The sequence below is a fragment of the Methylobacterium sp. J-088 genome (genome assembly GCF_022829295.1).
Classification (GTDB): domain Bacteria; phylum Pseudomonadota; class Alphaproteobacteria; order Rhizobiales; family Beijerinckiaceae; genus Methylobacterium.
In genome coordinates, this window is record NZ_JAKSYH010000103.1 from 1 (window position 1) to 56,893 (window position 56,893).

The 56,893-nt window shown below is 65.0% G+C and carries 52 protein-coding genes, 1 tRNA gene and 1 pseudogene; 28 read left to right on the forward strand and 26 right to left on the reverse strand.

Features of this window, described 5'->3' with window-relative positions:
• Positions 1-73: 73 nt before the first annotated feature.
• From MKK63_RS11340 to MKK63_RS11360, 5 genes are all read left to right on the forward strand, one after another.
• A complete protein-coding gene (locus MKK63_RS11340; RefSeq protein ID WP_244001696.1) occupies positions 74-1,153 on the forward strand; it encodes an IS630 family transposase in 1,080 nt (359 codons plus the stop codon).
• 192 nt (positions 1,154-1,345) lie between these two features.
• Complete coding sequence (locus MKK63_RS11345; protein ID WP_244001698.1) at positions 1,346-1,963, forward strand: helix-turn-helix domain-containing protein; 618 nt, start codon at positions 1,346-1,348, stop codon at positions 1,961-1,963.
• Between the two features lie 95 nt (positions 1,964-2,058).
• Entirely contained in the window at positions 2,059-2,838 is a 780-nt protein-coding gene (locus tag MKK63_RS11350) for an aldolase (protein WP_244001700.1), read from the forward strand.
• A 67-nt stretch (positions 2,839-2,905) separates the two neighbouring features.
• Positions 2,906-4,252 carry an MFS transporter gene (locus MKK63_RS11355; protein WP_244001702.1) on the forward strand — a complete coding sequence of 449 codons (1,347 nt, stop codon included), beginning with the start codon at positions 2,906-2,908 and terminating at the stop codon, positions 4,250-4,252.
• 82 nt (positions 4,253-4,334) lie between these two features.
• Positions 4,335-4,553: a hypothetical protein gene (locus MKK63_RS11360; protein WP_244001704.1), complete on the forward strand. Its 219-nt coding sequence runs from the start codon at positions 4,335-4,337 to the stop codon at positions 4,551-4,553.
• A gap of 119 nt (positions 4,554-4,672) precedes the next feature.
• Here MKK63_RS11360 and MKK63_RS11365 read toward each other — a convergent pair.
• Positions 4,673-5,083 (reverse strand): annotated as a pseudogene (locus tag MKK63_RS11365) (MFS transporter); the annotation flags it as partial.
• A 162-nt stretch (positions 5,084-5,245) separates the two neighbouring features.
• Between MKK63_RS11365 and MKK63_RS11370 the strand changes: the two are divergent.
• Positions 5,246-6,583, forward strand: coding sequence for an FAD-dependent oxidoreductase (locus tag MKK63_RS11370; protein WP_244001706.1), 1,338 nt, complete (start codon positions 5,246-5,248; stop codon positions 6,581-6,583).
• 26 nt (positions 6,584-6,609) lie between these two features.
• On the opposite strand, the gene MKK63_RS11375 is transcribed toward MKK63_RS11370, so the two are convergent.
• Entirely contained in the window at positions 6,610-7,392 is a 783-nt protein-coding gene (locus MKK63_RS11375; protein ID WP_244001708.1) for an IclR family transcriptional regulator, read from the reverse strand.
• 161 nt (positions 7,393-7,553) lie between these two features.
• On the opposite strand from MKK63_RS11375, the gene MKK63_RS11380 reads away from it, so the two are divergent.
• Together MKK63_RS11380 and MKK63_RS11385 are read left to right on the forward strand one after the other, a co-directional pair.
• A complete protein-coding gene (locus MKK63_RS11380) occupies positions 7,554-8,702 on the forward strand; it encodes an alpha/beta hydrolase (RefSeq protein WP_244001710.1) in 1,149 nt (382 codons plus the stop codon).
• 110 nt (positions 8,703-8,812) lie between these two features.
• Positions 8,813-10,243 (forward strand): sodium:solute symporter family protein, encoded by a 1,431-nt coding sequence (locus MKK63_RS11385; protein ID WP_244001712.1) that lies wholly within the window; start codon positions 8,813-8,815, stop codon positions 10,241-10,243.
• Positions 10,244-10,566: 323 nt separating this feature from the next.
• Here the strand turns inward: MKK63_RS11385 and MKK63_RS11390 are convergent, their stop codons facing one another.
• From MKK63_RS11390 to MKK63_RS11400, 3 genes are all read right to left on the reverse strand, one after another.
• On the reverse strand, positions 10,567-10,869 hold the full coding sequence (locus MKK63_RS11390; protein WP_244001714.1) for a beta-eliminating lyase-related protein: 303 nt from the start codon (positions 10,867-10,869) through the stop codon (positions 10,567-10,569).
• Positions 10,870-10,871: 2 nt separating this feature from the next.
• Positions 10,872-12,170 (reverse strand): dicarboxylate/amino acid:cation symporter, encoded by a 1,299-nt coding sequence (locus MKK63_RS11395; RefSeq protein WP_244001716.1) that lies wholly within the window; start codon positions 12,168-12,170, stop codon positions 10,872-10,874.
• A 63-nt stretch (positions 12,171-12,233) separates the two neighbouring features.
• Positions 12,234-13,385: an aminotransferase class V-fold PLP-dependent enzyme gene (locus tag MKK63_RS11400; RefSeq protein WP_244001718.1), complete on the reverse strand. Its 1,152-nt coding sequence runs from the start codon at positions 13,383-13,385 to the stop codon at positions 12,234-12,236.
• Positions 13,386-13,548: 163 nt separating this feature from the next.
• Between MKK63_RS11400 and MKK63_RS11405 the strand changes: the two genes are divergently transcribed.
• From MKK63_RS11405 to MKK63_RS31690, 3 genes are all read left to right on the forward strand, one after another.
• Positions 13,549-14,463, forward strand: coding sequence for a LysR substrate-binding domain-containing protein (locus MKK63_RS11405; RefSeq protein ID WP_244001720.1), 915 nt, complete (start codon positions 13,549-13,551; stop codon positions 14,461-14,463).
• A 582-nt stretch (positions 14,464-15,045) separates the two neighbouring features.
• Positions 15,046-15,459, forward strand: coding sequence for a DUF3768 domain-containing protein (locus tag MKK63_RS11410; RefSeq protein ID WP_244001721.1), 414 nt, complete (start codon positions 15,046-15,048; stop codon positions 15,457-15,459).
• A gap of 64 nt (positions 15,460-15,523) precedes the next feature.
• Entirely contained in the window at positions 15,524-15,649 is a 126-nt protein-coding gene (locus MKK63_RS31690; protein WP_279574628.1) for a hypothetical protein, read from the forward strand.
• Positions 15,650-16,053: 404 nt separating this feature from the next.
• Here the strand turns inward: MKK63_RS31690 and MKK63_RS11415 are convergent, their stop codons facing one another.
• Together MKK63_RS11415 and MKK63_RS11420 are read right to left on the reverse strand one after the other, a co-directional pair.
• Complete coding sequence (locus MKK63_RS11415) at positions 16,054-16,881, reverse strand: hypothetical protein (RefSeq protein WP_244001723.1); 828 nt, start codon at positions 16,879-16,881, stop codon at positions 16,054-16,056.
• Entirely contained in the window at positions 16,878-17,243 is a 366-nt protein-coding gene (locus MKK63_RS11420) for a hypothetical protein (RefSeq protein WP_244001725.1), read from the reverse strand. Before MKK63_RS11420 ends, MKK63_RS11415 begins: the two co-directional genes overlap by 4 nt.
• Before the next feature lie 166 nt (positions 17,244-17,409).
• Between MKK63_RS11420 and MKK63_RS11425 the strand changes: the two genes are divergently transcribed.
• The 3 genes from MKK63_RS11425 (at position 17,410) to MKK63_RS11435 (ending at position 19,230) form a co-directional block, all read left to right on the forward strand.
• Entirely contained in the window at positions 17,410-17,670 is a 261-nt protein-coding gene (locus tag MKK63_RS11425; RefSeq protein ID WP_244001727.1) for a helix-turn-helix transcriptional regulator, read from the forward strand.
• 323 nt (positions 17,671-17,993) lie between these two features.
• Complete coding sequence (locus MKK63_RS11430; RefSeq protein WP_244001729.1) at positions 17,994-18,491, forward strand: hypothetical protein; 498 nt, start codon at positions 17,994-17,996, stop codon at positions 18,489-18,491.
• Between the two features lie 457 nt (positions 18,492-18,948).
• Entirely contained in the window at positions 18,949-19,230 is a 282-nt protein-coding gene (locus MKK63_RS11435; protein WP_244001731.1) for a hypothetical protein, read from the forward strand.
• Between the two features lie 351 nt (positions 19,231-19,581).
• Here MKK63_RS11435 and MKK63_RS11440 read toward each other — a convergent pair whose 3' ends face one another.
• Positions 19,582-20,262, reverse strand: coding sequence for a hypothetical protein (locus MKK63_RS11440; protein ID WP_244001733.1), 681 nt, complete (start codon positions 20,260-20,262; stop codon positions 19,582-19,584).
• Positions 20,263-20,746: 484 nt separating this feature from the next.
• On the reverse strand, positions 20,747-23,905 hold the full coding sequence (locus MKK63_RS11445) for an SIR2 family protein (RefSeq protein ID WP_244001736.1): 3,159 nt from the start codon (positions 23,903-23,905) through the stop codon (positions 20,747-20,749).
• Between the two features lie 270 nt (positions 23,906-24,175).
• On the opposite strand from MKK63_RS11445, the gene MKK63_RS11450 reads away from it, so the two are divergent.
• Positions 24,176-24,942, forward strand: a protein-coding gene (locus MKK63_RS11450; RefSeq protein ID WP_244001738.1) for an IS5 family transposase whose coding sequence is annotated in 2 segments (ribosomal slippage) — positions 24,176-24,491 and positions 24,491-24,942 — 768 coding nt in all. Because the reading frame shifts where the segments join, the coding sequence is not laid out codon by codon here.
• Between the two features lie 233 nt (positions 24,943-25,175).
• Positions 25,176-26,912: a class I SAM-dependent methyltransferase gene (locus tag MKK63_RS11455; RefSeq protein WP_244001740.1), complete on the forward strand. Its 1,737-nt coding sequence runs from the start codon at positions 25,176-25,178 to the stop codon at positions 26,910-26,912.
• Between the two features lie 49 nt (positions 26,913-26,961).
• Here the strand turns inward: MKK63_RS11455 and MKK63_RS11460 are convergent, their stop codons facing one another.
• The 4 genes from MKK63_RS11460 to MKK63_RS11475 form a co-directional block, all read right to left on the reverse strand.
• Complete coding sequence (locus tag MKK63_RS11460) at positions 26,962-27,858, reverse strand: 3'-5' exonuclease (RefSeq protein WP_244001742.1); 897 nt, start codon at positions 27,856-27,858, stop codon at positions 26,962-26,964.
• 173 nt (positions 27,859-28,031) lie between these two features.
• Positions 28,032-28,478: a hypothetical protein gene (locus MKK63_RS11465; protein ID WP_244001744.1), complete on the reverse strand. Its 447-nt coding sequence runs from the start codon at positions 28,476-28,478 to the stop codon at positions 28,032-28,034.
• 407 nt (positions 28,479-28,885) lie between these two features.
• Entirely contained in the window at positions 28,886-29,545 is a 660-nt protein-coding gene (locus tag MKK63_RS11470; protein WP_244001745.1) for a hypothetical protein, read from the reverse strand.
• Between the two features lie 153 nt (positions 29,546-29,698).
• Entirely contained in the window at positions 29,699-31,903 is a 2,205-nt protein-coding gene (locus MKK63_RS11475) for an ATP-dependent RecD-like DNA helicase (protein WP_244001747.1), read from the reverse strand.
• A 155-nt stretch (positions 31,904-32,058) separates the two neighbouring features.
• Between MKK63_RS11475 and MKK63_RS11480 the strand changes: the two genes are divergently transcribed.
• Positions 32,059-32,907: a metal-dependent phosphohydrolase gene (locus tag MKK63_RS11480; protein ID WP_244001861.1), complete on the forward strand. Its 849-nt coding sequence runs from the start codon at positions 32,059-32,061 to the stop codon at positions 32,905-32,907.
• A gap of 193 nt (positions 32,908-33,100) precedes the next feature.
• Here the strand turns inward: MKK63_RS11480 and MKK63_RS11485 are convergent.
• From MKK63_RS11485 to MKK63_RS11515, 7 genes are all read right to left on the reverse strand, one after another.
• Positions 33,101-33,192: transfer RNA gene (locus MKK63_RS11485), tRNA-Ser, on the reverse strand.
• A gap of 12 nt (positions 33,193-33,204) precedes the next feature.
• Entirely contained in the window at positions 33,205-34,044 is an 840-nt protein-coding gene (locus MKK63_RS11490; protein WP_244001749.1) for a glycosyltransferase family 2 protein, read from the reverse strand.
• Positions 34,041-35,309 carry a diaminopimelate decarboxylase gene (gene lysA / locus MKK63_RS11495; RefSeq protein ID WP_244001752.1) on the reverse strand — a complete coding sequence of 423 codons (1,269 nt, stop codon included), beginning with the start codon at positions 35,307-35,309 and terminating at the stop codon, positions 34,041-34,043. Before lysA ends, MKK63_RS11490 begins: the two co-directional genes overlap by 4 nt.
• Positions 35,310-35,441: 132 nt before the next feature.
• Positions 35,442-35,792 (reverse strand): LPS translocon maturation chaperone LptM, encoded by a 351-nt coding sequence (gene lptM / locus MKK63_RS11500; protein WP_244001753.1) that lies wholly within the window; start codon positions 35,790-35,792, stop codon positions 35,442-35,444.
• A 127-nt stretch (positions 35,793-35,919) separates the two neighbouring features.
• A complete protein-coding gene (locus tag MKK63_RS11505) occupies positions 35,920-36,222 on the reverse strand; it encodes a 3',5'-cyclic-nucleotide phosphodiesterase (RefSeq protein ID WP_244001755.1) in 303 nt (100 codons plus the stop codon).
• Between the two features lie 134 nt (positions 36,223-36,356).
• Positions 36,357-37,061, reverse strand: coding sequence for a hypothetical protein (locus MKK63_RS11510; RefSeq protein ID WP_244001757.1), 705 nt, complete (start codon positions 37,059-37,061; stop codon positions 36,357-36,359).
• Positions 37,062-37,175: 114 nt separating this feature from the next.
• The gene (locus MKK63_RS11515; RefSeq protein ID WP_244001759.1) at positions 37,176-37,799 is read right to left on the reverse strand and encodes a DUF1134 domain-containing protein; all 624 of its coding nucleotides are present in this window, start codon (positions 37,797-37,799) and stop codon (positions 37,176-37,178) included.
• A gap of 258 nt (positions 37,800-38,057) precedes the next feature.
• On the opposite strand from MKK63_RS11515, the gene MKK63_RS11520 reads away from it, so the two are divergent.
• Positions 38,058-38,483 (forward strand): YHS domain-containing (seleno)protein, encoded by a 426-nt coding sequence (locus MKK63_RS11520; protein WP_244001761.1) that lies wholly within the window; start codon positions 38,058-38,060, stop codon positions 38,481-38,483.
• Here the strand turns inward: MKK63_RS11520 and MKK63_RS11525 are convergent.
• On the reverse strand, positions 38,467-39,348 hold the full coding sequence (locus MKK63_RS11525; protein WP_244001763.1) for a 3'(2'),5'-bisphosphate nucleotidase CysQ: 882 nt from the start codon (positions 39,346-39,348) through the stop codon (positions 38,467-38,469). The genes MKK63_RS11520 and MKK63_RS11525 overlap by 17 nt on opposite strands.
• 155 nt (positions 39,349-39,503) lie before the next feature.
• The gene (locus MKK63_RS11530; RefSeq protein WP_244001765.1) at positions 39,504-42,416 is read right to left on the reverse strand and encodes a bifunctional [glutamine synthetase] adenylyltransferase/[glutamine synthetase]-adenylyl-L-tyrosine phosphorylase; all 2,913 of its coding nucleotides are present in this window, start codon (positions 42,414-42,416) and stop codon (positions 39,504-39,506) included.
• 344 nt (positions 42,417-42,760) lie between these two features.
• On the opposite strand from MKK63_RS11530, the gene chpT reads away from it, so the two are divergent.
• The 10 genes from chpT (at position 42,761) to MKK63_RS11580 (ending at position 53,572) form a co-directional block, all read left to right on the forward strand.
• Positions 42,761-43,471, forward strand: coding sequence for a histidine phosphotransferase ChpT (gene chpT, locus MKK63_RS11535; RefSeq protein WP_243926322.1), 711 nt, complete (start codon positions 42,761-42,763; stop codon positions 43,469-43,471).
• Between the two features lie 103 nt (positions 43,472-43,574).
• Positions 43,575-46,313: a hybrid sensor histidine kinase/response regulator gene (locus tag MKK63_RS11540; RefSeq protein ID WP_244001767.1), complete on the forward strand. Its 2,739-nt coding sequence runs from the start codon at positions 43,575-43,577 to the stop codon at positions 46,311-46,313.
• 61 nt (positions 46,314-46,374) lie between these two features.
• Positions 46,375-46,899 (forward strand): chemotaxis protein CheW, encoded by a 525-nt coding sequence (locus MKK63_RS11545; protein WP_244001769.1) that lies wholly within the window; start codon positions 46,375-46,377, stop codon positions 46,897-46,899.
• Positions 46,900-46,910: 11 nt separating this feature from the next.
• Complete coding sequence (locus MKK63_RS11550; RefSeq protein WP_243926317.1) at positions 46,911-47,303, forward strand: PleD family two-component system response regulator; 393 nt, start codon at positions 46,911-46,913, stop codon at positions 47,301-47,303.
• Positions 47,304-47,356: 53 nt separating this feature from the next.
• Positions 47,357-48,550, forward strand: a complete 1,194-nt coding sequence (gene cheB, locus MKK63_RS11555; protein ID WP_244001772.1) for a chemotaxis-specific protein-glutamate methyltransferase CheB — start codon at positions 47,357-47,359, stop codon at positions 48,548-48,550.
• Positions 48,547-49,413, forward strand: a complete 867-nt coding sequence (locus MKK63_RS11560) for a CheR family methyltransferase (protein ID WP_244001774.1) — start codon at positions 48,547-48,549, stop codon at positions 49,411-49,413. Before cheB ends, MKK63_RS11560 begins: the two co-directional genes overlap by 4 nt.
• Before the next feature lie 32 nt (positions 49,414-49,445).
• Positions 49,446-50,882 carry a lysozyme inhibitor LprI family protein gene (locus MKK63_RS11565; RefSeq protein ID WP_244001775.1) on the forward strand — a complete coding sequence of 479 codons (1,437 nt, stop codon included), beginning with the start codon at positions 49,446-49,448 and terminating at the stop codon, positions 50,880-50,882.
• 210 nt (positions 50,883-51,092) lie between these two features.
• On the forward strand, positions 51,093-51,704 hold the full coding sequence (locus MKK63_RS11570) for a hypothetical protein (RefSeq protein ID WP_244001777.1): 612 nt from the start codon (positions 51,093-51,095) through the stop codon (positions 51,702-51,704).
• A gap of 133 nt (positions 51,705-51,837) precedes the next feature.
• On the forward strand, positions 51,838-52,860 hold the full coding sequence (locus MKK63_RS11575; protein WP_244001779.1) for an asparaginase: 1,023 nt from the start codon (positions 51,838-51,840) through the stop codon (positions 52,858-52,860).
• 178 nt (positions 52,861-53,038) lie between these two features.
• On the forward strand, positions 53,039-53,572 hold the full coding sequence (locus MKK63_RS11580) for an isochorismatase family protein (RefSeq protein WP_244001781.1): 534 nt from the start codon (positions 53,039-53,041) through the stop codon (positions 53,570-53,572).
• A gap of 6 nt (positions 53,573-53,578) precedes the next feature.
• On the opposite strand, the gene MKK63_RS11585 is transcribed toward MKK63_RS11580, so the two are convergent.
• The 4 genes from MKK63_RS11585 to soxC all read right to left on the reverse strand — a co-directional run bounded on the left by MKK63_RS11585 (position 53,579) and on the right by soxC (position 56,876).
• On the reverse strand, positions 53,579-54,175 hold the full coding sequence (locus tag MKK63_RS11585; RefSeq protein WP_244001783.1) for a sigma-70 family RNA polymerase sigma factor: 597 nt from the start codon (positions 54,173-54,175) through the stop codon (positions 53,579-53,581).
• On the reverse strand, positions 54,172-54,504 hold the full coding sequence (locus tag MKK63_RS11590) for a NepR family anti-sigma factor (RefSeq protein ID WP_244001785.1): 333 nt from the start codon (positions 54,502-54,504) through the stop codon (positions 54,172-54,174). The genes MKK63_RS11585 and MKK63_RS11590 overlap by 4 nt, the downstream gene beginning before the upstream one ends.
• A gap of 604 nt (positions 54,505-55,108) precedes the next feature.
• Positions 55,109-55,648 (reverse strand): c-type cytochrome, encoded by a 540-nt coding sequence (locus MKK63_RS11595; protein WP_244001787.1) that lies wholly within the window; start codon positions 55,646-55,648, stop codon positions 55,109-55,111.
• Entirely contained in the window at positions 55,635-56,876 is a 1,242-nt protein-coding gene (gene soxC, locus MKK63_RS11600; RefSeq protein ID WP_244001789.1) for a sulfite dehydrogenase, read from the reverse strand. The genes MKK63_RS11595 and soxC overlap by 14 nt, the downstream gene beginning before the upstream one ends.
• Between the last annotated feature and the right edge of the window lie 17 nt (positions 56,877-56,893).

Genomic DNA, 56,893 nt, shown 5'->3' on the forward strand with positions numbered 1-56,893 from the left:
CCTAGTGGTTGAGCTCTGACGGTTGAGTCCGTGTGGGGTTTCGGTTTGAGGCCCATCCTGCGAGTCTGGCCGGATGCGCAGTGGCATCTCTTTCACGCTCTCCACCTCGGATCGCCTTCGGCTCGAAGCACTCGTGGCGGATCGAAACACGTCGCAGAAGCACGTCTGGCGCGCCCGTATCGTGCTGCTGAGCGCCGATGGGCTGGGGACGCATGCGATCATGCGTGAGGCGGGCGTGTCCAAGACGGTGGTCTGGCGCTGGCAGGACCGCTTCGCGCAGGAGGGCGTCGATGGGCTCCTTCGGGACAAGACGCGACCGGCGCGCATCCCGCCGCTGGGGCCGGAGGTGGCGGCGCGCGTGGTGGCTCTGACGCAAGGAGAACCACCCGGCGAGACCACGCATTGGACGGCCGCCGCCATGAGCAAGGCCGCGGCCATCAGCATCTCGTCGGTGCAGCGGATCTGGCGGGGGCACGGCCTACAGCCGCATCGAGTCCGACAGTTCAAGCTCTCCACCGACCCGGCCTTCGCCGCCAAACTGCGCGACGTCGTCGGGCTCTACATCGACCCGCCGGCCCACGCCGTCGTGCTCTCGGTCGACGAGAAGAGCCAGATCCAGGCGCTCGCCCGCACGCAGGAGCCGTTGCCGATGAAGCCGGGCCAGCCGACGACGCGCACCCACGATTACAAGCGCCACGGCACGACGACCCTGTTTGCCGCCCTGGACGTGCTGGAGGGCAAGGTGATCGGCCGCTGCATGCAGCGCCACCGGCATCAGGAGTTCATCCGCTTCCTCAACGCGGTCGAGGCGGCGGTTCCGGCGGGCAAGATCGTCCACGCGATCCTGGACAACTATGCCGTCCACAAGCACCCGAAGGTCCGTGCCTGGCTCGACCGCCACCCGCGCTGGACCTTCCACTTCACCCCGACCTCAGCCTCGTGGCTCAATGCCGTCGAGGGCTTCTTCGCCAAGCTCGCAAAACGCCGGCTTCGACGCGGCGTGTTCGGATCGCTGATCGAGGTGCAGGCCGCCATCAAACGCTTCATCGCCGAGAGTAACGGCAATCCGAAGCCCTTCGTCTGGACCGCCGACCCGGATCGCATCATCCAGGCCGCAAAGCGCGGGCACCAAGTGTTAGACTCGCACCACTAGAAGCAAAAAGATCTGCTGGCATGACGAGCAACCGACTCGCCACACCAGCCGCTGTCATGATGGCAGGCGCGGCCAGGATCGTGCGAACTGGAATGGGCAGCAGCCTTTCGTTTGCTGCACTAACATCTGGACCGTGTGGGGGACCTATCTACCTGTGCCCCCCGGCAGCGCAGCGCAGCGCAGCCGAACTTCTTGGACCCGCAGGAAAATTTCTCGATGCTCTCCCCAAAACCGTCAGATGCACCGCCGACACAGGACTCACGAACGACACTCGCCGCACGCATCGCCTTTCTCCGTCGCCAGCGCGGCCTGACCCTCGATCAGCTCGCGAACACGACGGGATTGACCAAGAGCTACCTGTCGAAACTAGAACGCGGTCTATCCGTGCCGTCCATCTCGACGGCCATGCGACTCGCTAAGAGCTTCGACCTCAGCGTCGGGCAACTGCTCGGCGAAAATCAATACGCTGACGCCATCTCCGTCGTCCGGAGAAGCGAGCGCCCTTCGTTCATGCGCAGCGGCAGCGCGTCTGGCTATGACTACGAGCTGCTGGCGGGCAACAAACGCTTCAAGAGCATGGAGCCATACATCATGCGGCCACCCCTGGCATTTCAGGACGACCGGCGTTTCGAGCATGCTGGGCAGGAAATGATCTTCGTGATTTCAGGCGTCATCGAGTTCCAGTACGGATCCGAGAGCCACATCTTGCATGCCGGAGACTGCGCTTACTTCGACGCGCACATTTCGCATCGCTCACGCTCGCTCGGCCCAACCATCGCCGAGGCACTCGTCGTCGTCACCCCCGAGTAATTCGGCGCGGGAATGAGCACCAGATGACTATATTTCCTGCATGACACTTTGTGTCTTTCGTGGTGTTCTCCCTGCATTCGCTGGAGAGGACCGCCATGAACGTCATCGTGCGCGACAAGGAAACCTATCACCAGCAGACCACCGAGCGGATGAACCAGCATTTCGCGTTGCCCGAGTGGTCCGCCCGACAGAAACTGGCGCTGGCTTGCCGCATCCTCGCGGCTGAGGGCCATGACTCGGGGCTGGCTGGTCAGGCAACCGCCCGGGGCGAAAGCCCCGGCACCTACCTGATGCTGCGATTCGGGTTGGGTTTCGATGAGATCACGGCGGACAACCTCCTGCTCGTCGACGACGACCTCAACGTCCTCGAAGGCGAGGGCATGCCCAACCCCTCCAACCGCTTCCATCTGTGGATCTACCGAGCGCGGCCGCACGTCGCCTCGATCATGCACACGCACCCGCCCCACGTCTCGGCCCTGTCGATGATCGGCGTGCCGCTCGCCGTCTCGCACATGGACACGTCGCTGTTCCACGAAGACTGCGCCTGGCTTCGGGAATGGCCTGGCACGCCCATCGGCGACGAGGAAGGCCGCATCATCTCAGATGCGCTAGGCGATAAGCGGGCGATCCTGCTCGCACATCACGGGCAGTTGGCTGCCTGCGAGAGCATCGAGGAAGCCACGATCCTCGGAATGTTTATGGAGCGCGCCGCCAAGCTCCAGTTGCTGGCGATGTCGGCCGGCACGATCCTGCCCATCGATCCGGCCCTGGCGCAGGAGGCGCACGATTACCGCCTCAAGCCGAAGGCGATCGCGGCGACCTTCGCTTACTACAGCCGCCGTATCCTGCGTGGCGATGACGCTGTGCTCGGCTGAGGACGCACTCTGCGACAGGTCGAGATCGCCCACGGCATCGACCACCCCCGTAGCGATGGAGGATGTAATGGCTGAGGGTTCTCAAGTCGTGGGCCGCGTCCTGCCCAATGAAGCGGCCTCGAAGCTCAAGCCCTCCTCGCAGCCCGCCCCGACCAACCGCGTGGTCATCGCCAGTGCGTTCGGCACGATCGTCGAGTGGTACGACTTCTTCGTCTACGGCACCGCCGCAGCGCTGGTGTTCGGGAAGCTGTTCTTTCCTGCCACGGATCCGTTGGTCAGCACGCTGGCCGCCTTCAGCGTCTACGCCGTGGGATACCTCGCCCGGCCGCTCGGTGGCCTGATCTTCGGCCACTTCGGGGACCGTCTCGGTCGGCGCTCGATGCTGGTGCTCTCGCTGCTTCTGATGGGCTTCGGCACGTTCTTCGTCGGACTGCTGCCGACCTACGAGCAGGCTGGCATCCTCGCCCCGATTTGCCTCGTGCTGCTTCGGCTCATCCAGGCGATCGGGCTAGGGGGCGAGTGGGGCGGCGCGGTCCTGATGGTCGCCGAGACCGCCCCTGCTTCGAGGCGTGGGCTCTATGGCAGTTTCGTCCAACTCGGCAACCCGGTCGGCCGCCTCGTCGCCACGGGCGTGTTCGCGCTGGCCACGCGCATGCCGGACGCCCAGTTCCTCAGCTGGGGTTGGCGCATTCCCTTCCTCGCGAGCATCGTGCTGGTCCTCGTCGGGCTATTCATCCGGACCCGCCTCGATGAAACACCTGCGTTCAAGGATCTCCGACGAAGCGGCGCGACCGCACGAATGCCGGTCCTCGAGGCATTGACGGCATTTCGTCGAGAAACGGTGACGGCGATCGGGCTTAAGGTCACCGAGGTCGCCTGGGTCGGCATTCTAACCGTGTTCGCTGTCTCCTATCTCACTACGCAGCTCGGCATGGCAAAGTCCTTTGTGCTGGACGCGGTGACGCTGGCGACCCTCGTCGAGCTCTTCGTAATGCCGCTCTCGGGCTGGTTGTCGGATAAGTTCGGACGGCGAGTGATCTACCTCTTGGGGACGGGCTTCGGTATCGCCTTTGCGTTTCCCCTGTTCTGGCTGCTCGCTACGCGCGATCCCACAATCGTCGTGATCACCATCGTCGTGGGAATCTGCTTGGCGCAAGGCATGGTGTTTGCTCTTCACGCGAGCTTCATGCCGGAGCTGTTTGGCACGCGGGTGCGCTACAGCGGCATCTCCCTCGGCTTTCAAATCGGTGCGGCGATCGGAGGTGGTTTGACGCCAGTGATCGCGGCAGCGGCTGTTGGGCTGAGCGGTGGCTCAACTTGGCTGATCTCGCTGTTTCTGACAATCCTCGGCGTGCTGACGTTTGCGGCCGTGCTCAGCACACGCGAGACGTCAGGGTGCAGCATGGAAAGCTAGGTTATCGTGCCGTGATCGGCAGAAAAACCGACGGTGCGATCAGTTGTGTTTCACGAGACCACAATGAATTCTGGTACGCCGGTTGATCCAAAAAGCCTCGCTTCTCTGCGCCGCATCGCTGATGCACTTGGAAAAACCGCTCGAGAATTTCTTTCAGGATGCACCGCCAGCCGACGAGACCCACCTGCTCGAGCTGCTGCACCTGTGGAACTGCATCACAGACCCGCGGGCCAGGAATCGCTTGTTGAGCGTTGCGCGGAGAGAAGCGGCAGAGCAAGCCTGGATTGAAGATTTTCTATGACTTGATAGCCACGCCGAGCTAGCAATGTTGTCGATCGTTGACCGCAGTTGCAGACGAACAGGTACGACGTAGACCGTTAAGTCGAGTTGCAGCCGAACCTCTGCCCAATCGAGAAGGTTTTAGGGCGTCACTGTCAGACGTAGGAAGCTCACCGCGCTTGCGAACCCGGCAAAGGCCGCCCCAAGCCCCATCGAGAGGGGTGACTCGTGTGACTCCGCGATCGCGAAGCAGGCCGCGCTGAGGGCACCGCTTAGGGTCTAGCCGAGAAGCCACGCCGTGGCGACGGTGCCGCTCGCTCCGCCTGTGCGGTTAACTGGTGCGCTGGTCATGATGGCGGGCAGGTTCGGGGCCTGGAAGAAGCCGAACCCGGCCCCGCAGATTGCCATCCGCCAGATGATGTTCGGGACGCTGGGATCCGCGGGCAGCAGCGCGAGCAGCCCCATGCCGATCGCTAGGCCGGCAAGCCCGATCCCGCCGAGCAGGCCAGGGGCATAGCGATCTGTGCGTCGGCCGGCCACCGGCGCCATTAACGCGCCCCAATCAGCTCGTGATCCGATTTCGAACACCTCTGTTGACGAGCCCCCCCGACCTGCTAGCATCTAAAAAAATGAACTGATGCTTCGAATATGAAGCGTCAAGGGAGGAATTAGATGCTAACGATCTGTGAGCCTGCACGCGAAATCCCCGTCCTGATGGACGCCGACATCGTCGTCGTCGGTGGGGGTACGACCGGTCCAATAGCGGCCGTCGCAGCCGCTCGCCGCAACAAGAAGGTCGTCCTGATCGAGCGTTTCGGATCCCTGGGTGGAAACCTTACGCTGGGCCTGAACACGAAGCCGTCCGGTGCGCTCGTCGGTGGAATACCCCTGGAACTGTGGACCTTGGCCCGTGCATCAGGCGCGGCCGGGCTCGACTATTTCGCGGGGACTAAAACGGGAAAGGTGAAGATTGCTTCGCCTTGCGACCCTGAGATCATGAAGATGCTGCTGACCCGCATGTGTGCGGATGCGGGGGTCGAGATACTGTTTGAGACGGTTGTCTCCCGGCCGGTTCTGGATGGAGACACTGTCACCGGCGTCGTGATCGAGAACAAGGCCGGCCGCAGCTTCATTGGCGCGAAAGTCGTGATCGACTGCTCGGCCGATGGCGATGTCGCCGCTGGTGCTGGCGTCCCGTTCGTGATGGGATCAGGTGAGGATGGCGACGCGATGAAGATGCAGCCGGTCGGCATGTACTTCACTATGTCAGACGTCGATGTAGTCGCCCTCGCGCGTTGGGCGCGGCAGACGGATGACATTCCTGCGCAGGCGATTCCCGATAATGACGCGGATCTGGACTACGGACTGTGGCTGACTGGCTTCAATAACACGATCCGGGCCTACCGGGCTGAGACGGACATCGACTTGCCTCGCGAGAACATCACGCTCAAGACCGCCAACGGCCTCATGTACGTGAATGCAACCCGCGTCCTTGGTGTCAACGTGTTCTCCCCGACCGAGTTCAGCGCCGCCGTTGTGGAGTGCTACCGACAGATCGTCGAATATGCCCGCTTCTTGGTCGCGAAGGTTCCAGGATTCGAGAAGGCGAAGATCGCTCAGATCGCGCCCGTCCTTGGCGTGCGAGAGACCCGGCATGTCATCGGCGAGTACACTCTGACCGAGAGTGACGTCCGCGGTGACAAGTCCTTCCCGGACAGCATCGCGGCCGATGTTTCTGCCTTCGATGTTCACGACGTAAAAGGTGGCGACGTCGACTTCCAGGGCTTGCGTCCCTACGAGCTACCTTACGGCTGCATGGTGCCGCGCGGCGTCGAGCAGTTGCTGGTCGCCGGACGTTGCATCTCTGCAGATCATGCCGCCCACGGACGAAGCCGCAACGTTCCAGCCTGCATGGCGACAGGGCAGGCAGCAGGCATCGCCGCATCCGTTGCGCTCGAGGGCAACACCACGGTGCGCGCGGTGTCCATCGAGCGCGTCCAGACCGCGCTTCGCGAGATTGGGATGCCGCTGCACGCGGACGAACTTCGATGACGTCGTTTGGTACGAGCGGTGGTGCCTCAGCCGCGCCAACCAAGTTGGGCGGAAACCTGCGCGGCGGCCAGCAGCACTTCTTCGCGAACGGAGGCCAAGTCCTTCAGTACCGTCTCGGAGTCGGACACGTTGATCGCCGCTACGATGCTGCCGTCCCGGTCGCGCACGGGGGCAGACAGGCTGACGATGCCGCTGACGAAGCCAGATATGTTGGCGGCGTAACCTTGCTCGCGTTCGCTTTCGATGGTTGTGAAAAGTTCCACCACCGTGGTCGGCGTCTGGTCGGAGAAAGCGTGCATTGTGACGCCTCGGTAGAGCGTCGCAAGATCGGCTTCACTCATGCCGAACAGCAGCGCACGGCCCGAGGCGACCGCATGGCAGGGGTAGCGCGTTCCAACCGGTATGTCGCCGCGCAGGCGGTGGTTGGATGCGGCGTTCAGCACGTAGACGATTTCTGTGCCGTCGCGCACGCACATATGGGCGGAGAAGCCTGTCCGGTCGCGCAGGGCGTAGACCGCCTCCCGCCCGCAGGACACGACTTCCGTGCCCTGGAAGTAGTCGAAGCCCAGCATCAACACCTTCGCTCCGAGCTGAAAGGCGTTGGAGTTCGGAAGACGTTGCAGGTAGCCGTCCCGCTCCAGGGTATAGGCCATCCTAAATGCCGTCGCCCGCGAGAGCCTCAGTTCGAAGGCGATGTCGGGCACGCTGATGACCCGTCTCTCACGGTGGAACAGGGTCAGAATGGACAAACCGCGGCGAAGCGCCGTCACGATGTAGCGTGCCTGTTCCGGCTCGTCCTGCGGCATCATAGGGTTGAGGGCTTCCCGATATTTACTGCCACGTCCCCCGGGGACCGGCATGGTCGGATGTCCGTGAAACGCGAAGGGTTTGCAAGTCACCGGGTGGCGTCCCACGCTCGGCCGGGATGGTTCCGCACACCATCATGCCAACCCGCGCCGGGAGCCCGCGCATGAGCGATCCGCAAGCTGCCCTTGTCGCCCTCTTGCCGTCCGGAATCCGGTCGCGGATTGTGCCGGATGTGAACGGTCTCGCGTTCCACGTGCTTGAGGCAGGATGGGAGCAACCCGGGCGTCCGGTCGTGTTCCTCCTGCACGGTTTCCCAGAGCTCGCCTTCTCGTGGCGGCACGTCATGGGGCTGATTGCGCAAGCCGGCTATCACGTCATCGCTCCGGACCAACGCGGTTATGGACAAACATCACCGCAACCGATCCCCTTCGCGCAAGATCTCGCGCCGTACAGCATCCTGAATCTCGTCCGGGATATGGTTGCGCTCGCCGCCTCGCTCGGCGCGGGTTCAGTCTCCGGCATTGTCGGTCACGATTACGGAGCGTCAGTCGCAGCAGCCTGCACGCTCGTACGACCAGATCTGTTCCGCTCACTTGTGATCATGAGCTCGCCCTTTGCTGGTCCGCCATCTTGGCCGCTCCCACCGCCCCGCACGCGTGATCCAATCAATGTCGATCTCGCTGCGCTAAAGCCGCCGCGCAAACATTATCAAAATTACTTCGCTACACCGCAGGCGAATGACGATTTGTGGCGATGTCCGCAAGGCATCCATTCCTTTTTGAGAGCATACTATCATCATAAAAGTGGAGACTGGCCTGGAAATCGGCCTTTCGAGCTTGCCTCGTGGTCGGCGGCCGAGCTTGCGCGGATGCCGCATTACTACATTATGCCATTAGCGCAGGATATGCCCGCGGCCGTCGCGCCTGAGATGCCGTCCGAGGCAGACATTGAAGCCTGTACTTGGCTGACTGAAGCTGAATTGTCGTTCTACAGTGACGAATACACGCGTACCGGCTTCCAAGGCGGTCTACAATGGTACCGCATGAGAATGAACGGCAGCCTGGCCCACGACCTAGCACTCTTTTCAGGTCGGACAATCGACCGTCCCGCGCTGTTCCTCTCCGGTGATCGTGATTGGGGGGCCTATCAGATACTGGGCGGTCTCAAGAGGATGCGGACCACTGTCTTCTCCGCCATGGGCGAGCCGCACTTCGTCGCGGGCGCCGGACACTGGGTACAGCAAGAGCAGCCCGAAGCGACCGCGTCCGCGGTCGTGACGTTCCTGCGCGCGGCCAGCTCGGCATCGAACTGACGCGCTGGCCGCCAGGCGGTGAAGGCACGAAAAACGAAGCCAGCGTCACGCCGAAACGGGCCAGCGTCCCGTTCGGAAAGAGGGCGCGGTAATTCCGGGAGGATATGGTTATGGAGGCACTTAAAGCACAGGGGACGGTCCTCACGGTCACAGTGATCATGATCGTCGCGTATCTCGCGCTCACGACCTGGCTGACGTACCGATATCGTGCCAAAACATCCGCAGATTACATGGTTGCGGGTCGTTCAGTCCCAGCGGTAGTCATCGGGGTACTGATGATGTCCGAGTTCATCGCTCCGAAATCGACCATTGGCGTTGCTCAAGCCGCGTTCGAATCCGGTATGGCCGCCTCATGGGCTGTCGCAAGCGTTGCCCTCGGCTTTCTGCTGTTCGGACTAGGATTTGCCAAAAAACTGTACGCGACAGGTGAATACACAATCTCGGCCGCCATCGCGAAAAAATATGGCCGCTCGACACAGCTCACAGTGTCGCTAATCATGATTTACGCGCTCCTTCTCGTGCTCGTCGCACAATATGTGAGCGGTGCCGCCGTGCTGGCATCCGTCTTCGGCCTCCCCCTGGGGGGCTCCTCACTTCTGATCGCGGGCATCAGCACGGCCTACTGCATGATCGGCGGTCAGAAGAGCACGGCATACGTCTCGCTCATGCATACCGTCCTCAAGATCATCGGCGTTGCCATCGTCTGCGTTGCCGCGCTGACCATGAGCGGCGGCGTCACGCCGGTGATGGCCGCGTTGCCGCCAAGCTACTTCACATGGGACGGATCCATTGGGCTGACGACAATCGTCGCCTGGACTATCGCCAGCGTCGGTGCGATCTTTTCGACGCAGTTCATCGTTCAGGCGATCTCGTCGCTGAAGGGCCCTCAGGATGTGCGAGGTGCGTGCGCCATCTCCGCGTTTCTGTGTTTGCCGGTTAGCCTCGCCCTCGGCTTCATCGGCGTCTCTGCTAAGTTCCTGTTCCCAGAAATGAAAAGTCTTTACGCCTTCCCAGTGTTCTTGAATCACCTGTCGCCATTCCTCTCAGGCGTCGTAATGGTTTCGATTATCGCATCGATTCTTGTGGCAGTCGGAACGGTGGTGGTCGGGGCCTCGGCCCTGATCGTGCGCGATTTCTACGTTCCAATTTGGAAGCCGACCGCTGAGACGGAACTTCGGGTTTCGCGATTGCTGGCTATTCCGATTGCCTTTCTGCCACTGTTGCTCGTCTTTTTTGCTCCCCAAGTGCTTCACTTGTCGTTCTTCACACGGGCGCTGCGCTTGGCGGTCACGGTCGTGGCGGTCTTCGCATTCTATTTCCCGCGCTTTGGCAGCAACCGTGGCGCGACTCTTGGCCTCCTCGGCGCGGCCGTGACCACGACGGGCTGGTATTTGATGGGCGATCCCTTCGGGATCGATGATATCTATATCGCGCTCGTCACTCCGGCAGTCGTGATCGCCTTAGAGCGGCTAATTCGTCGAGACGGTGGTAGCATCGTCACGCCGGAGCAGGTTGCTGCCGTCCCAGCATCCGTTCCGTAATGGCAACGGCGCCACTCTGATTGAATATGTTGTCACCAGGTCGAGGAATGATGGACGCGAGTGGCTGACTTTCCGTATTTTTCAAGTGGCGTGCCGCTGGGGGCACTGATCTCATCGGACGCGCGATCAGCTGTAAAGGCTGTCTCTGTCCAGCTCAGCCGGCTAGGGTCTCCAGCGTCCAAACCGAACCGCCACCGCGATTGACCGTCTGCTCGACGTGGGGGAGCCCGCTGTTAGGCGCATTGATCTTTTCCGGGCGCGGCGCGGCGCGGACCGGACTGCCTCGGGCGTGAAGATGCCGGGTCGGCATGGATCGACCGGATTCAGGTGCCAGCGGCCGCGCCCGCGGATTCGGACGAGATGAAGTACGAGATGTCGGCGGCGATGACCTCCTCGCCTGGCCGGCAGTGCACGAGGACTGAGACGAGGTTACACATTGTACCCAACGGCAGGAACAGTGCAGCCGGTTTGCCCAAAAGCGCGGCGGCGCGAGCGCAGAGTTCGTTGACGGTGGGGTCCTCATGGAGTTGCTCATCGCCAACGGACGCCGCAACCATAGCGGCGCGCGTGCCGGCGGTGGACTTGGTCTTGGTGTCGCTGCGCAGATCGACGGCGAGGGAGATCATGCTCAAATATGACTCGCTAAAGCCTGGGGTTCTGCGGCATCCGTAATCGCCACGGCCTCGACTGATGACACATGTACAAACCGATCGACGAGTAAGACCGCCACTGTGTTTCCGAACACGTTTACAGTGGTGCGGCCCATATCCATCAATACGTCGATTGCCGCGAGCACGGCCACAGACTCGACGGGCAATCCGAGGGCGATCAAGACCGTCGTGGCTGCAACGAGCCCACCCCCCGAGACGTTGCCCATGCCCTTCGTCGAGATCAGCCCCGTCACGATGATGGTCAACATAGCCGGTAGATCGAGCGGGATGCCGTGAGCTTCGACCACAAAGGCAGTAGCGAGCGAGATGTAGAGCGACGTGCCATCTTGATTGAACGAGTAGCCGAGCGGGATCACGGTTGAGACAATTTTGTTCGGCACTCCGAACCGCTCTAAAATCTCCATGTGTATCGGAAGCGTCGTTTCCGACGAGCGCGTTGTGAAGGCGAGCAGCAGGGGTTCAGCGATCTTCTGGGTGACGCGTACGGGATTGTGGCCGATTGCGAATAGAACGAGCCACATCACCGCGATCACCAGCACCAGTCCGAGGTAGAGCGTCGCGATCAGCTTGCCCAGCGCGGTGATCATGGCGAGTCCCTGGCTCGCGAACAGCCACGCCATGACCGCGGCCACCGCGATGGGTGCGAGCGCGATGATCCAACGGACCATCCGCATCATGGCAGCCTGTACGCCCTCGAGGACCGCGACTGCCCCGCGGCCGACCTCGCCGATAGAGGCGAGCGCGGCGCCAAACAGGATACCGAACAGGAGAACCTGTAGAATCTTCTGCTCAGCCATGGCGCTGACGATGTTCGCCGGCACGAGGTCGACTAAGAACGACACGAGGTCGATCTTCAGCCCAGCGTTCGCTGGCACCTTGCCGGCGATCGACAGATCGGCGCCGATGCCTGGATGCACGAGCGCGTTCATGAGCAGACCGGCCAGGATGCAGATGCCGGTCGCGATGAAGAACCAGACGAAGGCGATGAGTACGATGCGCCCGAAGGCCGAAAGCTCCCTACCCATGTTATAGATGCCGAGCGCAATCGACGAGAAGACGAGCGGGATGACGATCATCCGCAACGCCTTGATGAACACCTGTCCAATCGGCAGCAGGGCCTTGCCGAGGTCTGGGAAGGCGAAGCCAATAACGCAACCGACGACCAAGCCCGCGAGCATCTGTAGCGGCAAGGTCCGGTTGGCCCGGCTGTGAACCGCTCCGCCGTCCGCTGGACTACGCGCCGCCATGCTCGCCATGATACTGCTCCTGTGCTGCCGAATGGGCATGGACGCCGCGCTTGGGCTGGAGATCTCCTGGGTCTAGGCCGTCGCCGTCATCCTCGGAGCGGTGTTCTGCCCGCGCACCCATTCACGGGCGAGCCGTTCGACGCGGTCGATGTCGCTCCGATCGTTGTACAGCCCGAAGGAGAAGCGCAGCAGGTCCCGCCGGATGCTCAGCCGGACACCGTTCGCCACCAAGTGTTCGTACAGGGCCGCCATGCTCAGGTCAGCGGCCGAGTCGTGATCATACCCGAGCGCAGCGCCGACCGTGACGATGTGACTGGCCCAATGACCAGGCCGGCCGCCGTAGACCGGCAGACCGATCGCGAGCAGGCGATCGGCGAACTCACGCGCGAGCCCGAAGGCGTGGTCCTCGACCGCCTGCGGGGTCAGTTCGAGGATCAACTTGAGCGCCGGCGTGACGGCAATGATGGCCGGGTAGTTGTAGTTGCCAACGTCAAAGCGTCGTGCGCCCGGGGCGAGGCGACCCGAGATCGGGTCGCCGAGGCTAGCCTCGTGCCCCTCCTGCTCGACCCCGAAGCGCGACAGTAGGGCGGGCTGGAGTTGCTCAGCGACGCTGCGGCGGACGTACAGGAAGCCCAGCCCGTACAAAGCCATGAGGCCCTTCTGCGTCGATGCGGCCAGCACGTCGACGCCCCACGCCTCGACGTCCGTCGCGAGGACGCCGATTGACTGCGCCGCGTCGACCACGAGGTGGACGCCGCGCCGACGGCATTCCGCCCCGAGCTCCGCAACCGGAAAGCGGAAGCCCGGCGCGAAAGACACCGCCGATATCGCCATCGCTCGGCATCGCTCGTCCATGGCGTCCACGATGTCGCCGAAAGGTGCCATGCCGTCCTTCTGGCGGACGTTCTTGATGATGATCCCGTGCTTCCTGGCGAGACCGTACCAAGGATAGATGTTGGCTGGATGCTCGAGTTCCTCGCAGACGACCACGCTGTCCCCCGCTCGCCAGTCGAGCGCGGCACCGAACGCGGCGATGCCATCCGTCACGTTCCGGGTGAAGGCGACCTCGTCAGAGTGGCTGCCGATCAGCGCCGCAAAGTGGTCACGGCATTCCTCGACCGCGGTGAACAGGCCCTTCTTATCGACCGTGCCCTCGGCCATATCGTTGAGGTGCTGATCGAGCGCTCGCCGGCCGCCGTCGTAAAAGAGCGCGCGCGCGGACATGTCGAGGAACGGTCCGGCCCGTGTGCCGGGGAAGTGCTCCCGGGCTGCCGCGAAGCGGTCTGAGCTGGGCGCCATCAGATGATCTCCTGCCTCTTTACGCGAACATTGCCAGAGGATGACGCCACTTGGCCGCTGCGCAAGATGTGCGTTAGGTTCTCGCGCTATGAGCAAAGCTAATAGCGCCGCTTTTACAGGCATACCGTTGGCCAAGCTGCGCGTTTTCGATGCGGCGGCTCGGCACGCGAACCTTGTGAGGGCAGCAGCCGAACTCGGTATGACCCAGGGGGCAGTCAGCCATCACGTGAAGTCGCTTGAGGACGCCCTTGGGACGGCGCTCTTCCACCGCGGACCTCGTGGCGTGACGCTGACCGAGGCCGGCGACCTTCTGGCGGACTACGTTAGGCGAGCATTGGATGAACTCGCCGCGGGTCTTGAACGGATCGGCCAGCCGCGGCGGCGGACGACGCTCGTGGTCGCAGCACCGCGCAGCTTCGCGCTCCGCGTGCTGGTCGGCCGGCTTGGGGGCTTCCTACGTGCGCACCCGTGGATCGACTTCCGCTTGGACACGCACCGATACTACGCCGACCTTAACCACTCCCCAGGGGATGTCGCCATCCGGGCCGGAGACGGATCCTGGAAGGACCTTGCGGTTGAGCGGCTCACCCGCGAAACCTTGTTCCCGGTCTGCATCCCGGCGCTGTGCGACGGCGCGCCGCCGAACGCAGCGTTCCTACGCGCGAACCTCTTGCTACACTACGCTGAGCGTCCGACCTGGCCCGCTTGGCTCCTCGCTGCAGGTTACGATGCATCGCTAGGCACGGTGGGTCCGAGTTTCAGCGAGACGGCGCTAGTGCTCGCGGCTGCGGAGCAGGGGCAAGGAATAGCGATCGGCCGTCGCTCGCTGGTCGCCGACGCCCTCGCTGCGGGGACGCTCGTGCGTCCTTTCGACGTCGAGCACGACGATGGCGTTGGGTACTTTCTAGTGGCGCGCAAGACCGACCTGAACCGCACCATGGCCCGCGTCTTCTCGGATTGGCTCCTCGGCGAGATGAAGACTTTCGGCGGCGCACAAGCGTAGCCTCAGTCAACCTGAGCGTCTGGCCACGCCGCAGGGGCTGGTGGGAAGTCGTTAGGGCATCACTTGCTCACCATACAAGCGCCATAACAGTTCGACGAATAACAATGGATCGACGAAACGCCCCGCGCCCTGATCCGACGCCGTTCGCTTGCGAACTTCACTGCGAAATAGCCACGGCCTTGATGCAGCGCTTCGTGGTCGTTGGCAGACCGGACAGTGCGGCCACTGCTCCGAACTATCTCGACAGCGGCTTCGCTTTGGTCCCCGCGGCCTGATACACCTGCTCACCGACGATGTCTGCATTTTACGTCAGTCATCGAAAACCCGTTGGACGGCTTTCGGCAAAAAGCAGTCAAATATTAGTCCGCTTGCTTGAGCACTTTGTTACCATTGACAATAAGAAGTATATCCTATAAATTGGCTGATAGTGACCCTTGATGTTCAGGGCGAGCATGCCACGATTACTTCACCCTCGAACGCGCCGCGCCTCGGCATCACGCGTCAGGCTACCAGGCCCCTACAATACCAGTACCGCCAGCAAGGGGTCCCACACGGGGCCCCTTCTTTTTTGCGAGGTCGACCATGAGCAGTGCTGATTTTTCGACATCAACCGACTATGCTGCTGCGTCGGGGAATTCGCCGAAGCCGGCGCAGCCGTCAGTCACCACAGCCGGTCATGCTGCGCGAGTGCGCGCCCAGAATGATGCCTTTCGGAGCAGCTTCGCCGGTGGGCAGGTGGTCGAGACACCCGGCGTGGTCGAACTGCCCGAGGCCGACCGCATCGCCCTGTTGCTGGCCGTGCGCTGCTTCAACAGCTTCGACGCCGACAACGATCCCCACGGCGAGCACGACTTCGGTGCGGTCGAGGTCCGGGGCCAGCGCTTCTTCTGGAAAATCGACGCCTACGATCGCGCGCTGCTCGGTCATTCGCCGGACCCAACCGACCCCGCGGTGACGACCCGCGTGCTCACGATCATGCGAGCCGACGAGTACTGACGTGGCTTCCCCTCGCAAAGCCCCGCGGCTGCCCCGGATTGATCCGCCTAACCCAGGCGAGTTCATGCGGCCGCAACCGCGCGGTGAGGCCGAGCTCGATGCCGACACCGAGTGGAACGAGGACTGGCCGGCCGACGACGACGGCAACTGGTCCGGCTGCACCCATGACGGTGATGGGGAGGAGGGTTGAGTATGAACCGCCTCTCAGATCCGACAGCCTTGAGCGTCGGCCCCGGGTGCTGGTGCAGCCGAGGGCCAGCTGGCTCGGACAGCTCCCTCCCCATCCCGTCGACGCCTGCTCGGCCTGATAGCCAGATTGTCGGCCGCCCATCCGCTGCCGTCCTGGCGGGAACTTCGTCCCAACTGTGAAACCCATTGGCCTCCGACGCGCTTGTTCGTCGAGGTTAAAGCTCGTCTAGCCGAACACGAACACGCCTCTCAGTGCTGCGATTGGCTCGAAGCAGCACTTGTGACCAAGTTCGGTTAACCGCATGTTCGACTGAGCTCCTGCCTGTATGTCGACGACGCGTGAGGTTGATCTTCTCGCACGAGCTTGCCCGTATGGCCGCCGAGCGTGAGTCGAAGCCGCAAGGTTCAGGGTCTCTCACCAAGCTCCCGAAGGCCCGTGACCGTGATCCGTGCTGTGTACTCTGTTAGATCCCCTACGATGGCATCGATGCCGACGAGTTCGCGCGTGCCATCGCGCCGAAAAACAAAGGTGCAGGTGGCGCCGCTCAGCCCTTCGGCTTCGCACAGGGCCTCAGGCCAGGTTTCGCACAATCCCTCAAGCTTCGGCGTACACCGCTGCGCAACTGACTCTGGGATCGCCACGGCAGTGTAACCACGCTGAAGTAGCGAAGAGCGGACCAAACCGTAACTCTCCATCCAGTAGGCTGTGCGCAGCGGGTCGAGCGGCGATGGCAGGCGCGGCTTGACTGGCACCGCCTTGCTCTCAAGCCCGGCGTCGAGCCACAGCTTGTCAAGGAACTGTGGCTGGTCGAACCCGCAGACGACCTGCTTCGGTTCATTGCCGGTGTAGACCCGGTATCGGTCCTCACCAACGGGTTCCACGAAGACGCTCTCAAGATCGACGTATTGCACTGGTCGCAGGCGTTCGGCGTAAGCGTGCTCGACGAAGGCGGCAACCTTGTCCTTGCCCCTCACGGTCGTGATCGCCTTGCCTGCAGCGCGCAGAGCGTCAAAAGCTTGCATCGCCTCGGGCCACGCCTTGCAGTCCGGCGGCTTGGCGTAGGCGGCTTTGTCTCCATTGAAGTAGAAGACGTGATTGAGTTCGAGCGTGTGCGGCGATGCTTGCCCGAACTGAGCTTCGGCAGGATCTGATCCCAAAAGTGCGAAACCGATGAGACCGGCCAGGCAGGCCCTTGAGGTGATTGAGCGTGGGAAGCGGGTCGACGGCCTCACGGGCTCACCTCAGTTCCGCCGACTGCCCCTTTGCGCCGGCGCTGCTCGCGCACGCCGAGGTAGGCCATGGCGGCGAGCGCGAGGGCGACGAACCCCCAGATCCGCAGGTCGTGAAAGCCCGAACTGCTGCCGACGCCGATGCCGAGCGGGGCAGCGATGAGGAACATGGCGACTGAGGCTCGCGGCAGGCCGAGGGCGAAGGCCGAGCCGAGCAGGTAGAGCAATGCAACGAGGACGCCGACGGCACCGCCTGCGCTGATTGCCTGATCCTTTGCCATGCCGCCGCCTAAGCTGACGGCGCAGGATTGCAGGCCGACGGCGAGGGACAGGCACAATCCGATGATCAGCACGGCGATGCGCATGGTTGGTCCTTGCCTGCGCTGATGGTGACCGGAGTTCGAGCAATCGAGCTTCGAGGATACCGAAGCTGTCGACGGGAGGGATCAGGCGACAGGCGAAACCTGACGTTCGTTTCATGTTGAATATATTCGGTGTTTTTGCGGTGGGCAAGGTGATGGCAGTGCCGGCATGGAAGGCCGAGCGCGCGTCGCATGGAACCTGCGGCGGCTGCGGGTCGAGCGCGGCATTACCCAGGAAGGTCTGGCGGTCGATGCCGGCGTCGACCGCACTTACGTCAGCGGCATTGAGCGGCGCGAGTTCAACCCGACCGTGGATTTGCTCGACCGCTTGGCGGCAGCTTTGGCCGTCGACATCCTCGACCTGCTGGCGGTGCCAGGGAGCGATGAGGCCGAGCCGTCACCCCTGCCGGCGGGACGGAAGCGACGCTGACCATGAATGAAGTGGGGTCATGCTGCTGACTTCGCGGCTCGACCGTCATTGTCCGTCGACCGAAGCGATAATGCTCTGCACGGAATACACGCGATGCACGGGCTTATTTGAGGGTGCTTAGGGGTGCAGGCGTCGGCGCCCAGGTGCAGTTGCCCAACTCCTTCAACGAGCCCTCGATGCCCTCAAACCCGGCTTCAAAAGGCTCAACCGGGCTGAAGATCGTGCCACCGATGGTCGTAGCAGTTGCCTTCCTTCGAGTCTCATCATGATCGATGCGACGCATATGGCCAAGCTCAGCCGGGGCGACGTCGCAAGGTAGGTGCTTGGGACGACCCAACCTCGGTACCAACCCGGTCAATCAGTTCCTCGACGGCTTCAGACCCGCCCTTTATGCCAACGCCCAGGGGACGGGACGGAGCTGGGACGTGCGGTTCAACCATGTCGCCAACCGGGTGAACCCGGCTCATTTCCAAACCGTCGTAGACATGTTCGTCGGGCAGCTGGGGTTCGTCGAGTTGCGACGGACTGAGCGCGCCGTGTGGTTGCGTCAGCCCGGGGCCAACGTGGATCTTCAGTTCAGTTGCAGTGACACCGGGCACCGGGATCACGACCGGGAGCGCTCGCAGATCTCGTTTCTTAGCGAAACCCCAAAAGCCGACCTCGAGCGACTGGCCTCTTGGTTCGATGCGAGGGGGCTGCCCGCTCACGTCGGTGCCTACTCTGATCGCGAGTTCTACCTGGACGTGCCCGCGGCGTTCGTTGATTTCGTCGTGGAGGCAATGCTGCCCGAACTCGCTGCTTACGAACTTCCTCTCGGATGATCGTTAGTCCTGTGTGGATAGTGCGATGTATTCGGGCGCCCTAAAGACGTTACTGGTCGAATGGGAAAGAGACGTTCGCGCTGTGCTGAAGTGACCTCGATCCGCTGAGGCGGCACACAGCTTAAGCAGCATAAGGCAATACTGCCCCGCAGCTGACGTTGAGGATGGCCGCATGTGGCTGTGAGACGATGTGGCCTGCATCGTCTGAGACGCATCACGCGCCTTGGCGACGACCCAACGTCATCGGCTTTTGCCATCCCTCAAAAAACACGATCGCGCCTATCGCATTGCTGGCATGCATAAAATGCATCTCAGAAATATGTCGGACGTCAGCGTACGACATTGGGTCTTCTGAGACTAAAACTGTAAAAATTGCCACTCTGACCGAACTTAATTACGATATTCCAGCTCAAAGCCGAGCATGATATGTATATTTTGCAGCATGAGGAGGCCTTGCATGAGGAAATACATCGCGCAGTTTGTTGGATCTCATCCAACAACACAAGTCATTATGCACATCAGCCGCACCCCAAACCTAGCTTATCTAGGTGTTTGTCGCAAATTAAAGGAAGTACTCGCAGAACTTTCCGAAGAGCATGTGGAAGTTATCGAGTTGATGAAAAGCGTCCCAGAGGAGTTGCAATACACACAGTTCGAACATGATGCATACGCTGTCTTATATGGATCAGCCGATTTAAAGCCGCATATTACAGTGCGGAGCCTGCCGCAGGGCTCTTGAAGTAATGCGGGAACTAGCCCCTCTTGAGCAATCAAGGGGGGCTTTTATTTGCGCCTCAAACCATGTTGTTTCTTAAATTATTTGTCTTTATTTTGGATGCAAACAGTATTGACTTATATTCGCGGTTTTTTATAATGCTCAGTTTCATATTAATATCGCTGATAACAATTTATATATCTTTTGTAACAGAGAATTCTTTCCGCACCCTATCGAGAAAGCAAGAATTTCGACTCGTCATCTTAATAGCAATCGTGATCGATACGTCATACTGGTGTCGCAGATGTGGCTTCGTTACACGAGGTATCCAGGGCGACACTCGAGCGGGCATAGCCGACGGAAAGGCGCTCAGGATCAAGAGATCTTCTTCGGCTTGGGCCCTGACATCAAGGCTTTCGCGCGCGCCCGTAAGCCGGCAATCTCGGGCCCCAGAACGCCTGTGATGACGTATCGGCGCCGTGCCTTTCGAGTTCCGTCCGGTCGGCGCGTCGTGATGCTAACCTCATGGATCAGCGTCCGCTGCCGTGCCTCAGCCTTCGCTCGACGAGCATCCGCGATGACACCCGGCGGGGATGAGCACACCCGCTTCGCCACCGCGCGCTGACGAGCCCAGGCATGCAGCCCTTCGCCCGGCGTCGCGGCCAGGGCCTGAACCCGACTTGGCAGCACTTTGGCCGCCTCAAGGTGCTGAATCGCCCGCAAGTCCCTGCTGATCAGCTTGCGCGCAGCCAACCGCTCGGCCGCGGTCTCACCACCGTAAGAGACGAATCGCTCGACGATCAGGTGCAGGTCGTGAGTCGTGCGTGAGCGCTTGCGCCCGCTCAAGGTTTCAAGCTCGGCCATAATCGCGGACTTCAGCGGGTCGGTGCTGATCCATATGTAGGTCGCATAAGCCAGCGCGATGGCCTCAAGATGCTGCGCGTCCGATGCCTTGCGGATGTTCAAACCGGTGCGCTGCGACCAACCCGCGCTTTCAGGCGACCGCGACCCAGGACCATTGACCTGATGCAGGAAGCGTTCGGTGTCGGCAACCACCGCGTCACGGTTGCTAGCCCCAGCACCAGTTCGTCCTTATCCGGCCGGTTCAGTTGCAGGCTTGGCAGTTGGCGGTCCGTCGTGTGCCTTCGTCGGTGTAGCGCGGTGCGGTGGCTGCTTTGAAGGGGAGGTGGAACGCGGTCAGTTAAACCGAAAGGTCGGAACGGCGTCGTTGAGCATGGCCTAGATTCATCCCGATCATAGGGCCGCGCATCGGGTGGGCGCGACACTTCGTCGGTGTGAATTGGCGGCGCGCCGAACCAAGTCACCAACTCGCTTGATAAGATATCACGCTCGAATGCGCTCTTGCGGTCACACCGAGCTTTAGACCCGTTTGGGTGCTCGTCACATCAATCCAACCTGACCCAAATGTGACTCAGGGCAGTAGGCGAAATGTTGCGTCACATCAGGGTATACCCTGCTAATTCACTTCAAAATCATGGTTACATGCTAGACATCATCAACTCGTGATGTTGGAAATATACTAAATGACGGAACTCATTCTACGGACCGAAGTAGCGACCGGCCCTCTAAAGTTGAAGGCTATTTCGAACGTGACAGCCGTACCCTCTACAAAGCTAGCCCCCGTCTCAACATCAAGTTCACGAACAGGAACAAAGAGCTCCAAGTCCGGGACGTTAGAGCGCGCAAATCCAAATGTACTTTTAAATCTAGTGATTGAGCCAGAGTAGCGTCTGTTGACTCCATCAGCATCTTTGATATGTGCTTGCGGGTGCTGCTTTTGCGAAAACGACATTGACAGGTCGGCCAGACGGTCGAAAATGCTTCGCGAGTCAGTGAATTTGTCCATCACACAAAGTTGACGCGCGTACCAAAATTGAGCTCGATAGTTTTTATCTCCTACGAAAAAAGATCTCCTTAAGTGATAGGCAATCGCTTCTGCGTTGATTTGATCTGCGTCTGGACGCTGTCCCATCAATACCCTTGCGAGTTCATAATGTAGCTCGGAGCTTGCTGGGTTTGCCTCTAAGCATTTGGATAAGACAGCGATGCTTTCGTCCAGCTCTCCCTTGGAACGAAGTATTTTAACTAGACGGCGCGCAACCAATGTGCTCCGGGGATTGGATAAGAACGCTTTTTTGAACGCCCCCTCCGCCCGGTTCGAGTTTGATAATACTTCTGCAAGATTGCCTTCGCCACTAAGCAGAGACTGATCGTCTGGGAACTTTTGAAGCCCGCGTTTAAGCGTATCTTCTGCTTTGAGAATAGCTTCTCCAAGCTGGTGCGTATTTGCATCCGTCTGCGCAATTTCTACCGCCGCCAGTGAGTCGACAACGTCATCAACGTGCGCCTTGAGTATTGTGTGATAGGGGTAAGGGCTTGTATCACCTACAGTGAGTTCAGATGCCCGCTCAATTGCTGACCGCCTCCATGTACTACGCTCAAGAGCATCCGACGCCATGCGCGAGCGCTTTAGGTCCAACTCTGCCAAAGAGTGTTTCAAGCTTTTGTTGCGAGGTTCCTTTTCGGATGCCTTGGTAAGAAATTCATTTGCTTTTCTAAGCTCGCCTAAAGAACCAGCTATCCGCATTTCGTAGATGCCGCATTGATGAAGTATGACAGTTACGTCCCCCATGCTCTCTCGGGCAATTTCATATATTTGACGCGCTTTAACGGGGTCCGATATAGTACGTTCAATATTTTCCGCCCTGATTATTCGTGACAGAACTTCGAGATCATAAGAATATGACGGGTTGAGTTTTGATATTACGCGCGACAGATTGTCAAAACGTTCGCTCTGATCCGTCAGAATCGCTTCGTATAGGGCATCGGCGATTTGCGGGTGACGCGCCTCATAAACGTAATCTCCAGACTTTCTATCAGGTTTCAACTTGACAATCTGTTCCAGAGGTTTGAAAAAACGCTCTTCAAACTGATCGAACGTAATGCCGTGGATTCTGGAAATAATTCCGGCGCGAACAGGCGGCCCAAATCTGTGGAGAGAACAGATATCGAGATATATTAGACGAGCTTCAGGTTGCGCAATGGAACGATATTCGTTTTTAAGTATCTCCACCAGCGGTAGGCCATGAGTAGTCTCAAGAAGAGCAACTAAAATTTGTCTAGCATACGCCACAGTAAACTGTTCACGCCTTTTTTCTCGACTAAGCAACTTCAGAGTCCCAAGACTATCGTTCTGCTCGAGCTTGGTAATCAAAAGATCTATTTCTGCTTCAGAGAGAGAGTTCATCTCGTACTCTGAGCTTACAAATCGCTCGAGATCATCACAGCTGCTGTTCCATGTATTGAAGGTCTCTGATCCAATTATGGTCAAGCCAGCTTTGCGATTCTTCGCGACTGTTAAGAGTTCGATTATTCGTCTTTTATGCAATGAGAGCCCATCCACGAACAAAAATATTTCAATGTTCGTCAAAGAAAAAATTTCATCGAACAAATCTACCTTGATAGTCGCATCTCTTCCGACGAAGAAACACAGCTTGTCGTACTGTGTGCCAGCATCCCAGCAGGCTCTGCGAAGGCTTACAGTTTTACCAGAGCCGGCATGGCCTTTCAACACAACAAGCCGTTGAGAAACAGATCCATTTGCTGCAATAACGTGCTCGCTAAGAATTGCGTCACTTACCTTTCTTTCAATATCAAGGTCGTGATAAAACGGAGCCCAGCCGAGATCAAAGCCTTTGTAGAATGTTTTGATATCGAGACGCTGTTCTGGCTGAAATCCCTCTATAATATGATCTATTCCGAATTTTAGGTACTGCGTCAGCTCATGACTTTCGTTGCGCCCCGATAACGTAATGAACTTATGAAAAGTTGTTTCGCCCGAAAGTGCGGCACTTAGAGACGACAGAGAACGCGCATTTGAGGGTATCGCTCGGTCTAAATCATTCAAGAAATCCTCAAATGAAACCTTGATCGAAACAAATCTGCGGTCGCGCCAATAATCTGCGAATGCCGGAAGTATCATGGGATCAACAATGAAATGCCTCGGACGATTGTCGCCCTCCTTCACGATTTCATCGAGAAGCTGCCTGAGATTTGGGTCGCCGAACGCATAGCCGACGAAGACGATGGTCTTATTTCTAGACCATTCCAAAAATATGTCGAATTGGCCCTTTCGACCCTCTCGAAATGTTATCAATTGTTCTGTTGATGCAATAAGAGGGGGAGATATCTCCGTATGTCTAGTAATGCATCCGTGTAATTTCACATAAAGGACTGTTTTGTCATCTTGATTGTTTGTCGCTCCATCTGAGTCTTTGACATGAGGCAATAATTTTTGCAGCGCGCTATCACCGAGATCCTTATAGGATCTCTCTATTATAAGATCATAATTAGTTGACAGTATTCCGCCCCAACTGAATGTTGGTATTAGGCTGTGAAAATCAGTGGGCTGGAACGGCAAAAGACGGTCGTGTATATATTTTTGTATTGTGCGCACATCTCGCTGCGAGCAAGAGAGGTCGTATGCCGTTCTAAAATCTAATCCGGCGTATTCATTTCCGAGAAAATTATCCACCAGTTCTTTTGCGACCGCATTTCCTAGCGGTATCCTGTCGCCTTTACCATCGCTTGCGCCGAATGATGCGCCCGCTCCGAGTAAGAGTACCGCACGCCCTTCGCGGACCGCAGCGATTAGCTCCGCAGGAATTTGTTCAGGCACTCCGTCCCTCGACAGGTTGTAATTTTATTCTATTTGCCTACCCTAGGTTCAAGGTTGTGGCAACAGGTGGGCTCAATCGTAGGTAAGCTGAGATATGGCCAAGAGTAGCAGAAGGACGCTAATTGAAGGCAATATCTCCGCCCCTTTCTCCATATTCGGAAAGCTCTAATGAGGCTTTGATGCGGGCGGCGTCGAGGTTGGCTTAGGGTCTGTCGTCGCCTGAACCATCTGGCGTAGCACGCGTTTTGTGCCTCTGATCTGGGAGGGACGATGCTAGGCGACACGCAATGGGCTGTTTTGGAGCCGCTGGTTGAGGCTTGTCGGCCGAAGGCGAAGACACCGCCGCAGGATCTGCGGCGCACGCTCTCGGCAATCCTGTGGCGCCATCAGAACGGTGCCAAGTGGCGCGCGATCCCGCAGGAACTGGGGCCGTGGTGGCGAGCGGCGCAGATCTTCATCCGGTGGTCGCGCAGCGGCGTGTGGGAACGTCTGCTCGGTCTCGTGCAGGAGCGCGGCGTTCAGTTGGGCATGGTGTTCCTCGACGGCACCAACATGCGTGCGCACCAGAAGGCGGCAGGCGCCGCCAAAAGGGGGGATCTGCAGCCGAGCGAGACGCTCGTGAAGCTGTTGGCCGATCGCGTGGCGGGTATGGCACCAAGGCTTGCGTGATTGCTGACGGCGCAGGCCACGCGATCGCCTTTCGGATTGCACCGGGGCAAGCCCATGAATTGCCCCATGCGCTGCCCTTGCTCGACCGACTGCCGGGCGTGCCTCGCTGGGTGGTGGCGGATCGGGGCTACTCCAGCCATCGCTTCCGGCAGCAGGTCGCGGAGGCCGGAGCAAAACCTGCGATCCCGTCCAAGCGGAACGAGGCTCCAGTGCGTTGCCCCGACTGGATCTACAACAACCGCAACATCGTCGAGCGGCTCTGGGCGCGGCTCAAGGAATGGCGAGCGGTTGCCACGCGTTACGAGAAGACCGCCGCCAGCTTCAGCGGTATCCTCTGCCTCGCCGCTGCCCTCGATTACCTTAGGTGACGACAGACCCTAGCTACCTGGAACTTTTGGTGAGCTTTCGCGGTAGATGCCCTGCCTGATGCTTTCGCTGAAAATTCTAGGCCAATTCGGCATTTGGGTAACGGTTATACACAATCGGGTCTTCGATGGAGGACCTCGCATTTTCGCTAGCCATTCTGTTTGGTCCAGTGACTTGCGTGCAATCGGCAATGTTGAAGAACGTGTGCGCAACACGTGTCTGTTCGTCGTGAAGCATGAACGTCTCTGACAGAACCATCACGAGCTATGACCGAGACGCGGCTGCCCTTGCGGTACGCTACGAAAGCCTCTCCGCTGAGGCGCTATGGGCACCTGTCGGCGACCTTATGCCTGCCGGTGCCGGACTCGTCGCCCTTGACGTCGGCGCCGGCTCGGGCCGCGATGCAGCGTGGTTGGCCGGTCAGGGCTATGAGGTGGTGGCTGTGGAACCCGCAGCCGGGATGCGAGCTGAAGGCGTTCGGCGCCATCCTGGTCTGCGCTGGATCGATTATCGCTTGCCAGCGCTTGCCGCGGTCCATCGCCTCGGCTTGAACTACGACCTCGTGCTCCTCTCGGCCGTGTGGATGCACATGCCGCCGCCCGAACGCCCGCGCGCCTTTCGCAAGCTGACCACGCTGCTCAAGCCCGGTGGCGTCCTCGTCCTGACCCTGCGCCATGGCTCAAGCGAGCCAGAACGCGCAATGTACCCGACCACGCTCGGGGAGATCGAGGCTCTCGCACGTGAGCATGGCCTCGCTGTTTTGCGGGTTCTCGATGAAGCCGACGGCCTCGGCCGGTCCGACGTAGCCTGGACCACTGTGGTGCTCCGCCTACCCGACGATGGCAGTCTCGGCCTGTCGCTGGTTCGCGGTATCGTGCTCAACGACGATAAGTCCTCGACCTACAAGCTCGGGTTGTTGCGCGCGGTCGCGAAGATCGCCGACACCGCCTCTTCGCTCGCAAAGCCAGCGGCGGACGGAACTGACCGCGTGCTTATTCCAATGGGCGCTGTGGCCCTTAACTGGCTGCGCGCCTATCTGCCGCTTGTTGCCGAAGGTCTCCCACAAGGACCCCGCAACGCTGGTCCTGAAGGCCTCGGCTTTGCCAAGGCTGGCTTCCGTGCGCTGCTGTCGCTCGCGGTGGTAGCGGGTGACCTACGCATTGGGACGCGATTTACAGGCCCACGGGCGGACGCACTCGTTGCGGCGCTTGGCGAAGCGCGACGGACCATCCTCACTATGCCGGCCCGCTATACGACCTACCCGAACGGAGGTGCGCCCGTTTTCGAGGGGGCGGGCCGAACAGTGCGGGTGTCCGGCGCTGTGACGCTCACGCCGGATGTCCTCTCGGCCTGGGGCTACCTGTCGGTGCCAGGGCCGCTGTGGCGCACCCTTCTGCGGCTTGGCGCCTGGGTCGAGCCCGTGCTCGTTTCAGAATGGGCGCGGCTGATTCGAGGCTATGCCGTGCGCATGGGCCGGGCTTGTTCGCCGGGCGAGGTCGAGGCGCACCTCGTTTGGCAGGATCCAACGCGCGACACTGCTCTAGCGCGCTTTGCCGCGGCAAGGCTCGCGGGGTCCGGCGCACCACTGATTTGTGTTTGGTCGGGCGCACCGCTGCGCCTCGAGACGCTCGATATCGACCATGGGCTGCCGTGGTCGGCGTGGCCGTGTGGTGACCTATGGAACCTGTTTCCAGCCTCGCGCCGGGTCAACCAGCACGAGAAACGTGACCGGCTACCCTCGGCGGCAGCGCTTGCGCGAGCGCGCGAGCCGATCCTGACGTGGTGGCGTGCGGCTTGGGATGCCGACCCGGCGCTGACCGCACGATTCTGGGCCGAGGCGCAGGCAGCGTTACCGATTGAAGCGGACTCCTCGTACGAAGCCGCGTTCTCCGGACTGGAATGGCGCCGCCTGCGTGTTAGTCAGGATCAGCAGCCGCCGGAGTGGACAGGTCGAACCGCACCGCTTCTGTGATTGATCGAAGTTCGACACACGTAATATTGTTCCGGGATAGCTTGAGTAATTATCTCATTACTTCTGGATTCGTCCTCGAAGAGAACCGATCTCGCGCAGTGATCCGGTCGGCGGGAAGGTCCAGGACCTCGCGCCGGAAGATTTCTTGACTGAGGAAGGTCCGCTCAATCTCGAACCGGTCCTCCTCGACATCGATGTACCAACACCGCCGCTGACCGCTCCAGCGATAGCTTCGAGCCTTCAGCGCGTCCTTTGTGGAGATTGGTGAACCTGCGGCCCAGATGCGCACGGTCGGCTTGCGTGCAATTTCGAGGAGGCACGACAGGGCAAGGCGACCGGAGGTCCTCAGTGGAGCCGCCAGGAGTGCCAGGAGGGCATGGCAGTCGTCGATGGCTCGATGCCCATTATGGAAGAAGCCGTAGTCAATCAGCAGGTAGCCGAGCTTCATGCCCTCATGGCCCTCATCACGCCACGGCACCTGATGGCACGAGCACGCCCAATTCTTCTCGGTGAAGATCGGCCAGCGGCTTTCGCACATCTCGCGGTCGAAGCGTGCATTGTGAGCGATCACCACCGCCGCGTCGGCTGCCAATGCATGTACGGCCGCGTCATCGATCCGCTGACCAGCCACGTCGGCATCCGTGATGCCAGTAAGGCGCGTTATCTCGGACGGGATCGGTTTGCGCGGTTGATGGAGCTGATTGAGCGTCTCGATCACGCGGTAGACGCGACCGCTCGCGCCGTACTCGAATTTGATGATGCCAAGCTCGATCACCTCATCGCGCGCGTGATCGACGCCCGTAGTCTCTGTGTCGAGGATCAGACCGATGAAAGTCGGCTCGTTCGGTGGATCAACGCAATCGACGAACGGTCCGAGACGCCGCAGCACCCGGTACTCACCCGTACCATCTAGCACGCTTGCAATGCTATCGAGGGCTTGCGTCACCGCTTTCGTGTCCTGGTCCTGAGGCTCACCGTTGATCTGCCCTCGGAGGCAGCGATGCATCGCGGCAGAAGGGCACGATCAGGGCTTCGCAACCAGCTATCCAGAGGTTCAGTCCCCATGGAAACGGCGCGTGTCTGAGTTCATCACGCCGGAGGCTGACCCATCAGGCTGCTCTATGGCTTACTCGTGGCCTTCTTCGAGGGCTCGGCGGCTTTGATGCTGCCTGTTTCAGTTACTCGATCACGAGCCTGATCGAGGCGCTTCTTCGAGGCGCTAAGCTTAAGCTGTGAACCGGCAAGCTGACTCTTCGCTGTGTCGCGGGCCGCAAGCGCTTGGCCGAGTTCCTCACGAGCAGAGGCGAGTTTGCCTTGCCACTCACGAACGAGGTCGGTGTTTGCCTGCTCCAACTTTTTCTGGCGGCCTACCAGCTCGTTTAGCTCCGTCTGAAGGAGGGTGACCTGAGTTGCGAGATCGCGGTTGGCTGAAGCCTTATTCGCGTAGGCTCCCCATCCCGCTAGGGCGTAAACTCCCAGGATCAGGGGCAGAACCTGAGCACGGGTTGGCTTCCAGGCAAAAAGAACCTGAAATCTCCAACGCAGCAGTTCGAGCAGGCGAGGCATAGACTGGTTGTTTCCCGTCTCAACTGGGCGGACCCCTTTGGTCCGAATGGCTGATCAATCAGACTCACAACGATGCCCGATCAGCGTTAATGCTCGCTTACGGTATTAAAGAGCGAGTTAAAGATGTATCGCGAGCTGCAGAGAACGGCACGCCGCTCACTTGCGTCTGGTCAGTCGCGCCGCTGCACCTCAATCCGTCCAAATATCGATTATGGGCTGCCGTGGTCAGCGTGGCCGTGCGGCGACCTTTGGGATTGGTTTCCAGCCTCGCGCTGGGTTCAGGCTCACGAGAAGCTCGACCGCCTCCCATCGGCGGCTGCGCTACCTCGGGCGCGCGCGCCGATCCTGAAGCGGTGGCGTGCGGCTGGCCGCCTGCACCTAGCAGGCCTTCCAAGTCTGCTGCCTGATCACGCCAGGATGTTGACGGCGCGGGCGGCCACTAGGGCCACAGTGAGCAGAGAGATCAACGCCTCAGCCATCATCAGCAATTTCGCGCGCGGTGTCAGCGGCAGCGTATCGGTGGGCGAGAAGGCGGTGGCGTTGGTGAAGGCCAGAAACAGGTAGTCCATGAAACCCGGCACGAACGGCTCCGCCGCGGACTGCTGTGGAAGTGTCATTTGTGGGAACAGAAAATCAGGATCCCGCGCACTTGGATGGCCACGCAGGGCCGCGCCGCCGCGATCTGTCGTCCAGAACCACAGGGCGAAAATGACGATATTGGTGCCCCAGATATTGAGGGCATCCACGAGCAAGGTTGAGCCGCCTGATGCCTGGCCTTTCAGGAGGGTGCGGACCAGGGCCGCAAGGGCAGCGGTGTTCGCCACGGTGACCAGCGCCGTCATGAAAAGTGCCATCCTGCGGATCAGGCGATGATGGCGTTGCACCTCGGCCCAATGTGCGTCTGTCGTGGCGCGCCACGCCCGACTTTGGTTCCAGGCCGTGGCGGCCGAGAGAGGCACCAGCAGCGCGAGTTCGAGCGTCGGGGCGAGCCAGCGGGGTCCGAGCGAGAAGTCGTTCACAACGAGCAACTGGAGGCCAGCCACGCAGGCGATGGCGCTCCGGGCCAACCAGAAGTCCAGGGCACTGGTCCGAACACGATCAGGGTGCGGCGGCCTCACCATCGACGACGTCCCCTAACGAGTTGTGCCTCTGGAGCGAACTTACCCCTAACGCTTTTTGCGCAACTCGGCGGCGATGCCCTTGGTCATTCGTGACAGCCGCTACAGAGGCTGTGCTGTTGCACTGAGCCATTCCCGAAGCTTGGTCCAGCGCGGCCGCATGTTGCCGCCGCGGACCGCGATCCCGAGCGCCTTGCGTTGTGCGAGCAGCACGACGAGTCGCTTGCCGCGGGTCACCCCCGTGTACAGGAGGTTCCTCGCCAGCATGGTCCAATGCTGCATGGCGAGCGGGATCACCACCGCCGGGTACTCCGAGCCCTGCGATTTGTGGATGGTTGTTGCGTAGGCCGGTACCAGCGTGTCGAGCTCGCCATAGGGGTAGGTCACCTCCCGCCCCTCGAAATCGACGATCACCGCACCCTCCTCCTCATCAATGCGTGCCACCGTGCCGAGATCACCGTTGAACACCTCCCGTTCGTAATCGTTTTGGCTCTCCATCACCCGGTCCCCAGGTGAGAAGCGCCAGCCGAACCGCTCCACCGAGACGGAGGGGTTCGGGTTCAGCACCGCCTGTAGCTCATGGTTGAGGTTGCGCGCGCCGAGCACGCCGCGCTGCATCGGGGTAAGCACCTGGATGTCGCGCACCGGATCGAGGCCGAAGCGGGCCGGGATACGCTTCGTAACCACCTGGATCAGCGTCGCCACCGCGGGCTCGGGCTCGTCGATCTCGATCAGGTGGAAATCGCTGTCCGCGCCCCGTGCGGCTGGTTCGGGCATTTTTCCGGCGTTGATCCGGTGTGCGTTCACCACGATCCGGCTCTCGGCCGCCTGCCGAAACACCTCAGTCAGCCGCGCGACCGGAATAGCCCCCGAAGCGATGACGTCCGCCAAGACCTGCCCAGGTCCCACGGAGGGCAGCTGGTCAACGTCCCCAACCAGGAGCAGCGCCGCGTGTTCGGGAATCGCCTTGGTCAGGGCGTTCATCAGCGGCACATCGACCATTGAGGTCTCATCGATCACTAGCAGGTCGCAGGCGAGCGGGTTGTCCTCGTTGCGCGAGAAACCGCCGTGCTTCGGGTCGATCTCCAGCAGGCGGTGGATCGTCTTGGCCTCAAGCCCCGTCTGCTCAGTCATACGCTTGGCCGCCCGGCCGGTCGGGGCAGCGAGCATCACCTGCAGGCCCTTCGCCCGCAGGATGCGCAGGATCGTGTCGAGCGTCGAAGTTTTACCCACACCCGGACCGCCGGTGATCACCGCGAGCTTGGCGCCGAGCACACGGCGGACGGCCTCACTCTGCGAAGGTGACAGTGCCTTGCCGGTCTTCTCTTGGACCCAGGGCAGCGCGCGGGCGAGGTCAATCTCGGGCCAGGGCGGCGTGCCTTTCGTTCGGCGAAGCAACCGCTCGGCAATCATTCGCTCGGCGGCGTGCAGCCCGGCCAGGAAGATGCACGCTTTATCGCCGAGGATGTCCTGCACGACCTCACCGGTGTTCAGCACGTCGAGCAGCGCCGAGCGGATCAGCGTCGCCTCGACGCCGAGCAGTTCGCCCGCGAGCTTGATCAGCTCCGCCACGGGTAGCGCACAGTGGCCGCCGTCGGTCGCGGTCTGAAGGGCAAACGAGATGCCCGCCCGCAGCCGCTGCGGTGCCTCCGGGGTCAGCCCGAGCTTCATCGCAATGGCGTCGGCGGTCTTGAAGCCGATGCCGCGGATGTCCTTGGCCAGCCGATACGGATCCTCGGTCATGACCACGATGGCGTCGTGACCGTAGGTCTTGAAGATCCGCACCGCCCGAGCCGTTCCGACACCGTGGGCGTGTAGGAACAGCATGATTTCGCGCACGGCCTTCTGCTCGGCCCAGCCGGCGATGATGCGGGCAGCGCGCTTCGGACCGATACCGGCGACCTCGGGCAGGCGCTGCGGCTCAGCCTCGATGATCTCGAAGGTACATTCCCCGAAGGCCGCGACGATGCGCTTGGCCATGGCGGGGCCGATGCCGCGCATGTGCCCCGACGCGAGGTACTTCTCGATGCCCTCGACCCCGGTGGGTGGTGTGACCTTGAGGGTGTCGGCCTTGAACTGCACGCCGTGCTGGCGATCTGTGTGCCAGATGCCAGTGGCGGTGATCCACTCGCCGGCCGCGATGGCGGGGGCATGGCCGATCACCGGCACGAGATCGCGCTTACCCCGCGCCTGGACCTTGAGCACGCAGAAGCCGGTCTCAGGGCTGTGGAAGGTGACGCGCTCGATGGTACCGGCCAGCGCCTCGATCTCTGGACCGGCCGAGCCGGGGAATGCGCGCGCAGCCACGGCGGCTATAAGATCCTACGGGCCTGCCTCGGAGATCGACGCCTCGATACTGTACGAGCCGTTTCCACAGTATGGGCCGCTGCTCACATGATGTCATGGTGCTGATCGACACAGCGGGCAGTGTCGGCGTGCATTCAGTCTGCGAGGCACCAGCTATGTTCGATGTGACGAAGATGCTGGCCAACGCGCTCGGCGAGCACCTCGCGCTCACCTACCAGCGCACTTTCGGCAGTCGCGAGCCACGTTTTGCCGAGGTGATCGAGGCGTCCGCACGTCTGACCATCGAGCGCATCGTCGGCAGCGACGCGCTCTACCACGATGGCGACCATACCGCCCTCGTCACCCTCGTGGCTCAGGACATCCTGCGCGGCCGGTTCCTCGACAAGGGCATCACACCAGAGGATTGGCTGCACATGATCCTGGCGGCCCTGTACCACGACATCGGCTACGTGCGCGGGGTCTGCTCAGGCGACCGGGCAAACGCCTTCGTCATCGACGCCCAGGGCACCACTATCGGTCTGCCTCGTGGGGCATCCGACGCAGCGCTGGCGCCCTATCACATCGAGCGCTCGAAGCTGGCGGTGCAGGAGCGCTTTGGCACGCATGATCTCGTAGATGCGCAGCGGGTGATGCGCGCCATCGAGCTGACCCGCTTCCCCGTGCCCGCGGACGGCGAGCACCGGGAAACCGGGACCGAAGCCGGCCTGATGCGTGCGGCCGACCTGATCGGACAACTCGGCGATCCGCTCTACCCCCGCAAACTGAACGCGCTGTTCCACGAGTTCGCCGAAGTCGGCTTCGACCGCCAGCTTGGCTATGCCAACTCGGCTGACCTCGCGGAGCGGTACCCGGCGTTTTTCTGGGGCAAGATCGAGCCGGTCATCGGGGACGCAATCCGCTTTCTCGATCTAACGGTCGAGGGGCGGAGCTGGGTGGCCAACCTCTACAGTCATGTGTTCGCCATCGAGCATGACCGTCGCCGAATGGGTCCTCACTCCGGTTGAGCTATCGGAGTGATTCTCGACGATATCGGCGTTGGCGATGATAGCGACCATCGAGTTTCGCCCTCGCGCACGCGAGGTTACATCGTCCGATAAAATCCAGTGCAAGCCGTTTTGAAATGTGGGGCGCAACGTGGGCTGGCTACTTCAGCCGTTCCAATTTTGAGAGATATAGCAGTAACTTAGGCCACGCAAGTGGCGGAGACGGAGGGATTCGAACCCTCGATACCCATTTCTGGGTATGCTCATTTAGCAAACGAGTGCCTTCAGCCGCTCGGCCACGTCTCCGGCGCCTTGGATCTAGAAGGTCGGGCCGGGCGGGTCAACCCGATCCCGGCGGGCTGTCGCCACGCGGCGGCGCTCGACGTGCTTGGCGATGCGCAGATGCCGTGAGATCGCGTAGTTCATCGCCGTCAGGAAGCCGTAGGTGCCCCGCACGAAATGCCGGCGGCCGAGATAGGCCTTCAGGAAATTGCCCGGCAGCTCGACGAACACCCGCCAGCTCGGAATCACCACCCCCCGGGCCTCCAGGTCGTCCGCCTGCTGGTCCGAGTAGCGGTTGAGCTTGTCGAGCTGGTCGCCGAGCGAGCGCACCGAAAAATGGTGGATCACGCCCTTGAGGCGTCCCGCCGTCACCCCCGGTTCCAGCGCCACCCGGTCGTGGACCGGGGAGGCGGCGTAGCGGCCGCGATCCTTCCGGTAGAGCCGCACCGGAGTCAGCGTGTAGGCGAGCGGGTGCGGGCGCGCCTCACCCGGAAAGATCTCGGCGATGCCGATCCGCCATGCCGGCTTCGTCGGCTCGCCAGTCGCGAACAAGGCGCGGATCTCCCGCGCGAGAATCCCCGGCACTACCTCGTCGGCATCGAGGTTCAGGAGCCAGACATGGCGGCACTGCTCCTCGGCGAAGCGTTTCTGCGGCCCATAGCCCGGCCACGGATTGTGGATCACCCGCGCGCCGAGCGATTCGGCCAATGCCTGCGTGCCGTCCGTGGAACCAGAATCGACCACCACGAGGTCGTCGGTCAGGGCGCGCACCGCCCGGATCGTGGCGCCGATCCGGTCCGCCTCGTTGTGGGCGATGACGAAGATCGACAGGGGGAGGGGGCCGGCAGCCGCCGCGCCCTCCGGGATGCCGCTCACGCCAGCCAGTCCGGCACCCGGTCGAGGGCGACGAGCGCCTCGACGTCGAGGCGCGGACGCACGGTCGCGGCTTGGCCGCCCCGCACCAGAACCTCCGGCACCAGGGGCCGCGTGTTGTAGGTGCAGGACTGGACCGCCCCGTAGGCGCCCGCGCTCATCACGGCGATCAGGTCGCCGGCCTTCACGTCGGGCATCTCGCGGTTGAGGGCGAGATAGTCGCCGCTCTCGCAGACCGGGCCGACCACGTCGACCACGCGCCACGGGGTGTCGGGCCCCGGCTCGGCCACGGGGCGCAGGCCGTGATAGGCCTCGTACAAGGTCGGGCGGATCAGGTCGTTCATCGCCCCGTCGACGATCACGAAGGTGCGTCCCTCGCTGTGCTTCACGTAGAGCACCCGGGTCACCAGGATCCCGGCATTGCCGGCGATCATCCGGCCGATCTCGAAGACCGGTCGCAGGCCGAGCGGCGCGAAATGCGGCCGGAGGGTCGCGGCGAGCGCCGCCGGGTCGGGGGGCGGGGCGTTGTCGTCGCGGTAGGGGATGCCGAGGCCGCCGCCGAAATCGATGTGGCGCAGCGGATGGCCCGCCGCCAGGAGCTGCCGGGCGAGGTCGGCCAGCAGCCGCGCCGCATCGGCGAACGGGGCCAGATCGGTGATCTGGCTGCCGATATGCATGTCGACGCCGTGGACCGCGAGGCCCGGCAATGTGGCCGCAGCGGCGTAGACCGCCGGCGCCCGGGTGATCGGGATGCCGAATTTGTTCTCGTACTTGCCGGTGGAGATCTTGGCGTGGGTGCCGGCATCGACGTCCGGATTCACCCGGATCGAGACCGGTGCCGTGAGCCCGAGAGCCGTGGCGGTCTCGGACAGGGCCACGAGTTCGGGCTCGCTCTCGACGTTGAAGCAGAAGATGCCGGCGTTGAGCGCGGCCTCCATCTCGCCGCGGGTCTTGCCCACGCCGGAGAAGACGATCTTGCCGGGATCGACCCCGGCCGCCAGCGCCCGGTGCAGCTCGCCGCCCGAGACAATGTCCATCCCGGCGCCCTGGGCCGCCAGAGTGCGCAGCACCGCCTGATTGGAATTCGCCTTCATGGCGAAGCAGACCAAGGCGTCGTCCCCCGCGAAGGCCTCGGCGAAGACGCGGTAATGCCGCTCCAGCGTTGCGGTGCTGTAGCAGTAGAACGGGGTGCCGACCTCAGCGGCGAGATCCGTCAGGTCGACGTCCTCGGCGTGGAGCCGGCCGTCGCGGTAGTGGAAATGGTGCATCTCGGCCGTATCTCGTCTGGCGCCGGGGACGGAATGTTTCCCGTGAAACATCCGGTCCGGGTCGCAGGGCGCGCCCGAGGGATGGATGACCGGGAGCACACAGCCGCGTCGCGGAGCCCCGGCCTCCGCCCTCTACAGCAGCGGATCCAGAATAAAAGGTTCCTTCGGGACGCGGTAGCCCCGCCGCGCACCGCGGCTGGTCTGGACCGGAGCCTCGGTGCCCCCCGGCGGCACGGCCGCCGTCGACAGCTCGTCCCCGGCGCGGACCGAGGCCGGGTCCGGTTCAGGCGCGCCGCTGCCGAGGCCCACCGAGACCGGCAGGGTCCGGCGGCCGTTCACCGTGTCCGCGCCCGCCTGCGCGGCGGAGCCCACGGGGGCGGTGGTCTGGGGCGGTTCCAGGGCGCCGCGCCGTCCGCAGGCGGCGAGCGCCAGGGCGGCGAGGCCGGACACGGCAAGGAGCTTCAGGGCGGGGTTCGACAACATCGCGCGCGGGTCCGGCAGGCTCGGCACCGGCGCGCGGGCGCCGGCGGGAGCCCGAGCTTAGCGGTTGCGGGGCGCGGGCGCGAGCGCGCGGCCGCAACAGGTCGCGGCCGCGACGGGGAGACTCGCCTCAGCCGCGGCGGTCCTTGCCGTCCTGCGCGCCCTGCCGACCCTTGGACGGGGTGCTCTGGCCCTGCTCGGCCTCGTAGGCGTCGATCGCCCGGCGGCAGTTCTCGCTGAGCTTCTTCCAGTTCTTCTGGAAGCAGGCATCGGTGGCCGGATCGTCGGGGGCCAGATTGCCGCAATAGGTCAGGTAGTCGCCGGTGCAGTACTTCTTCAGGGTCTCGTTGCCGCGCTTCGTCTGCTGCGCCGAGGCCGGCAGCGTCAGGGCAGTGGCCGCCATGACGGCGAGAACGATTGGCTTCAGGCGCATGGGTGTCCGTACCATCTTGGGAAATGGAGATGTGCAGAAGGCGTCCGCGTTGCGATGGGGCCTTTGCGTGGTCGAAACAAGGCGAGCCGGCGCCGGTTTGCGCCCACCCGCCAGGTGAGAGCGTCGGAGCCCGGTCAGACCCGTTCCGGCTGCGGAACCGGATGGGCGGCCCGGGGCATGCGGCCCGGGCTCGTCACGGCGTCGGCCACTTCGACGATCCGCCGGCGCAGATCCGCGTTCTCGCGCTCGATGCCGGCCTGCCGGTCGGCCGAGCGGTCCGCGAGCGTCAACGCCAAGGCCTCTTCGGCCGCCTTGAGGCTCGCGCGCAGGTCATCGCGCTCGGCTGACTCGGCATCCGGACCGGATGCCTGCCGTGCGGTCTGCCGCAGGCCCAGGAGCGTGTCGAGCAGGTCGGCATGGGCGTCTTCGAGGGCCTGGAGCGTGGCGAGGCTCGCGGTGCCGTCGTCGCGGGCGAGGACGAGCTCGGTCTCGAGTTCCCGGGTCTTGGCCTGGACCTGGGCGATCTCGGAATCCCGGGCCGCGACATCGCGCGTGAGCGCGGCGACCCGCATGGTCCCGGCACCGAGCGCCGCCATCTCGGTCTGGCGCTTGGCCTCCGCGGTCTCGGCCTTGCGCTCCAGGCGGCGCTGCTGGACGGCGAACTGGGCGCGCAGGAAATCGCGCTCGGCCGCGATCTCAGCTGGCGACAGGGGCAGGCGCGCCTCGGCCCGCCGCCGGGCCAGCCGGGCGGCCCGGGCGTTGAGGGCCGGCAGCAGCAGCAGGCCGCACAGGCTCGCCGCCAGGAAGCCCAGCGCGAAGATCATCACCGCTTCGATCACGAGGGAACAACCCGCGCATCCGGCCGGAAGACCCGGCCCGTCTTCACTCTAGCCCAGGTTGATACGAAGGGCGAAATCCAATCGTCTCGCCGCAGCGTCAAAACGGGTTTCGGATCAAAACGGGTTCCAAGTCGGCTCCCGGGTGAACTTCAGATAGCCGACATTGATCCCCAGCCGTGCGCCCACGCCGCTGCGGATCGGCACCACGATGATCCGGTCGTTGACCACCGCGGTCATGCCGAAGCCGCCGACGAGGTAGGCCGAGCCGTCGACGCCGCCGAAGCGCCGGTACAAGTCGCGCACGTTCGGCAGGTTGTAGACGAGCATCATGGTGCGCGCCCCGTCGCCGCCCACGTCGAAGCCGACCGACGGCCCCTGCCAGTAGATGCGCCGCTGGCCGGCATTGCGGGTGTAGAGCGTGCCCTCGCCGTAGCGGACGCCCGCCACAACGGCGCCGCCGCCCTCCTGGCCGAGGATGTAGCCGTTCGGCTCGCCCCAGCGCCGGCCCGCCTCCTCGACGGTCAGCGCGAGGCCACGGGAGACCGATCCGAAGAACCGGTGGCCCGATTCCACGACCTCGCCGGGGCGGAATGTCTCGGGGGTGTCGGCATCCTCGCCACGCGCCAGGGCGGTGCCGGGCATGTCGAGGGAGGCGCCCAGGGGGGCACCGAGCGCCAGGGCGAGGCCCGCGCGCAGCAAGCGGCGCCGGTCGGGGCCGCGATCGTCTCGTGCCGTCATCGTTGTCTCCTCGCCCGGTTCGATTAACGGTTCGTGCGATGGATCTGTGCCGCTCTCGTCCTGCCGGGCCGGCACCGGCCGCGGCCCGGGAGACGCATCCGCCCGGGTCCGCGGTCCCGCAGGGGTCCGGTCGGACGAGTGGGACCAGCTTCCAGGGGAATTCGCAAGATGTGGTTAACGCGTCCTGACCCCGCAGCCCGCAGCCCCGGATCCCTCAGGTCGCGCCGGACCCGCGCTCTTGCTGTCTGCGCCGCCCTGATGCTGGCCCGGCCGGCGGCGGGCGAGCCGGTGGGGGCGCCGATCGCGCTGCTGACGCTCAACGGCTTCGATCCGGTCACCTATTTTCTGGCGGACGGGCCGCGCGCCGGGACGGGCCGGTTCGAGCTGACCTGGGGCGGACGGGTCTGGCGCTTCGCCAGCAGCGCCAACCGCGAGGCCTTCCGGGACGATCCGGCCACCTATGCCCCCCGGCTCGGGGGCTACGACGGCGCCGGCATCCTGGAAGGCCGCCTGGTGGATGCCGATCCCCTGGTCTTCGCGGTGATCGGCGATCGCCTCTACCTGTTCCGGGACGCGGGGCGCCGCGCCCGGTTCCTGGCCGATCCCGGCCTCGCCGGCCAGGCGGAGGCTGCGTGGCCGGGCCTGCGCGACCAGCCGGACGCGGCGCCTACGACGTCGCGCTGAGCGTCGGCCGGCCGCCGCGCGTGCCGCAGGAGGCGGGCAGGGTGAGGCGCTGGGCCAGGGACGGGTCGCCGAGCGCCGCGAAGGGCCCGTTGCGGTGGTTGGGCCCGTGCTGCCCGTAGCGGATCGGGCCGCCGCCCGGCACCACCACGCAGCCCCCGGCGGTCGCCACGAGGTGGTCGCCGGCCGCGGTATCCCATTCCATGGTCGGGCCGCAGCGCACGTAAATGTCCGCTTCCCCGGCCGCAATCAGGCCGAACTTGAGCGCGGAGCCGACTTGGCGCGTCTCCATCACCGGGAGGGCGGCGAGGCAAGTCATGGATTCGGCATCGCCGTGTCGGCGGCTGCCGAGCGCCAGGAGGCCGCCCTCCGGCACGGCCCGCGCGTGCACCGGTCGCCTGGGGCCGGGGCGGCCGGCGGTCACGACGGCCTCGACGGCGGCGGTGCCCGCCCACCAGACCCGGTCGAAGCCCGGCGCCGCCAGGGCCGCCGCCACCGGGCGCTCGCCCGCCACCAGGGCGATGTTGACCGAGTAGTCGTGCGTTCCGGCCAGGAAGTCGCGGGTGCCGTCCAGGGGATCGACCAGGAAGAAGGTGTCGGCCGGCACCACCACGTCGCCCCGTGCCGCGGCCATGCGCTCCTCCGCCACGACCGCGATCCCGGGGAATCGCTCGGCCAGGGCGGCGACGATCAGATCCTCGGCCTCCACGTCGGCGGCGCTCCACGGGGTGCCGTCCGGCTTCAGGGCGTGGGGGCAGGGAGCCCGGTGATAGCGGCGCAGAATCTCGCCCGCCGCGCAGGCGATCTCGGCGAGCGCTGCGGCGATCCGCTCACGCTCAGGCCCCGAGATCGTCGCCGCGCCCGTCATGGTTCCTCCCAGACCGCTCTGAATGCCCGAGCCAGCACGCGATGTCGACGGTTTGGAGTACGAATCCGGCGCTCGATCTGCGATCCGGTCCGTCTCCCGGCTCAGGTGCCGACGCTGCCGCTGCCGCTGGCAGGATGCATCGGCGGGGATGCGATTCAAGCCACCGTGCGCCGGATCCGCGCGAGCAGGGCCTGGCTTCGGCGCCGGTGACGGCACAGGTCCGCCGCGAGGCTTCGCGCGTCCGGCAGGCCCACCGCCTTGGCGATCTGCCGTGCTGCCGTCTCGGACGGCTCCGTGGTGGGATCGACCATCACCAGCCGCTGCCATTGATAGACCGCGTCGAGGAACCGGTAGGTCTCGGCGAGGGACTCCGCCGCCTCGTCCGGCAGCAGGCCGCGCCCCGCAACCCAGCGGAAAAGGGCCTCCGCGCCAAGGCCGATGCAGTCCGGCCAGTCGTGGGCGTGGCTCAGCACGATGGCCTGGGCCAGGAAATCGAGGTCGAACAAGGCGCCGGGGGCGAGCTTCAGGTCGTAGGGGCCGGCATGGCCGCGCTCCCGAGCGACGAGCGCCCGCATCGCCCCCGCCTCGGCGCAGACTTTGGCCGGCTCGCGCTGTTGGGAAAGAATGGCGGCGATCTCGGCTGTGACGGCGGCCCCCAGGGTCGCGTCACCGGCCACCACCCGGGCGCGGGCGAGGGCCATGTGCTCCCAGGGTTCCGCCCCGTCCCGGTGATAGGCCGTAAAGCCCGAGAGCTGCACGGCCGGCGGGCTGTGGCTGCCGTAGGGCCGCAGCCGCAGGTCGACCGCATAGAGCCGTCCCCGCCGCGTCGCGGTGGTGAGCGCTGCGAACAGGCGCTGCGCCAGCCGGTTGTAGGCGACCACGGCGTCGAGCGACCGCCTGCCGTCGCTGATGCGGTCCTCGGCATCGAAATCGTACAGGAACACGAGGTCGAGGTCGGATGCGGTACTGAGCTGCCGGGACCCGAGCCGGCCCAGTGCCAGGACGCAGCAGCGCCCCTTGGGCACCGCGCCGTGGTCCTGGGCGAAGCGGCGTTCCTCCGCCTCCAGGCTCAGGGCCACCGTTGCCTCCGCGATCGCCGTGTAGGCCTCGCCGGCCTGCCGCGGCGTCAGGATGCCCGACAGGAGGCGTGCGCCGGTGACGAAGGCCATCTGCCGTGTGGCGTCCCGGCAGCGGTCGAGGACCTCCTCGTGGCTCGCCGGTTGTCCCACGAGCATCCGGTACTGGGCCTCGACCGCGGCGGGATCCAGGGGCGGACTCACGAAATCCGCGTCCAGCACGGTGTCGAGGACGTGCGGGCTCAGGCCGACGGTGTCGGCGAGGCGCGGTGCCGTCCCGAGGATGTCGGCGAACAGCAGGCGCAGGCGCTCGTGTGAGCGCAGGATCGCCAGGAGCTCGGCCACGGCGGGCATCCGCGCGAAGGCGCGGTCGAGGGCGAGCAACGCCTCGTCCGGGTCGGCGGTGCCGCCGAGCGCCTGGAGCAGCGCTGGCAGCATCTCGGCCAGGATTTCCCGCGCCCGCCCGGTTCGCAGGGCCGGGCGGCGCCCCAGATGCCAGCCCTGCACGGTCTCCCAGGCGCGCGGCGGATCGCGGAACCCGAAGGCGCCGAGCCGCTCCAAGGTGGCCGGCTCCGGTTCTGACTCGCCGAAGACGAGGATGTCGTCTGCGACCGTCTCGGCCTCGAACAGCAGGTCGTAATGCCCCTGGACCCGGCCGGCATGGTGAAGCAGCGCCGTCTCGAAGGCCGCGAGATCCGGGAAGCCCGCGAACAAGGCGAGCCCGGTCAGCGCCTCGATGCCGGTCGGCAGGCGCTGGGTCTGCTCGTCGCGGACCATCTGGATCCGGTGCTCCAGGGTGCGCAGGAACCCGTAGGCCTCGGTCAGCTCGTCGCGGGCGCGTCCGTCGATCCAGCCCGCCGCAGCGAGGCCGCCGAGCATTGCCACGGTGCCGCGTCCCCGGAGGCTCGGCTTGCGCCCGCCGAAGACCAACTGCTGCGTCTGGACGAAGAACTCGATCTCCCGGATGCCGCCGCGGCCGATCTTGATGTCGTGGCCGGCGACCGCGATGGTGTCGTGGCCGCGGACCATGTGGATCTGCCGCTTGAGGGCGTGGATCTCGGCGATTGCCGGGAAGTCGAAGTGCCGCCGCCAGATGAACGGCGCGAGTTCGGCGAGGAACGCCGCGCCGGCCGGGATGTCGCCCGCGATCGGCCGGGCCTTGACGAAGGCGGCCCGCTCCCAGTTCTGGCCCAGCGTCTGATAGTAATCGAAGGCGAAGCCCGTGGAGAGGGCCACCGCGGTGGAGCCTGGGTCCGGCCGCAGGCGGTAGTCGATGCGGTGGACGTAGCCCTCGGCGGTCCGGTCGGACAGGAGCTTCACCAGCCCCTGCGCGAGCTTGACGAAGAAGGGCTTCGGGTCGCCCCCGGTCGCGGCCGCTGCGGCTTCGTTCTCGTAGAAGATCACGAGATCGATATCGCTCGAATAGTTCAGCTCGCCGCCACCGAGCTTGCCCAGCCCCAGGACGATCAGCCCCGATCCGGCCTGCGGCGCGTCCGGATCCGGCGCCCGGAACCGACCGGTCGCGAGTCCCTGCCGGAGCAGCGCCTCGGTCGCCGCACTCACCGAGGCGTCGGCGAAGCCGGACAGCGCCCGGGTGACCGCCGCGACATCCCAGCCGCCGCCGAGATCCGCCAGCGCCACAAGGAGCGCATGTGCCTCCCGGTTGGCCCGCAGCCGCTTTCCGACCTCGGCGAGGTCGGGATTGACCCCGCAGGCGGCGCCGACTGCGCGCTGGCGGGCGATAATCTCCCGGCTCGCCGCATCGGGCGGCTGTTCGAGCAGCGCGACCAGCCGCTCCGGCGCCCGCAGGCACGCCCGCCAGAGGAAGGGGGAATGGTCGGCGAGACCCAGGAGCAGGTCACGACAGGGCGGCGTCAGGAAACCCGGCGGGAGAGCGGGCGCAATCTCGGCGAGCCGGGCTCGCGCCGCCTCCGGATCCGCGAGGGGCAGGCGGGGCTGCAGGCTCTCGCGCAGGGTCGGGGCGGACTGCATGGGGTGGAGCTCCGCGTCAGGGGTTGGCGGATTTGACGGATCGTCGATGGCCTGGGTCAACTGCCAACAACGTGCGCCCTCCCTCCGCCGGCTCCATCTCGCGATCCGTGGCCATGACAGCCCAGCCCGAATCGGGCGCCGCCGCGCCGATCCGTCAATCCCGGTAACGCTTTTCAAAGGCCGGCGTGGCGTTTATCCGTGCGGACCGGCCGTCGCCCCCGGTCCGACCCGCTGGGCGCGGGCTCCTTTGGGCGACGTGTACGCCGGATGCGGCGGCCGACGAACGGCCGCCAGTCGGGGCCCCGGCCCGCAGACGCCCGAACCAGATTCCCCCGGAGCGCACCATGTCGTCCCCGAACTCGCCGACCCTGACCCTCGACGGCCTCGACCTCGCCGCCCTGCTCTGCTCCCGCGTCTGCCACGACGTGATCAGCCCCGTCGGCGCGATCGTCAACGGGCTCGAAGTCCTGGAGGACGACGAGGACGAATCGATGCGCACCTTCGCGCTGGAGCTGATCGGCAAGAGCGCCCGGCAGGCCTCGGCGCGGCTGAAATTCGCGCGGATCGCCTTCGGCGCCGCGGGATCGGCCGGCGCCTCGATCGACCTCGCCGATGCCGAAAGCGTCGCCAAGGGCATGTTCTCCGACGACAAGACCAAGCTGACCTGGAGCGCCCCGCAGGCGCTGTTTCCCAAGAACAAGGTCAAGCTGCTCCTCAACCTCGTAATGATCGCCACGACCGCGATCCCGCGGGGCGGCGCGATCGACGTCGTGGTCTCCGGCGACGGCGCGGCGCCGAGCTTCGTGTTCAAGGCCAAGGGCTCGCATGCCCGCATTCCCCCGCACGTGGAGGAGCTGATGGCCGGCAGCCCCGAGAGTGGAACCGTCGATGCCCACGGCATCCTGCCGTTCTATGCCGGCCTCGTGGCGCGGGCCGCCGACATGAGTGTTCGATTCGCCATCCAGGATGATGAGGTGACGATCACGGCCGAGCCGACAGTGATCGAAGCATCCGTTGAACCCTCCGATGAGGGTTCGAACACCACACTGGCGTGAAATTCTGAAAAACTCCGGCGCGGGGCAGGAACTGAAACGCTTCCCTAACCGCGCCCGAGTAAGTACGGTGCGCGAGACCTTCTTCCGGTAACGAGTTGCGCCTATGGACGACCTGCTTCGCGAGTTCCTGACTGAGAGCGGCGAGCATCTCGACACAGTCGATGCAGAGCTCGTCCGATTTGAACAGGATCCGAATAATGAGACGATCCTTCGGAATATCTTCCGACTAGTCCATACAATCAAAGGAACGTGCGGTTTCCTAGGGCTTCCGCGCCTCGAAGCCTTGGCGCATGCGGCCGAGACCTTGATGGGCCGGTTCCGGGACGGGCTGCCCGCCACCTCCGCGTCGGTGACGCTGATCCTGCTGACCCTGGACCGGCTGAAGGAGATCCTGGCCGATCTGGAGGCCACCGGCACTGAGCCGGCGGGGTCGGACGACGACCTCATCTCCGCCCTGGAGCGCATGGCCGAGGGCTCGGCCGAGGCATTGGAGCCGGCGGCTCCCCCGCCGCGGCCCGAGCCGGTGCTGCCCGATCCGGTGGTCCGCGAACTGAAGCCTGGCGAAGTCTCCCTCGACGACCTCGAGGCCGCCTTCCTGGCGGCGCCGGGGCCGGAAGAAGCGGATTTCGCAGCGCCTCCGCCCGTGGCGGCCGCCGCCCCTGCGCCCAAACCCGCCGCTCCCGCTCCGCAGGCGAGTGCGGCACCGGTCGAGGCCGTCGAGGCCGAGCCGGTGCGCGCCGAGAAGGCTGAGGGCGGCACCGAGGGCGAGACGACCCCGGGCGAGACCACTGCGGCCGCCAAGGGCAACCAGACGATCCGGGTGAGCGTCGAGACGCTCGAGCACCTGATGACGATGGTCTCGGAGCTGGTGCTGACCCGCAATCAGCTCCTCGAGATCGCCCGCCGGCACGAGGATTCGAGTTACAAGGTGCCGTTGCAGCGGCTGTCCCACGTCACGGCCGAGCTGCAGGACGGCGTGATGAAGACCCGCATGCAGCCGATCGGCAATGCGTGGCAGAAGCTGCCGCGCGTGGTCCGCGACCTCTCGGCGGAACTCGGCAAGCAGATCGACCTCGTGATGGTCGGCGCCGAGACCGAGCTCGACCGGCAGGTCCTTGAGGTGATCAAGGACCCGCTGACCCACATGGTCCGCAACTCGGCCGATCACGGCCTCGAATCGACCGCCGAGCGCGTGGCGGCGGGCAAGCCCGCCCGCGGCACGATCCGGCTCGCCGCCTATCACGAGGGCGGCACGATCACGATCGAGATCGCCGACGACGGCAAGGGCCTCAACCTCGCGGCGATTCGCCAGAAAGCGGTACAGCGCGGGATCGCCGCCCAGGCCGACGTCGACCGGATGACCGACGCGCAGGTCGCCAAGTTCATCTTCGACGCGGGCTTCTCCACGGCGGCGGCGGTGACCTCGGTGTCGGGCCGCGGCGTCGGCATGGACGTGGTCAAGACCAACATCGAGACCATCGGCGGCCTGATCGACATCGCCACCACGGCGGGCCGGGGCACGACCTTCACCATCAAGATCCCGCTGACGCTGGCCATCGTGGCGGCGCTGATCGTGCGGGCCGGCGAGCACCGCTTCGCCCTGCCGCAGGTGGCGGTGCTGGAGCTGGTGCGGGTCGATGCCGGGGCGCAGCGGGTCGAGCGCATCAACGGCGCGCCGGTTCTGCGCCTGCGCGAGCGGCTGCTGCCGATCGTGTCGCTCACCGGGCTGCTCGGGCAATCGCAGGCGGGCTCCGAGACGGAGCAGGCCGGCTTCGTGGTGGTCGCCCAGGTCGGGCGGGAGCGCTTCGGCATCCTCGTCGACGAGGTCTTCCACACGGAGGAGATCGTCGTGAAGCCGATGTCGGTGAAGCTTCGCCACATCCCGATGTTTGCCGGCAACACGATCCTCGGCGACGGCGCCGTGGTGCTGATCGTCGATCCGAACGGCGTCGCCCGGCAGGTGGCGCAGGGCGTTCAGGGCAGCGGCGGCCACGCCGAGACCGACGACGACGCGGCGGGCGAGGTGGTCGACAACAAGACCACGCTCCTGGTGTTCAAGGGCGGTCAGGGCAGCTTCAAGGCGGTGCCGCTGTCGCTGGTCACCCGCCTCGAGGAGATCGAGTGCGCGAAGGTCGAGTGGCTGGGCGGCCGCGCGCTGATCCAGTACCGCGGGCGCCTGATGCCGCTCGTCCCGGCGGATACGGCGATCACCATCAAGTCGGAGGGGACCCAGGCCCTGGTGGTGTTCTCCGACGGCGAGCGCGCCATGGGGCTCGTGGTCGACGAGATCGTCGACATCGTGGAGGAGCGGCTCGACATCGAGATCGCGGCCGACCGCTCGGACCTGATCGGCTCGGCGGTGCTGCGGGGCCGGGCGACCGACATCATCAACATCGCCCACTTCCTGCCGCTGGCCTACGACGACTGGGCGCGCGGCCTGAAGCGGCCCGAGCAACTCTCCACGATCCTGCTGGTCGACGATTCAGCCTTCTTCCGCGACATGCTGACCCCGGTGCTGAAGGCGGCGGGTTATCAGGTGATCACGGCGGCGAGCGCGGAGGCGGCGCTCAACACGCTCCAGTCCGATCCGAAGATCGAGGTGGTGGTCACCGACCTGGAGATGCCGGGCCGCAGCGGCTTCGACCTCGTCGCCGCGATGCGCCGGGCCGAGCCGCGGCTCGCCGCACTCCCGGTGATCGGCCTCACCGGGGCGATCGGGGCCGACGCCGTGGAGCGGGCCCGGACCCTGGCGATCGCCGATCTCGTGGCGAAGTTCGATCGGGCCGGCCTGATCGCCGCCCTGGCCGAGCTCGGCGCCGAGACGGTCTCGAAGGCGGCCTGATCCCGGCGCCGCCCGCCCCACAGCGATCGCAACGATCGAAACGATCATCCGGAGAGTTCCGATGCAGGCTGCCAATGCCAACGCCACCGGCGCCCAAGCGAGCACCAACGGCGTCGAGACCGGTGCCACCAACGACTTCGTGACGGTGTTTGTCGGCGAGACCCTGTTCGGGCTGGCGATCGAGCGGGTCCACGACGTGTTCGTGCCCTCCGGGGTGACGCCGGTGCCGCTCGCGCCGGCCGAGATCGTGGGCCTCCTGAACCTGCGCGGCCGCGTGGTCACCGCCATGAGCCTGCGCCGGCGCCTGGACCTGCCCGATGCGGAGGCGGAGGGCGAGGGCGGCAAGGCCAGTCCGAAGATGGCGATCGGCCTGGAACAGGCGGGCGAGACCTTCGCCCTCGTGGTCGACGGGGTCGGCGAGGTGCTGAAGCTCGGCGCCGATAGCCGGGAGGCGGTGCCGATCAACCTGGATCCGCGCTTCCGCAACCTCGCCACCTGTGTCCACCGCCTCGACGGGCGCCTGCTGGTGATCCTCGACGTGGATGCCCTCCTCGGCTTCACGGCGGCCGGCGCCAAGGCGGCTTGAGGGAGAGCCCGATGAAGGCGCCGCACGAGACCAACTGCCTGGTGGTGGACGATTCCGCGGTGATCCGGAAGGTCGCCCGGCGGATCATTGAGGACCTCGGCATGAATGTCAGCGAGGCGGAGGACGGCAGCGCCGCCCTCGAAGCCTGCGCGGCCCATATGCCGGACGCGATCCTGCTCGATTGGAACATGCCGAACATGGACGGCTACGCCTTCCTCCAGGCCCTGCGCCAGAGCGAGGGGGGCGAGTTCCCCAAGGTGTTGTTCTGCACCACCGAGAACGATGTCGGCGCTATCGCCCGGGCCCTCCGGGCGGGGGCGGACGAATACATCATGAAGCCGTTCGACCGCGATATCCTGACGGCCAAGCTCGAGCAGGTCGGGCTCGTCGCCGACGCGGCCTGATCGTTTCGCGCCCCTTTACGCACATCCGCGCCCCCGTATCCGAGGCACGCATCATGGCCCTGAGTCCCGCGGTTGCACCGCCCCGGAGCCCGCCCACCCAGAGCACGTCCGGGGCCGCCGCGATCCGGGTTCTGGTCGCCGACGATTCCGCCGTGGTGCGCGGCCTCGTGGCCCGCTGGATCGGCGAGGCCGGCTTCAGGCTGGTCGGCACCGCCTCCAACGGGCGGATCGCCATCGAAATGATGGCCAAGCACGATCCGGACGTGGTCCTGCTCGACATCGAGATGCCGGAACTCGACGGCACGACCGCGCTACCGCGCATGCTGGCCATGAGCCCAAGCGTGCAGGTCGTCATGATGTCGACGCTGACCACGCGCAACGCCGACATCTCGCTGAAATGCCTCGCCCTCGGGGCGGTGGACTACATCGCCAAGCCCGAGAGCAGCCGCGGCGTCACCACCTCGGACGTGTTCCGGGCCGAGCTGATCGAGCGCGTGCGCGTGTTCGGTGCGGCCCGGGCCCGGATCCGGCGCCCGGCCTCCGCCCTCGCGCCGGCGGCCCATCCGGCGCCCGCCTCCCCCGTGGCGGCGCATGCGGCCCCAGCCGCGCCGCGCGCGCCGACACCTTTCACCCTGCGGCCGAAGGTTCGCAGCCGCACGGCGCCCCGCGCCCTGCTGATCGGCTCCTCCACGGGCGGGCCCCGGGCGGTGGGCGAGATGCTGGAAGGGATCGGCGCGGCGACGCTCCGACGCCTGCCGGTTCTGATCGTGCAGCACATGCCGCCGATCTTCACCGCGGTGTTCGCCGAGCACCTGACGACCCGCACCGGAATCCAGGCCGCCGAGGGCAAGCCCGACGAGCGGGTCGAGCCCGGCCGGATCTATGTCGCCCCGGGCGGCCGCCACATGGGCCTCGTGGCGGGCCCGAACGGACCCATCATCAAGCTGACCGACGGGCCGCCGGTGAATTTCTGCCGGCCGGCGGTCGACGTTCTGTTCAAGGACGCGGCGGTCCTGTTCGGCGCCGCCACCGTCACCGTGATCCTCACCGGCATGGGCTCGGACGGCACCAACGGTGCCCGGGCGCTCACCGACGCCGGCGGCCCGGTCCTGGCCCAGGACGAGGCGACCAGCACGGTCTGGGGGATGCCGGGCAGCGTCGCCCGGGCCGGCCTCGCCGAGGCGGTCCTGCCGCTGCCGGACCTCGCGACGGCTCTGCGCGCCATGATCACGGGTCAGCCGGCATGACCGAACTCGAATTCGAATTCCTGCGCGGCTTCCTCAAGCAGCGCTCCGGCCTCGCGCTGACCGCCGAGAAGCGCTACCTCGTGGAGAGCCGGCTGACCCCGATCTGCCGCCGCTGCGGGCTCGGAAGCCTTGGCGAGCTGATCAGCGCGCTCAAGCTTGGCCGGAATGGGGCGCTGGAGCGGAGCGTGGTCGAGGCGATGACCACGAACGAGACCTTCTTCTTCCGCGACCGGATCCCGTTCGACCTGTTCCGCGACACGCTGCTGCCGGAGGCGCTGATCCGCAATGCCAGCCGCCGCCGGCTTCGGATCTGGTGCGCGGCCTCCTCCACGGGCCAGGAGCCGTACTCGCTCGCCATGCTGCTGCAGGAGGCGGCGCCCCGGATGCCGGGCTGGCAGGTCGAGATCGTGGCCACCGATATTTCCACCGAGGTGATCGAGAAGGCCAAGGCCGGGCTCTACAGCCATTTCGAGGTCCAGCGCGGCCTGCCGGTGCAGTGGCTGATCAAGTACTTCAATCAGGTCGGCGAGCAGTGGCAGATCGCCCAGAGTTTGCGCAATATGGTGGATTACCGCCAGCTCAACCTGCTGCAAAGCTTCACGATGTTCGGCCAGTTCGACATCATCTACTGTCGCAACGTGCTGATCTACTTCGACGCGCCGACGAAATCGGACGTGCTGGCGCGGCTCGCCGCCCAGCTCGCGCCGGAGGGGGCTCTGCTTCTGGGCGCGGCCGAGACGGTGATCGGGCTGACCGACCGGCTCGCGCCCCATCCGAAGCATCGCGGCCTGTACACGCACGCCGCGCCGGCGGTGCGCCTGGGCGAGACGGCGGCGCCGCTGCGCGTGGCCGCAGGCGTCTGACGAACCGCAGACGATCACGATCGGACGACGACGTGGACGGTCATAGGTTGCTTGCGCGGCTGCTGCTTCTGCTTGCCGGTTCGGTCCTGACCTGCGTGTCGACCGCATCGGCGATGGAGTGCGCGCGGGTTTCGACTGCGGTCGAGGCGATCATCTGCGCGGATCCGGGACTGGCGGAGGCCGCTCGACGGCTCAACGCGGCGTACAAGCGCGCGGTCTCGGTCCGCGACGATCACAAGCGGATCACGGAGGATCAGCGCTTCTGGCTCAAGGCGACGCGTGATCGCTGTCGCGATGCGGCCTGCCTCGAAGAGGCCTATCGGGAGAGGCTGGCCCGCATCAAGAGCACGGTCGCGTGCGCCAATCCTGCCGATCCGAAACCTGCCGATCCGAAGCCTGCCGATCCGTTCGAGGCGTTGACCTGCTCGGCCAACAATGCGGCGGATCTCGGACGGCTGGTCGCCACCCGGATGAATGCGTGGCGCCCCTACCTGACCCTCTTGAACGATTTTCCCCGCGACGCCGCCGAGGCCGAACGACAATGGGATGCGGTCGTCAAGGCGAACGCAGCCGATCCCGGTCCCCATTGCCGAACGCTCGATTGCAAGTGCGCCGAGGCGGCCAGAAGGCTGGAAGAGGTCACCTTTCCAAAGGACGTCGTCGAGCGGTTTCTCGCTTGGCTCAATGGGAGCGGCCGCCGCTCGCCGTTCCTTGATCCCGACCTCTGGGTGCTGGATGCATCCCGCGCCGAACCGCTCTGGGCCCGGAGGAACGGCCAGATCGTCTATTGCGGCGATCTGGCGGATTGGCTGCGCTCGGAGATCTTCGAGCGGCCGAAGGGCCGGCCGCCCTTCCTCGACCGGCGACTGACGGCGGCCGAGGCCTTCAACCTGCGCTGGATGGTGGCGCCGGTCGATCCCGCAGCGACACCCAAGGATGAGGCGATCGCCGGCCTCACGATCTCGGCGATGGACAGTGTCCGGATCGACGCGGGCGGCTCCGCGAAATGCAGCGCCAACCCGCTGACCGGCGCGGTCTGGGTCCGGACGGCGTTTCCGTCGCCGGGTGAAAGCGCCTACGAAGGGCGCTCGTTCAGGATCGTCACCCTGCGGCCGAAGCCGGTGGAGCGGCAGACGCCGGCCTGCGCCCTGGACGACGGCGAGCCCGACCCGTTCTTCGGCGGGTCGACCTATACGTCCGATATCGTGATCGCCGACATCCTCGGTGGGCCCTTCATTCGACCGGATGGGGATTTCTGGCTGAAGCTCGACACCGATCGATGGCTGCGGTTCCGCCGCGACATGACCAGCGACGCGAGACCGGCCGCCCCCCGATTCCTCATCCTCTCCAAGGAGGCGTTCGACACGCTCGCTACGCGGAGCACGACATTCGGACAGTTGGCCGAGGCGCTCCGGGCGCGCGTCCCGGCCGGTTCCGGGCCGGAGGCGGGAAAGGCCGCCACGCCCTGAGTGAATCCTGTCGGCAGGGCCTGTTCGATCGATCCGCCGAGCCGAACGCATCGCGCTTTTCCAATGGAGCGGTCGAAACCGCTCCGGACGATGTCACAACCACCTCAATTGCAGATTCGCCGGGAAACGCATCCTTAAGGACTACGTGGGTAAATTGCACACGGACCCGCCGCCGGTCGACTCCGGCAGTTCCGTGCCCCGAGCGTTTCCATGAGCAGCATCAGTTCCACCACGGCGTCGCAGCTCTACGCGCCGCGACGGTCGACCCAGGACAGCCCGCAGACGCGGATGGCCGACACGATCAGCAGCGCGCTGTCGGCCGGCACCCTCAGCAGCACCGACGCCACTGCCCTGACCAGCGCCCTGTCGTCGATCGACTCCGGCCTGTCGGCGGACCGCGCGAACGTCAGCAGCGGCACCGAGGCCAAGCTCGACCCGTCCTCCATGAAGGACCGGGTCGACAGCCTGATCGCCGATCAGGTCAGCAGCGGCAGCCTGACCGACGATCAGGCCACCGAGCTGAAGACCCTGTTCGCCAGCCACGGCCGGAGCACCCAGACCGCCGACGCAGCGGATGGCGGCGTCTCGGGTGCGGGCGGCCCGCCGCCGGGACCCCCGCCGGGCTCGCCGCCCCCCGACGCCGCCTCCGGCAGCGGCACCTCCGGTTCGTCGAGCAGCGCCGACACGTCGTCGACCAACGATCTCCTGGCCGGCTTCCTCCAGCAACTCCAGAACAGCCAGTCGCCCAGCGTCGGCTACGGGGCGAGCGGCAGCAGCGGCAGCTCCCGCATCTCGGCCCTGCTGGTCGACTTCCGGAGCTGACGCGGTCGCCTCCCGGCGCTGCGCCCATCGTCCGGCGCATCGCCCGCCTGCGCCGGGCGGGGTCGACCGGGGCCTCGCGCCGCGGCATCGTCCACCCGCATTCGCGAGGCCGGGGACGGCCGGGAGGCTCGGCATGGCGGCAGGGATGATGGCGGAACGCGGGCTGCCCAAGGTCGCCTTCATCGGGACCGGCGGCACGATCGCGTCCCTCGGGCGCGACGCCCTCGACATCCTCGACTACGGTGCCACCGGCCGGCGCCTGGAGGCCGGCGGCATCCTGGCGGCGGTCCCGGAGCTGGCAAGCGTGGCCGCGATGGTGCCGGTCCCGTTCCAGGCGGTGCCGAGCCCGGCGATCGGCTTCGCCGAATGGCGCGCCCTCGTCGGCCTGTGCGCGCGCCTTGCGGCCGATCACCCGGACCTCGCCGGCATCGTCATCGGCCACGGCACCGCCACCCTGGAGGAGACCGCCTACGCACTCAGCCTCACCCTGACGGTCGACCTGCCGGTGGTGCTGGTGGGCTCGCAGCGCCCGATGAGCGCGCTGTCGACCGATGCCAAGCTCAACCTCGTGGCGGCGGTGCGCACCGCGGCGGCGCCCGAATCCCGCGGACGCGGCGTCCTCGTGGTGCTCAATGACGAGATCCAGGCGGCCCGCGAGGTGACCAAGACCTCGGTGGCCCGGCTCCAGACCTTCCGGACGCCGGATTTCGGGGTGCTCGGCCAGGTCGACGGCGATCATGTCCGGTACTACCGGCGCTCCGAGCGCGCGCACGCGCCGGGCACGCCCTTCGACATCCGGGATCTGACCGCGCTGCCGCGGGTCGACATCGCCTATGGCTACGCCGATGCCGACGGCACCGCCGTGCGGGCGTTCCGGGCCGCGGGGGCACGGGGCCTCGTCGCGGCGGGGCTCGCCCCGGGCATGGTCCCGCCCGGCGAGGCCGAGGCCCTGGAGGCTGCGGCCGCTGCCGGGATCGTTGTGGTGATGTCGACCCGGGCCGGGAGCGGCGTGGTGCCCCTGTCCACCCGCTTGCGCGAGCGTGGCATCCTCAGCGCCGACAATCTGACCCCGCAGAAGGCCCGGATCCTCCTCGCCCTGGCGCTGACCGTCACGGCGGAGCCGGAGGCCGTGGCGCGCCTGTTCGCTACGTACTGAAAGCCTGCTCTGCTCGGGATTCCACAGGGCCAGCCCTTTGGCGGGTTCTCAGGGCAGAGCCCTGAGATCTGGCCCCGAGATGTTCACCAGGGCTCTGCCCTGGACCCGCGAAAGGTCCCGACCTTTCGAAACCAGGACTCGATCCCATCAAACAGGCTCTGAGAGTTTGTCGCGACCGATGCCGCTGATTGACCCCGCCCGCTCCGTACTCCTCGTCATCGACGTCCAGGTCCGGCTGATGCCGGCCATCGCGGCGGGCGCCGAGGTGATCGCCAACACCGGCCGTCTCGCCGCCGCCGCGAAACTCGTCGCCGTGCCGGTGCTGGTCACCGAGCAGAATGCCGGGGGCCTCGGGCCGACGGTGCCGGAGCTCGCCCCCGAGCCCGGGACGGCCATTCCGAAGATGAGCTTCGGCGCCGTGCAGGCCCCGGGCTTTCTCGACCGCCTGCCGGACGACCACGATTGCGTGGTGACCGGCTGCGAGGCGCATATCTGCGTGCTGCAGACCGTCCTCGGCCTGCGGGAGGCCGGCCGCCGCGTTTACGTGGTTGCTGACGCGGTCGGTTCCCGCAAGACCGGGAACCGGGACGCAGGGCTCGCCCGGATGGCGGCCCACGGCGCCGAGATCGTCACCACCGAGATGGTGGTGTTCGAGTGGCTCGGCACCGCCCGGCATCCGCGCTTCCGTGAGGTCGTCCGGCTGATCAAGTGAGGCCGCTCAGCCCCCGTCGAGCGCCGCCCGGGTCTGCGCGTCGGTGCCGATATCGTCCGTCCCCTCCATGCCCAGCGCCTCGATCAGCCGGACCCGGGCCCGGCTGACCCGGCTCTTGATCGTGCCGACCGCGACGCCGCAGATCGCCGCCGCCTCTTCGTAGGTGAAGCTCTGGGCGCCGACCAGGACCAGCGCCTCGCGCTGGGCGGCCGGGAGCTGGTTCAGGGCGCTCTGGAACTGCGCCATCTCCATCCGGACCTCCTGCTCGGGCAGGCTGGTCAGCCGGCCGGCATGGACCCCGTCGGCATCCTCGACCTCGCGCTTGCGCTTGCGCTGCTCCGAGTAGAACAGGTTGCGCAGGATCGTGAACAGCCACGCCGTGAGGTTGGTGCCCCGGCGGAAGCTCGCGGCGTTGATCCAGGCCCGGACCAGCGTGTCCTGCACGAGGTCGTCCGAGCGGTCGAAATCATAGGTCAGCGAGAACGCGAAGGCCCGCAGGGCCGGGATCGCGCCCAGCAGGAGGTCGCGCATCTCGGGGTCGGCGCCCGTCGGGGCCGCGCCGGTTCCACTCCCCGCGGGAACGGCTTGGAGCATCAGGGTCATGGCTGGGCCTCCGTGTCGGCGAGGGCGTCGAGGAGCATCAGGAGCCGGTCCGGGACCGGAAGGGACAGGACGTCCGCGTAGTGCAGGCGCAGGCCGCGCCCGATCCGCTCCCGGGCTGCAGCATCGATCTCGCGTTGACGCGCGCAGGGGCGTTGTCGCGAGGGGAACGCAACGACCGACCCGGCCGTCTCGGCCCGCGCGGCGCTGGGGACCGCCCGCTCGTCTTTGCTCCCTGACATGTGGTTGCACCCCGTGCCGTGCGCGATGCGGCCCCGCAGGGTCCTGCGCTTCACCGTGCCGATCCGGGGACGGGCTACGGTGAGACGCATCTCATCGCCTTCGGATGGCGCTGGTAGGCGCTCCGGATTTAATCGGTTCTGAATTATACATTCAGGGAACTTTAATCTTCAAATGGCCCAGCTTGCCTCAGGTTTTTCAAATTATGTCTGCAGTTACAATTCGGAAATACTGGTCTATAGCTTGGCTGTGACGAATATCGGACCCGCTGCCTGAACGGCGGATGAGCGGTGCGAACGATCCCGGCTTGGCGCCTCGCTCCTCCGACGGCTTGACTGTTCAAACATCTCAGGCCTGAGCGCAGGTTCCTCCTCTCTCCCCACGCGCGGGGAGAGGCCCGCACGGACCCCGTCGTCCGGGCGGGAAGCGAAGGCTAAGCCGCAGCGGCGGTGCGGGGGCGATTCCGGAGGGGCTCGCCTGAACCGCCCCTCACCCTCGGCAGCCGCCTCGCCGCGCTCCCCGACGAGGGGGAGACGCGGCCCTCTCCCCGCAGGCGGGGCGAGGGGTTCTCCGTCCCTACGCCGGCGCTCAAGCCATCCGGCGTTGTGTGAATCCGCAAGCCCGCAGAGGGGCGAGGGAGGGGCGTCGGGTGCTGGCCAGCGCTCTCGATAAGCGCCCAGGAGTCACAGCCCCCCGTCAGCGGACGTCCGGCCGGGGATCCGGGACGAAGCCGTCGCGGTTCGGCATCCGCACCGCGGCCAGCGCCTGGGCGTCGAGCACCGCCTCGTCCGGCACGAGACCGTTCAGGTTCAGGATGTAGGCCGAGACCGCATACACGTCGTCGGTGCTGAGGGATTCCGGGGCGTTCATCGGCATGGCCCGGCGGATGTAGTCGAACAGGGTCGGCGCGTAGGGCCAGAAGCTGCCGACCGTCTTGAGCGGCTTGGCCGAGGCCAGGCTGCCCCGGCCGCCGACCAGCGGATCGCCGATCCCGCCCTCGCCGCGGGCCCCGTGGCAGGACGCGCACTGCGCCGCGAACACGTCCCGGCCGTGGGCGACGCTGCCGCTGCCCGGGGGCAGCTTCCGGCCGTCGCGGTCGATGTCGATGTCCCAGGCGGCGATCTCGGCCGCGGTGGCGGCCCGGCCGATGCCGTAGCGCTCCGCGGCCCGCCCCGCGCCGACGGAGCCCAGCAGGAGCAATGCAGCCGCGAGCACGCGGGTGTTACGCGTAGCCATTGCTCACCTCGCCGCTGCCCGCGATGCGCCAGGGCACGGTCGCATTGTTGTGGTAGAAGGACTTAAGCCCGCGCACGGCGGTCAGATCCGAAAAGCTCGGCTGCACGTAGCCGGTCTCGTCGACCGCCCGGCTCATGATGGTCGTTGGCTGGCCGTCCCAGGTCCAGGGCAGGCGGAAGCGTGTCAGCGCCCGGGTCAGGACCGGCTCCTGCAGCGCCGCGTCCTGCCAGGTCCGGCCCCCGTCGGTCGTGACCTGCACGCCCCGGATCTTGCCGCGCCCGGTCCAGGCAATGCCGCTGATCTCGTGGAAGCCGGGGGCGATCCGCTGGGTGCCGGAGGGCCGGGTGATGATCGACTTCGCCTCCATCAGGAAGGTGAATTGCCGCGCCGTGCCGTCCGGCATGGAATCCGTGTACTTCGACGTCTCCTCGCGGGAATAGGCCGGCTCCGCCGTCACGTTGAGGCGGCGCAGCCATTTCACGTTCATGTTGCCCTCGAAGCCGGGCAGGAGCACCCGCAGCGGGTAGCCCTGCTGCGGTCGCAGCCGTTCGCCGTTCTGGCTGTAGACCAGCAGCGCGTCGTCCAGGCACTTGTCGATCGGGATGCTGCGGGTGAGGGCGGCGGCGTCGGCCCCCTCGGCCACGACCCATTGCGCCTCCGGCTTGAGCCCGGCCTCGCGCAACACCGTGGCGAGGCGCACGCCGGTCCACTCGGCGCAGCTGACGAGGCCGACGAGGTCCGAGGCCGTCTTGCCCTTGATCGCCTCGAAGCCCGGATTGCCCGAGCATTCGAGGAAGTAGATGTGCGATTCCGACGGGAAGCGGCGGATGTCGTCCATCGTCAGGATCAGCGGCGTCTCGACGAGCCCGTGGATCATCAGCCGGTGCCGGGCGGGGTCGATGTCGGGGATGCCGCCGTGGTGGCGCTCGTAGAACAGGCCGTTCGGCGTCAGGATGCCGTCGAGCTCCTGGAGCGGCGTGCGGCTCGACGCGGAGGTGTACTGCTTGAGGCCCTTGGGCACGTTGCGGATCACGTCCGCCTCGAAGCGCGAGGGCGTGCCGTAGGTCTGGCTGCCGACATCGGCGCCGGGGGACTTCATCCCGTCCGGGATGGCGGGGGGCGCCGCCTCCTCCGCCCGGGCGCGTCCGCCCACGAGGGCCGCCGCCGCGGCCGCGCCCTGGACGAGGAAGCGCCGCCGGGCCGGCGGATCGTCGGAATCGCGCGTCATCGCTCGTCGCTCCAGTC

Excerpts from the sequence above, each read along its gene's own strand:
- MKK63_RS11585 (WP_244001783.1), bottom strand. The coding sequence starts at position 54,175 with ATGACCCTGATGCTCCAAGCCGTTCCCGCGGGGAGTGGAACCGGCGCG.
- MKK63_RS11505 (WP_244001755.1), bottom strand. The coding sequence starts at position 36,222 with ATGCGCCTGAAGCCAATCGTTCTCGCCGTCATGGCGGCCACTGCCCTG.
- MKK63_RS11405 (WP_244001720.1), top strand. The coding sequence starts at position 13,549 with ATGAGCAAAGCTAATAGCGCCGCTTTTACAGGCATACCGTTGGCCAAG.
- MKK63_RS11520 (WP_244001761.1), top strand. The coding sequence starts at position 38,058 with ATGCTGGCCCGGCCGGCGGCGGGCGAGCCGGTGGGGGCGCCGATCGCG.
- MKK63_RS11540 (WP_244001767.1), top strand. The coding sequence starts at position 43,575 with ATGGACGACCTGCTTCGCGAGTTCCTGACTGAGAGCGGCGAGCATCTC.
- MKK63_RS11350 (WP_244001700.1), top strand. The coding sequence starts at position 2,059 with ATGAACGTCATCGTGCGCGACAAGGAAACCTATCACCAGCAGACCACC.
- MKK63_RS11355 (WP_244001702.1), top strand. The coding sequence starts at position 2,906 with ATGGCTGAGGGTTCTCAAGTCGTGGGCCGCGTCCTGCCCAATGAAGCG.
- MKK63_RS11370 (WP_244001706.1), top strand. The coding sequence starts at position 5,246 with ATGGACGCCGACATCGTCGTCGTCGGTGGGGGTACGACCGGTCCAATA.
- MKK63_RS11420 (WP_244001725.1), bottom strand. The coding sequence starts at position 17,243 with ATGCGCATCGCCGTGCTGATCATCGGATTGTGCCTGTCCCTCGCCGTC.
- lptM (WP_244001753.1), bottom strand. The coding sequence starts at position 35,792 with ATGTTGTCGAACCCCGCCCTGAAGCTCCTTGCCGTGTCCGGCCTCGCC.
- MKK63_RS11380 (WP_244001710.1), top strand. The coding sequence starts at position 7,554 with ATGAGCGATCCGCAAGCTGCCCTTGTCGCCCTCTTGCCGTCCGGAATC.
- MKK63_RS11590 (WP_244001785.1), bottom strand. The coding sequence starts at position 54,504 with ATGCGTCTCACCGTAGCCCGTCCCCGGATCGGCACGGTGAAGCGCAGG.
- MKK63_RS11435 (WP_244001731.1), top strand. The coding sequence starts at position 18,949 with ATGAGGAAATACATCGCGCAGTTTGTTGGATCTCATCCAACAACACAA.
- MKK63_RS11550 (WP_243926317.1), top strand. The coding sequence starts at position 46,911 with ATGAAGGCGCCGCACGAGACCAACTGCCTGGTGGTGGACGATTCCGCG.
- MKK63_RS11480 (WP_244001861.1), top strand. The coding sequence starts at position 32,059 with ATGTTCGATGTGACGAAGATGCTGGCCAACGCGCTCGGCGAGCACCTC.
- MKK63_RS11455 (WP_244001740.1), top strand. The coding sequence starts at position 25,176 with ATGAACGTCTCTGACAGAACCATCACGAGCTATGACCGAGACGCGGCT.
- MKK63_RS11560 (WP_244001774.1), top strand. The coding sequence starts at position 48,547 with ATGACCGAACTCGAATTCGAATTCCTGCGCGGCTTCCTCAAGCAGCGC.
- chpT (WP_243926322.1), top strand. The coding sequence starts at position 42,761 with ATGTCGTCCCCGAACTCGCCGACCCTGACCCTCGACGGCCTCGACCTC.
- MKK63_RS11395 (WP_244001716.1), bottom strand. The coding sequence starts at position 12,170 with ATGGCGAGCATGGCGGCGCGTAGTCCAGCGGACGGCGGAGCGGTTCAC.
- MKK63_RS11545 (WP_244001769.1), top strand. The coding sequence starts at position 46,375 with ATGCAGGCTGCCAATGCCAACGCCACCGGCGCCCAAGCGAGCACCAAC.
- MKK63_RS11425 (WP_244001727.1), top strand. The coding sequence starts at position 17,410 with ATGGAAGGCCGAGCGCGCGTCGCATGGAACCTGCGGCGGCTGCGGGTC.
- MKK63_RS11465 (WP_244001744.1), bottom strand. The coding sequence starts at position 28,478 with ATGCCTCGCCTGCTCGAACTGCTGCGTTGGAGATTTCAGGTTCTTTTT.
- MKK63_RS11580 (WP_244001781.1), top strand. The coding sequence starts at position 53,039 with ATGCCGCTGATTGACCCCGCCCGCTCCGTACTCCTCGTCATCGACGTC.
- lysA (WP_244001752.1), bottom strand. The coding sequence starts at position 35,309 with ATGCACCATTTCCACTACCGCGACGGCCGGCTCCACGCCGAGGACGTC.
- MKK63_RS11400 (WP_244001718.1), bottom strand. The coding sequence starts at position 13,385 with ATGTCCGCGCGCGCGCTCTTTTACGACGGCGGCCGGCGAGCGCTCGAT.
- MKK63_RS11390 (WP_244001714.1), bottom strand. The coding sequence starts at position 10,869 with ATGATCTCCCTCGCCGTCGATCTGCGCAGCGACACCAAGACCAAGTCC.
- MKK63_RS11570 (WP_244001777.1), top strand. The coding sequence starts at position 51,093 with ATGAGCAGCATCAGTTCCACCACGGCGTCGCAGCTCTACGCGCCGCGA.
- MKK63_RS11595 (WP_244001787.1), bottom strand. The coding sequence starts at position 55,648 with ATGGCTACGCGTAACACCCGCGTGCTCGCGGCTGCATTGCTCCTGCTG.
- MKK63_RS11515 (WP_244001759.1), bottom strand. The coding sequence starts at position 37,799 with ATGACGGCACGAGACGATCGCGGCCCCGACCGGCGCCGCTTGCTGCGC.
- MKK63_RS11375 (WP_244001708.1), bottom strand. The coding sequence starts at position 7,392 with ATGATGCCGCAGGACGAGCCGGAACAGGCACGCTACATCGTGACGGCG.
- cheB (WP_244001772.1), top strand. The coding sequence starts at position 47,357 with ATGGCCCTGAGTCCCGCGGTTGCACCGCCCCGGAGCCCGCCCACCCAG.
- soxC (WP_244001789.1), bottom strand. The coding sequence starts at position 56,876 with ATGACGCGCGATTCCGACGATCCGCCGGCCCGGCGGCGCTTCCTCGTC.
- MKK63_RS11525 (WP_244001763.1), bottom strand. The coding sequence starts at position 39,348 with ATGACGGGCGCGGCGACGATCTCGGGGCCTGAGCGTGAGCGGATCGCC.
- MKK63_RS11575 (WP_244001779.1), top strand. The coding sequence starts at position 51,838 with ATGGCGGCAGGGATGATGGCGGAACGCGGGCTGCCCAAGGTCGCCTTC.
- MKK63_RS11340 (WP_244001696.1), top strand. The coding sequence starts at position 74 with ATGCGCAGTGGCATCTCTTTCACGCTCTCCACCTCGGATCGCCTTCGG.
- MKK63_RS31690 (WP_279574628.1), top strand. The coding sequence starts at position 15,524 with ATGCGGCCGCAACCGCGCGGTGAGGCCGAGCTCGATGCCGACACCGAG.
- MKK63_RS11385 (WP_244001712.1), top strand. The coding sequence starts at position 8,813 with ATGGAGGCACTTAAAGCACAGGGGACGGTCCTCACGGTCACAGTGATC.
- MKK63_RS11530 (WP_244001765.1), bottom strand. The coding sequence starts at position 42,416 with ATGCAGTCCGCCCCGACCCTGCGCGAGAGCCTGCAGCCCCGCCTGCCC.
- MKK63_RS11410 (WP_244001721.1), top strand. The coding sequence starts at position 15,046 with ATGAGCAGTGCTGATTTTTCGACATCAACCGACTATGCTGCTGCGTCG.